Raw genomic sequence first — 57,285 nt, forward strand, 5'->3', positions numbered from 1 at the left:
GTAACTATTTAGCAGCCGCCTTCGGCGGCTGCTAAATATGAAAATAAAAAGTATCTTAGGGCATCAAAAACATTGAGTTGGAGCTACCAAAAACAGTCGAAGGCTGCCACGTTGTGATCAATCAACTGCTGTTGATTATCGAACACCAACAAAAGCAAATTGACGAACTAAAGTCAAGCGTTGCGGAGTTGGAAGCACGGCTGAACCAAAACAGCCGCAATTCAAGTCGCCCGCCCTCCAGTGACGGCCTAAAACGTAAACCCGGTATACCTAAAGAGCCTAAAGAAAAGGGCGGTCAGCATGGTCACAAAGGGAAAAATCTGGAAAGAGTTGACAATCCAGATCAGATTATCCGCCTGGTGACGCCCCAGTGTACTTGTGGCCTTGCCCTTGATCCTCAAAGCGGGGTAGTCGTACAAACGCACCAGGTCTTCGATTTACCCCAACCCAGATTAGAAGTAACCGAATATCAAGTGATCCAGCAAGTTTGCACTTGTGGCTGCACTCATCAGGGTCAAGTGCCTCCAGGGATTAATGCAGGGGTACAATATGGTTCTGGGGTTCGCGCTTTGAGCGTACTATTGAACAATTCCTGCCAATTGTCTTTCCAAAAAATTAGTACGCTTTTTGAAGACCTATTTGGCTATAAGCTCAATGAAAGTACCGCGGTGTCCAACAATAAACTGGCTTATCAACGTCTGGAATCAGCAGAAAATCAAATTAAAGCGTCCCTTGTGGATAGCCCCTTGGTTCACTTTGATGAAACTGGAATATTGGTGTCCACTAAATTAAAATGGCTACATACCGCTTGCAATACCCTATTCACCTACCTTTTTGTGAGTGCCAAACGAGGTGGTAAAGCTCATCAAGAGGCAGCATCCATCCTGGCTGCTTTCAGGGGCTGGGCCGTTCATGATTGTTATGCCACTTATTTCACCTATACTAATTGCCGGCATGCGCTTTGTATAGCTCATTTATTGCGTGAACTTCAAGCGCAAATTGAACAACAAAAGCTTTGGGCAGCTGAACTCAAAGCATTCCTTTTGGACTTGTACCAACGCAGTGATAAAGGAAAAGGAACTGTCCCCCAAATCGCTAGTGAAAAACAAAATTGGCTGGAAAAGTGCCAAAAAGCCATCCAATTGGAGGAACTTTTAATACCCAAAATAGATTTACCCGATCCGCTTAAAAAGAAAAAAAGAGGACGAAAACCCAGGGGAAAAGCACTTAGCCTCTTAGATCGACTGGTCTTACACAGCGATGCTGTTTTGGCATTTGCCGAATTTGAATGCGTCCCTTTTACCAATAATCAAGCTGAAAGGGATATTCGTCCCGTAAAAACCAAGCAAAAAGTTGCTGGATGCTTTCGTACCATCGAGGGTGCTGAAACCTATGCCCGAATTCAAGGCTTCATTAGTACCTGTCGTAAGCATCAACTCAATGTTTTCAATGAACTTCGTGCTGCTTGCAGCACCCAAATATATGTCGCGCCCTTCGGGCGCTAAATAGTTACCAAAATTTATTTAAATTGCTGTACCAATGACAAAAATTGACCAGCGCAAGATCATTATTCCACAGACTGAAACAAGGGGCATTACAAAAGATCATCAAGGATTGCTTGGAATGGGTGGACAAGGAATAAAAAATAAATGTCAAACCAAATCATAACACATAGGAATCTACATCTCGGAATAACTTCCATCACCATTGGATTAGTTGGGCTGACCTATGGCATTTGCCCGAGCAAGGTTTTACCTCTATTGTTCACCTTCAAGGTTGAAAGTGTCGACTTGAATCATGTTTTCAGGGCAACAATGGGCCTGTATGTGGGCTTTGCAACATACTGGATGATTGGCATTTTTAAATTTGAACATTGGCGCAATGCAACCCTAAGCAGCGTAATTTTTATGGGCGGCTTGGCATTTGGTCGAATGATAAGTATAATCATTGATGGGGCTCCATCTATTGCATTTTCATTGGGTGCTGTTGCAGAAATAGTACTGATGCTTTGGGGAATAAATAACTTGAAAATCGCGTCAAAAACAAAATAAACCCACATCTTTGTAAACGCAATCAGCACAATTTCCTGCTCCAACTCCTCCACATGAAGCATAAAATCATCGATACCTTCTTAGGCTTTACCATTGGCGATGCACTTGGTGTTCCCGTTGAATTCATTAGCAGGGAAGTATTAAATGAAAATCTGGTGAAGGGGATGCGTGCTTTTGGTACCCACCAGCAACCTGCAGGCACTTGGTCCGACGACAGTTCTTTGGCTTTGTGTTTAGCGGAAGCTTTATGCACTGGTTACGATCTGAATGCCATCGCCAAAAATTTTGTGCGTTGGTATGAGGAAGCTTTTTGGACTGCTCATGATAAAGTTTTTGATGTTGGCATTGCCACTGCACAAGCCATTACCAGACTCAACCAAGGAGATTCTCCTTTCACTTCTGGAAACCGTGCAGAAAACAGCAATGGCAACGGTTCACTGATGCGGATTATGCCGTTAATTTTTTACATAAAAGACAAAGACATCACTACCAGATTCAGATTGGTAGCAGAAGTTTCAGCCATTACACATGCACATATCCGCTCCATCTTGTCTTGTTTTATCTATACGGAATTTGCGCTGGAGCTTTTGGAAGGTGTTGAAAAAAACGCTGCTTATCGAAACACTCAGCAAAAAGTCAATGCCTTTTTATCGGATCATGAGATTTGTGATGAGCTTGAAAAACATAAGTTTCACCGCATTTTAGAAAACCCATATGGCGATTATGAAATCCGCCCTTTACTTGATTACGCCGAATCTGAGATAGTTTCCAGTGGTTATGTTTTGCATACCTTAGAAGCCAGCTTGTGGTGTTTTTTGAAGCACAACTCCTATGCGGATACGGTGCTTGCAGCGGTTAATTTAGGTGGAGACTCCGATACAACTGGATGTGTCACCGGAGGGCTAGCGGGCTTGTATTACGGCCATACAGGAATTCCAGAAGCGTGGATTGAGCTTTTAGCGAAAAAAGAAGAAATTACAGCTCTAGCTCAGCGGCTTCATAGGGCAGTAGAATATTTGCAATAATCAGGTTAAACAATAAACCATGAATTCAGAATACAATAAAAAATTAATACAGTTGTGGCCTATGGAGGTTGAGACCTTATTAGAAGCGTTTAAAAATCCATTAGAGGTTGGAAAATTCACGTTGCTTAGTTGTAGTGCAGAAGCGATTCTTTTTATTAACGTGCATGTTACCTTAATATTCAGGTATACTTATGACCGATATCACACACCTGTAGATCATATGACTTTTGATGGAGTCGAGCTTCTAACGAGAGCTGGGCAAAGATATGATATAGTCGATTTTGCAAAAAAAGAAAACGGAGAGTTCAATATCTATGAATATCTCAGCAATAATTTGAAAGAGAAAATTTATTCAAGGCAAAGTTATTGTAGGTTGATAGAAGCCTATGTTTTAGATGAAATTCAAAATGGCTTTTAGAATTAAATTCCTCACCTGCACAAGTCTCTCCCACAAAAACCAAAACAAAGAGCGGTGACCCGTCACCAGGCCACCGCTCCCCATTAAAAACTATCATCAGCCTTGCGGCCATTCATCAAACCAAATCATAACGACCCAGGTTCATCACCTTGTTCCATGCGGCCACGAAGTCGTATACGAAGCGCGTCTGAGCATCCTCACAGGCGTACACTTCAGCGATGGCACGGAGCTCGGAGTTCGACCCGAAGATGAGGTCAACTCGGGTACCCGTCCACTTCACGATACCGGTTGCACGATCCCGGCCTTCAAACACATTTTGAGCATCCGAAGTTGCACTCCAGGTGGTATCAAAATCGATCAGGTTGGCGAAGAAATCATTGGTCAAGGCTCCGGGAGTACTGGTGAAGACACCGTGCTGGGAGTGATCAAAGTTGGTGTTCAGCACCCGCATGCCGCCTATCAGCACCGTCATTTCAGGAGCAGTCAGGGTCATCAGTTGCGCTTTGTCTACCAGCATTTCTTCAGCCGATATCGCGTAGCGAGAGGTCATGTAATTGCGGAATCCATCGGCAATGGGCTCGAGGACAGCAAATGATTCCACATCGGTTTGCGCTTGCGAGGCATCGGTACGCCCCGGTGTGAAGGGTACGGTCACTGAATGTCCAGCATTTTTAGCCGCTTGCTCAACGCCGGCACAGCCCGCCAGCACGATCAAGTCGGCCAGTGAAACCTGCTTGCCCCCAGTTTGAATGCTGTTGAATTCGCTTTGGATGCTTTCCAGCGTGCTCAGTACTGTTGCCAGTTGAGTTGGGTTGTTGACCGCCCAATACTTCTGAGGTGCCAAACGAATGCGGGCGCCATTGGAACCACCACGTTTGTCAGAACCCCGGAAGGTAGATGCTGAGGCCCAAGCGGTAGATACCAACTGGGATACCGACAGTCCGGAAGCAAGAATATTGGCCTTCAGCGCAGCGATGTCCTGCGTGTCGATCAGTGGATGTGTAACCTCAGGAGTAGGGTCCTGCCAGATCAGCTCTTCAGCAGGTACTTCTGGTCCGAGGTAGCGCTCCTTTGGACCCATATCGCGGTGCGTCAGTTTGAACCATGCCCGAGCAAACGCGTCGGCGAACTGATCAGGATTCTCGTGGAAACGTCTGGAAATTTTCTCGTATGCAGGATCCAGCCGCAAGGCGAGGTCCGTCGTAAACATAATGGGTGCATGACGTATTGAAGGGTCGTGTGCATCCGGTACAGTATTGGCACCCATGCCGTGCTTAGGTTTCCATTGGTGTGCACCAGCCGGGCTCTTGGTCAGCTCCCATTCGAAGCCAAACAGGTTTTCAAAGTAGTTGTTGCTCCATTTGGTGGGCGTGGTGGACCAAGCACCTTCGAGGCCACTGGTAATCGTATAACCTGCATTGCCACTTCCGTAGGAGTTTTTCCAACCCATACTTTGCTCCTCAATGCCCGCAGCAGCGGGTTCTGGACCTACGAACTGGTTGGGATCGCCAGCTCCATGGGCTTTACCAAAGGTGTGTCCACCAGCAATCAGTGCAACGGTTTCTTCGTCGTTCATCGCCATGCGACCAAAGGTCTCGCGAGTGTCGCGGGCTGCTGCGATTGGGTCAGGATTTCCGTTAGGGCCTTCCGGGTTCACGTAAATGAGCCCCATTTGCACTGCAGCGAGCGGGTTTTCCAATTCGCGGTCACCGCTGTAACGTTTGTCTTCCAGCCACTTGCCTTCAGCACCCCAGTAGATTTCTTCCTGGGGTTCCCACACATCCTCACGTCCACCAGCAAAGCCGAAGGTCTGGAAGCCCATCGACTCCAGGGCACAGTTTCCTGCGAGGACCATCAAGTCTGCCCAGGAAAGTTTTTTACCGTATTTCTTTTTCACGGGCCAAAGCAACAAACGTGCTTTGTCCAGGTTCCCGTTGTCGGGCCAGCTATTGAGTGGTGCAAAACGTTGGGTACCAGCACCTGCGCCACCACGACCGTCGGCGATGCGGTAAGTACCTGCGCTGTGCCAGGCCATACGAATAAAGAATGGTCCGTAATGCCCGTAGTCGGCTGGCCACCATTCTTGAGAGGTGGTCATCAGCTCAACGATGTCCTTTTTAACCGCATCCAGGTCCAGCGTTTTGAATTCTTCAGCGTAGTTGAACTCCTCACCCATAGGATTGGACAAGGAAGAGTGTTGACGTAGGATGTTCAACCTCAACTGGTTTGGCCACCAGTCACGGTTTCTGGTACCACCACCAGCGCTCTGCTTGAGTGCTCCACTAGAGAATGGGCACTTGCCTGCACCGTTACCATTGTTATTTTCCATAATGCGATTGATTTATAATCTTGCACAAAATAAGGGCGATTTTTCTTAAAATTAAATTTATAATAACGATGCCTTTATAGTCAAAAACTATAACAACGACTTGTGCTTCTTTTTTACTGTAAATCAAAAAAATGGAACGTAATGCAAGCTTTCCCACACCTTATGTAAACAAGCCAATTGTTTACAACTCAAAGCAGGCGACGCTGAAACTGCTACAACAAGAAGTAAGCCCTCAGATTTACCGTAAAAACCTACTAATCATGAAAACAAACCTTACCAACACCCTATTCAGCATCATCGCTGTTTGTTGCTTCACACTTAATTTGACTGCTCAAAACTCCCCCAAAATCAAAAATGCAGCAGGAACTGAAATCCAATTGGGGCCGATGCCTAAAGTAGTTGCTCCCATCCGAACCCCCACAACCCCATCCCTCTCGACTTACCGACACAACCTTTCCAACGGCGGCACCCAAACCGTTAGTTTGTACAAATCCCCGATCAGCAAACCTTTTGAGTTGAGAAAAGGATTGTCTCCGGTAAATGGAGGAGATCCAGCGTTCACTTGTACCAACATGAACATCACTGCGGAATCAGGAAATTTTGAGTTGTCTAACTTTGCCCCAACTGATTTCATTTACCCCGGTGGAATTGTGGATGGCATGACCATCACCTCGGGGGAGTATCGGCAAATTGCAGCGGCAAGAAATCCGTTAGCCATTTCCATCAGCCTCACCAATGGTGGTGCCGCTCCAGTAAGTGCCGCAGTGAACAACCCCAATTTGGCAACCGTTAGAGAAGCCGTTAACCAGCTTCTGGCAGGCAATAATTTTAGCCAAGGTGTGGAAGTTGGCGAAACCAAAATAAAAACCGTCTATTCATCAGAAGACATTGCGGTACTGATGGATGTGCATGCCCGCAGCTTGTTGGGTAGTGGCCTCAGTAGCGCGGTCAGTATCTCGACGGAAGCCAATAAAATAACGGTAGTAAAAGTCATCAAGCAGCGTTTTTACAGCGTAGATGTGGTTCCACCCACAAATTCACAAAACTTCTTTGCAAACCCCAATACCCAAATTTCACCAAACTGGACCTACATCAGTTCTGTAAAATACGGTCGGATCGGGGTTTTGGTCATGACTTTTGAATCAAAAAGCCAGGACATCAACGTCAACCTTGAGGCTAAAATTCAGGGTTTGATCGGAAGCGTTTCGAATTCATTTGACCAGGAAATTGTCAGCAATTTCAAAAGTTTGAGGGTCCAGGCTTTCCAGTTAGGGGGCGTCCCCATGAACATCCCTGGTGGTTCGGTAGCCAGTTTGGCTGCGGCCCAGAATATCTTCCAGCGCTTTGACAATTGGACAAAGCTGCCCGTTCAAAACCCACAACCCATTTCCTATTCGCTTCGCTTTGTTCAGTATGAAAATGGTGGCCCGGCTATTGCCAGTTTGCAATCTACGCTGAACTACGTTGCACGGCGCTGTATTGCCCGCCAGCCGCGTTATGAAGTAGTACTTAAGGAAATAAAGTGCATCCGTGCCGATGATAGCAATGGCGATGAAGATCTGTATGGTTTGCTGTACAGCAAAGCCTACAAGGGCAATAATGCAAGCATTTTACCCTTGTTCAACCAATCTGAAACCGTGTTGCGCATCGTTGAATGTAGCAATAAGTCGCTCAAAACAGGTGCATCTTATAGTCCACCCAACAACCTGCGCTACTACGACGTCCCTGCCGCCGATCTGGACGCCCGAATCATCATAGGCGGAGACCTAGACGAGGATGACAACTGCGGCGCATTGAATACTGGCGACGATGATGAGTTTGACGATGAAAACGGGGCCAGAACGCAGCGCACCATTTTCTTCAAAAACATCGGTACCACCCCTATGACGGTTCTTTTTGATCACAAAAGCGGTGGCTCGCATGTCCAACAGGTCTGGATCTTGAAAAAAACGTACCTATAAGTGCTCAAAAGAGTACATTGCAATGGTGCTCAAAAGGGAATGGCACAGTCTGCTGGCTGATGCCATTCCCTTTTACAAAGCTACTGGGATTGGGCTGCGGGCGTCCAGACAGTAGTGCACCCTACTCCTCATCCACAAACTCCAAAATATCCCCTGGCTGGCAATTCAGCGCCTTACAAATGGCTTCCAGGGTACTGAAACGCACGGCTTTGGCTTTGCCCGTTTTTAAGACGGAAAGGTTGGCGATGGTAATGTCTACTTTTTCCGCGAGCTCTTGAAGCTGCATTTTGCGGCGTGCCAACATCACATCCAGATTGACTACAATGGGCATGGCTTATACGGTTAGTTCGTTTTCTTCATTGATTTCAATGCCCCGTTTGAAAATTTGGGAAACGATGTACACAATTGCGGCAATCAACAAAAATTCGTCTCCAATACCAAGATTGCCTAATTGCGCTCCGGTGGATTTCTCCAGCCATTTGAAATAGGACATCCCCACAATGTTGATGAGCCAAATACCGAGTATTTCAAAGGCAATTTTTTCCAATCTTTTGGCTACATCCCTTGAAAACGGCGTTTTGAGCCTAAGTTTTGACAACAACTGAATGGCCAGATACCACACATGGGCCGTCATGGCTGACAAAAAAACAACCAGCGACATGGCATTGACGAAAAACCAGACGTTGTATTGGCGGAGCTTTAACAGCAGTGGGTTAACCTCGTAGAGCTTTTCCGCCAAGGTCGGATCAATAAAACCGACAACCAGCGCCACGGCCTGGGCCCCAGCTTTTATGGCATACCCAACGAAGGCCAACCAGGCCACAACTTTCAAAAAGGTGAGAATGTGTTCTGTCTTTATTTTCATCTTAGTTGTTTTTGACAAGGCAAATATCGGTAAATATTTATTGATAAACAATAATTTTTTGGTTAAAAAAGATAAATTCTGCAATCAGACGCAAATCAAAATTTTCAAATCATCTCATAGTGATCCACTCATTTACAGACCCACCCTTTCAGTTGCGCTGAATAATCATCGATTTTTTACTATTCCCTGGATTCTTAAGCCAATTTTAAGAATAACATTAGCTTCCTTAAATCTTCTGTAAGCAATCTTTGCATCATCATTAAACAAAAAAATGAGCAAATGATTTCAGCAACTCACATCCACGCGATGCTTATTCACTTCCCAATTGCCTTGCTGATGACTGGCTTTTTATCGGAAGTAATCGCCTTATTCAGTAAAAAAGATTTTTTTAAGCACGCAGCATTTTACCTTTTACTGCTCGGCGCATTGGGTGCATCTGCAGCCTACATAAGTGGAAGTTATGCTGGCGAAGGTATTGAAGAGGGGCCTTTAGAGATACCAATGGAATTACACGAAAATGCAGCGCTTCTAACGCTTTGGCTTTCCATTATCACAGCCATGTTTCGGGTTGTATTATACTATTTCAAATACAATCGTACCTGGACCAAATGGGTAGGTATTTTATTGTTTTCAGCCCTAATCGGAGCGATTACCTATACCGGTTATTTGGGCGGTCAACTTGTCTACGCCCATGGCGCAGGAGTAGAACTTGCACTCCCCGGTTTTAATCCTTCCTCAATGGATGATGATGAATAAATCTAATCATTACCTTTGGTTAATTCTTTCAAAAAAACATTAGATGAGGCTATTGATTGTAGAAGATGAAGTCTCAATTGCCAATTTTCTCTGCGAAGGGTTAGAAGAAGAGGGCTTTGCTGTAGATCTGGCAGACAACGGGAAACAAGGATTGCAACTTGCACTTGACTCCATCAATGAATATGATGTCATCTTACTTGACTGGATGTTACCAGGTCTGAGTGGAATTGAAATTTGTCGAAACATCCGGCGAGAAAACAAAACCGTGCCCATCATTTTTCTTACCGCAAAAGACACCGTAGACGATGCCGTGTTTGGTTTAGAAACAGGTGCCAATGATTACATCCGCAAGCCATTTTCGTTTGAAGAACTACTTGCCCGTATCCGGGTTTTACTTCGCACTAAGGAGAATGAAGTAGTTGTATTTGGCGCAGGAAATATCCAAATGGACATTGAAAAACATGTTGTCACCAAGCGAGGTAGATTGATTGAACTCACTCAAAAAGAGTTTGCACTGCTTGAATATCTTTTGCGCAACAAGGGAAAAGTTTGTAGACGTACCCGGATCATTGAAAAAGTTTGGGACATTCATTTTGACTACGATACTTCAGTCATTGATGTCTATATTAATGCGCTCCGCAAAAAACTGGACGAAACTGGGGAGCCGTCATTGATAACCACAGTGAGGGGGGTAGGATATAAAATCGAAACTGTAGAATGAAGCTTAAATTCAAAAACAGGATAGCACTTTTCAATACAATTGCCGTTGCGATAACAACGGCAATTGTGTTTGTTGTTATCTATCTTGTGGTAAGCCAAACTGCGCTCACCCATTTGGATAATGACATTTTAACCGAGAAAGAAGAAGTATTTAGCAACCTTGACTGGCATCGAGATTCAATCATCATCAACAAAATGCCAGAGTGGGATGAAGCTGAGCACAACAAAATAGAAGTGAATCCTACTTTTTTACAAATAGTGAATACAAAAGGTAAAGTTGTTTTCCATTCCTCCAACTTGCTTAAAGACCAATTCTTTTTTAATCCACACCTTGACCAGGAACTATTTTACAACAGCCGACTCAGCAATCAAAAAATCCGCTTGGGCCAATTCCCAATAAAAAATAAAAATAGAAAAATTATTGGGCAACTAACGATAGCCATTTCACGGCAAGAATCATATGCTATGCTGAATAGTTTGTTGTGGATTTTACTCATTTCATTCCCACTTGTGCTCATTGTCCTGTTTATTGCATCATCAGTTGCGGCATCTAAAGCCATTCAACCAGTTCATCAATTGATCAGTACGGCTTCCAAGATTAATGATGCAAATATTGAAACAAGGCTGCGATTACCCGAACGAAAAGATGAATTGTATGACCTTACAAAAACAATTAACGAATTGCTCGCTCGAATAGAAGCCAGTATGCTTCAACAGAAACAATTTACAAGTGATGCCTCACACGAAATAAGAACACCACTCACAGCCATTAGAGGAACGCTGGAAGTACTGATTCGCAAACAGCGAGAACCCAAGGTGTACGAAGAAAAAATAACCAGCATCATTCAACAGGTTGACCGCCTGAACAATTTGCTTGAACAATTGCTGCAACTTGCCCGGATTGAATCAGGCGCTGTCGCAGCAAAAAAAGAAACCCTGTTTTTGTCATCCATTATCCATGCACTCCATTTAAAATGGCGTGAAGCTTTAGCCGGCCGAGCAATGGCCTTTCATGTTGATGTTGCTAAAGAAGCCACCGTTACAGCGGATAAACTTTTCATTGAATTAATCCTAGACAATTTGGTCAGCAATGCAATTAAGTATGGAAAAGAATACGGAAATATTTTTATTGTATGGAACGAAGATTTGAAAACACTTTCAGTAAAAGATGATGGCATCGGTATTTTAGCTCAAAATCTTCCCAATCTTTTTGATCGATTTTATCGTGCTGACGAATCCCGTAGTTCAGTTATTAAAGGGAATGGTCTTGGACTTTCTATTGTTAAAAAATTATGTGATCTACAAAGCATTAAGATGTTTGTTGAAAGCCAGCCCAATGAAGGCAGCACTTTTACACTGAATTTTCCCCGATAATTATTTCTGCTCGTGTCTATTTTATGGCCAAGGCCAAATTAAAGCTATTCAAAACTACCTAAAATCCGCACCAAGCTCTTAAGCCAATTTTAAGAATTCTCCAAGGTTATTTGAATGCTCACCCTAGCATCTTTGCATCATCATTAAAATCAAACACAAATGAAAAAAGCAACAGTCATTATCGTTCTTGCCGCAATTGCTTCCAGCGTAGCACTTCAATCATGCACCAGCAATAATCAGGCAAATGCTGAAATGCAAAAACCAAAAACCGAATCAACAGCCGGGAAAACTGAACTTGTTTCATCCAAAATGGATGCAAAGGGACTATCAAATAAGGCAGATGCAATCAACATGCAAAACATGCAGGATGCTTTTAAAGGGGAAACCACTGCAAGCGCAAAATATACAGCTTATAGTAAAAAAGCAGAAGCTGAAGGATACCATGAAATTGCTTTACTATTTAAAGCCGCATCTATTTCTGAGAACATCCATGCTAACAATCACCAAGCCGTATTGGAAGCTGCAGGTCAAGAGGTTGCCGCAGTCACTCCTGAGTTTACAGTACGTGCAACGGCTGAAAATTTAAAAGACGCCATTGCTGGTGAGAGTTATGAAATCAGCACAATGTATCCCGAGTTTTTGAAAAACGCTCAAACTGCCGGGAATCAACTTTCGTTGTTGAGCCTAAACTATGCCTACAAAACCGAACAAAAACATAAGCCACTCTACGAAAAAGCACTTGCAGCTTTGCAAAGTAAGACGGTAAACTCGTTGCCAACAGTGTACTATGTTTGTTCTACTTGTGGCAATACTTATGATGCAACTGCACCAAAACGCTGTGGCATATCGATGACCAGTTCAGAAAAATTCATAAAAATTAACAGTCTTCATTCATAATGAATAGTTAGTCGGGTGTATGTTGAAGCTCTGGAGCAATCCAGGGCTTTTTTTATTTTAGTACAGTTGCCTTAAACCCGCTTTAAAGCAGCATTCACACCCCCAACCATCGATTATTCCCCACTAGCCACAGCCCAAACACCCCTACTCGTAGAATCCCCACTTTTAGTCCAAATATTGATGTTATCTTAGTTAGTCAGTTCTTGTTCAGTTGACACCAAATGTCCATTCAATACCTAACTTTTTAAATGCTACAAACATGAAAAAAATCACTCTTCTTGTTGCTGTAGGCGTTTTAGGAATGCTGTTTATTTCCAGTACTTACCAAAAAGCCGCTAACAAATACAACTTCAGCAAGGGCACGCCCGCAGTAAAGTCCATTGCCGCTTTGGTTTTTGGCCCCGATGGGGTGTTGTTCATTGGTGATTCGCAGAGTTCAACCGTGTTTGCGGTGGAAACCAAAGACACCAAAAAAGCCGCCAGCGCGCAGTACGACGTAAAAAACATCGATGTGAAAATTGCCGAAGCACTGGGGACTACCAAAGAGAATGTTTCCATCATTGATATGGCGGTTAACCCGGTTTCCAAAAAACTGTACATCGCGGTAAAAAGTGCAGACGGCACTCCGGTGTTGCTCAGCCTCGGCACCAACAACGAACTCAAAGCCGTTTCGCTTACCGATGTAAACTTCTCTTCCACCGCCGTCAACAACCCTCCCGACGAAACCAAAAAAGACCGCCAAGGCAAACCACTGAGCCTGATGTCCATTTCGGATATGGGTTTTGAGGATGGTAAATTGTTGCTCAGCGGCTTGTGCAACAAGGAATTCAGCTCTTCTTTCCGCAGCGTTAGCTTTCCCTTCACGGGCAAAGCTGAAGAAGAAGCTACTTTGGAATTGTACCATGCCAACCACGGTCGGTTTGAAACCACTTCACCCGTGCGCACCTTTTCCACCACCACCATCGAGGGCAAAAAATACGTAGTGGCCAGTTATACCTGTACGCCGCTGGTGCTTTTCCCGATGGATGAACTGAAGCCCGGCGCGCACGTCAAGGGCAGAACCATTGCCGAAATGGGCAACCGGAATACACCAAGCGACATGATTTGGCTGAAAGATGGCAACCAAACTTTCCTGGTCATGGCCAACGACAACCGCCCAGCCTTTAAGGTAAGTCACGAGGAGATCGCAAAATTCCAGGGCACTTTGACTGAAAAAGTGGAAGGAACGGCGGGCACCAATTTTATCATTTTGCCACATGAAAAAGTCTTACAATTGGCCAAATTGGATGAAAACAAGGCCGTAGTCATTCAAAAGAAAAGCAATGGCGACATTGATCTTTGGACTTCCGATGGCAAAAACATCTAAAAGAAATACCGTAAAAAAAGGCGGGCTGCAGCTGATGTGCAGCCTGGCCTTTTTATCCCTCCTGGCCTTGTACGCTTGCCAAAAGCGCGAAGAGACCATAGAACTGGTGTGGAACAACCAGCGGGCGACGGGCATATCCATCCCTAAGCATCTAGTCAAGAACTTTTCGTCCGCTGCCATTGATCCTTCCATCAAAGTAGTCTTGGGGAACAATGTGGATCAGGCCATTTTGGGCAATTTTTCGGCAGACAACTCCAAGCTATTGTTTGAACCACTGATCCCGTTAACCCCTGGACTCACCTATCGCATTTTGGAGAACAATCGCTCCATCGGGCAGCTGTTCGTTCCGTTCAACAAAAACGAAAAAGCGCCCGAAGTGCTGGCGATTTACCCGTTGTTGGATACTTTACCAGAGAATTTACTCAAGTTTTATATTCAGTTTTCCAAACCGATGCGAACCGGAGAATCTCTACAATTCATCCATTTATTGGATAAAAAAGGGGATACGCTCCGCGATGTTTTTTTGAATTTGCAGCCCGAATTGTGGGATACTTCTGGCACCGTACTCACCTTATGGCTCGACCCCGGGCGGATCAAACGTGGCCTGACTTTAAACCGAGCCCTCGGCAATCCCCTCAAAAGGAACGAGATGTATCAGTTGGTAATCTCACCAGAATGGAAGGACAATACGGGGTTAAAACTGTCCCAAAAATGCAGCAAAACTTTTGTGGCTGGAAAGCGCGACGAGCAGGCACCGGACATCAAACAATGGCAATTGCAGCTCCCCAAAGCAGGTACAACTGCCTCCCTCCGCATCAACACTCAGGAATCCCTAGATCACTATTTGTTGAGTGAATCCATCGGCATCGTCGATCAAAACAACACCTTGGTAAAAGGAAAAATAAGGCTAGATAAAAAAGACCAGCAAGTGGTTTTTGCACCTGCAAAGCCCTGGAAAGCGCAGCGATATCAATTACAGGTCGATGCTCGCCTGGAAGACCTTGCCGGGAACAACCTCAACCGCGTTTTTGATCGGGATATCACCAAAGCAAAAAGTAGGACGAAGAACTATTATGAGCTTGCTTTTGAGGTGACGCCTTAGCTAGTCTATTAATGGCTAAGGTGTCTATTAGGTTTCTTAAGTTTCTTAGGTGGTGAAAAAAAACTACCCTGAGTAATCCTTCCCCGTTTCCAGCCGATACCCCAGCCCATGCACTGCCGCAATCCCCACCGAAGGGTCAATCACTAATTTTTTCCGCAATCTCGATACAAACATATCCACACTGCGTCCAACCAACACCCCCTCATCGGCCCAAACCTGCCGGAGGATGAAATCCCGTTCGAGTACCTGATTGGGGCTACTGGCAAAAAGCCGGAGCAATTTTGTTTCCCGGAAAGTTAAGGCTTGGCGGGCGTCACCAGAAATGAGCACTTGAGCAGCCACATCGAGCTGCGAATTTCCGAAAGCCAGTGAGTCGGTTTCCACTGCAGCATCCGGCGAAGTTGGTACTGGTTTTTGCCGCTGGAAAAACCAAAAACTGGCCAATCCACCTACCAGCAGCAACAACACCCCACTTTTTGCCATCCCAAATGAGCTTTTGCCCTCATTTTCCAAAAACGCGATTTCAATAAAATGACAACCCGTAGGCATCTCCCTTCCCATACAGGGCACGGTGTCCTTGCGCACATCACTCTGGTGATAACCCAAATCGATGATAGCCGACGCGCAGCGGCGCAGCGTTACATTGTAAGGCTGCTGGATGCCGTACAGGTCAAGCGAAGCCTGGAGTGTAGCTGGAAGTTCTTCGTAGCGGAAAGGTTGTTCCAGGCGCACCCGCCACACGCTTGTGCCAACCTGCTCAATCGCTGGGATGCGGCTGGTATGGTCGCCGGATTGGCGCAGCAGACGGTCGGCAGTACGGCGGAGAGCAAGATTGACCCTCTCGGGCGACAGTGCTCCCGGGGCTTCTACCGACGCAGCGGATAATAGCCAAACCAACAGGGGCAAAGCCAGTACTGGCACTACCCACAGATTTTTGAAATAACGGATAGAAAACATGCCCCAAAAATAGCGCTTTTTTCAACGCTCAGCCAGCTAAAGAGCTGGGATCGTCTTGATTTTTACAGGTTTTACAATTGTGTTACATCCTTTTACACGTGTTTCAGGTGGTGTTTGGGGGAAGGGGATACATTTGCTGCTACTTAAAAATAAAATCACGGACTCATGAAGCCTTCTTCTTTTTTCAAACAAATCCCGCTATTGTTTTTATCCATATTGATCTCGTCCTGTAATGGACAAGTGAAAAACAACTCGGCAAAAGACAAACGTACTGAGCCCAACCCGGTTTCAATCTGGCAAAAAGACCTGAATGCCATCACCAATGACCCGTATTTTGTCGAAACAAAAACCATCAATGCCCCTTTCGGCCCCCAAAGCATCACCCGCAATATGGTGCAGGATAAAAGTGGAAACCTGTGGCTTGCCTCCTGGGAGGGCATCATCCGTTACGACGGCAAAACTTTCACCAATTTTACCAATCAGGAAGGTTTGCGGCGTTTCCATGTTTTTTCCACTTTTGAAGATAAAAAAGGAAACCTGTGGTTTGGCACCATTCGCGCTGGTGTATACCGCTACAATGGCAAAACCTTCACCAATTTTACGACCAGAGATGGGCTAGCTGATGACCAGGTTGGGAGTATTGTAGAAGATAAACGGGGAAACATCTGGTTTGGCACAGCTGCTGGGGTAAGTTATTTTGATGGAAAAAAATTCCACAATTTCACTACGAAAGAAGGCCTCATCGACAATGATGTCAATTCGATCATCGAAGATAAAAGGGGGAACATTTGGGTTGGTACCCGGGGAGGAGTTTGCTATTACAATGGAAAAATCTTTACCAGAGTAAACAATCAAGCGGGTTTGCCTTTCAACAATGTTCGTTCGATCATTGAAGACTACAAGGGGAATCTTTGGATCGGAGGTCAGGACGGCTTGTTTCGCTACAATGGCAAATCCTTTACCACCTTCAGTACAGATTTTATTGGCTTTCTTTACCCTGATAAACAAGGAAACATCTGGATCAGTGCCGGATCACCACAACCGCCCAAAATGGTGCTTTATCGTTACGATGGCAAATCCGAACCCCTGCCTGCTGGCAAGAAGAACTATACTGAAATACATCAGGAGAATGGGCAAATTTTTGGCATTATGGAGGATAAGCAGGGAAACATCTGGTTCGGGACCGAACGAGGGGTGTGCCATTATGATGGAAAAACGTTTAAATATTTTAAAGAGTAGGGCCTTGAATGATTAATTTTGGGATAACTTTTGTTAAACCCAAATTCTATCCCAATGCAATTCATTGACAAACTTGCCTGGATCGAAATACAAAACAAATCCATCTTGTCCACCAAAAGTTATGGCAAGGACAAATACTACATCCCCGGTGGAAAACGCGAAGCTGCCGAAACGGATGAACAGGCTTTGTTACGGGAAATCAAAGAAGAGTTGAGCATCGATCTCGACCTTAGTACTTTGACATTTGTAGGCGTATTTGAAGCGCAGGCCCATGGACACCCCGGAGGAACCCTAGTCAGGATGACCTGCTATACCGCCAATTATTCTGGCCAAATAAAAGCCGCCGCTGAAATTGAAGAAGTAAGATGGCTCAATTATGCAGACCAGGACAAAATTTCAGCGGTAGACAAGCTGATTTTTGATCACCTGAAACAGCTTAATTTATTGTAAGCATAAACCCTAATTTGAGTAATTCCGGGCTAAACAACCAAAAAAACAATGACAAAGTATTTATTATTCCTCTTGACAATACTCTTCTCTTGCGAAAGTACTGATCTATCCCTTGAACAAGCGTACAACCATGCTACAACTAAGCTAGATCCTGAATTAAACGATGTTTTGTTAAAGCATGACGAACTGCTAGCCTCCCAAGGCAATGGGCCTGCAATCTTTCTAAAAAGTAAAATTGATACCATTGAGTCAAACAATGATTATGCAGGTTACTCGGACGCAAGTCAACTAGGTCAAGCTATCTGGATAGCCGCAACAGCATACGATGGAGCTGAGCTTAAAATTTCTATTGGACAAATATTTGGCAATCAATTCATTGAGCACAAAGTACACAATCGAAAAATAAGCACTGAATTCAGCGAAGATTATAAAGATGATGACCTCGTAAAACTAAAGAAAGATGACCAGCCTACCAATAAGCTCCTGATACCCTTGGTGGTAGCTGAAGTTAAGCTAAGTAAAACCGCTCATTTTAAAGCGGGGGAATTAATTTATGGCAAAGCGAAAGTAGTCACTCAACCTTATTATTTAAAAGAACCTGGCTATGAATTTGACTGCATCAAACGAGAATATGAATACTATTTCAAATGTAAAATAAGAATGGACCAGCGCTAACTTGCAAAGAGTATACCCCACAATCTGCGAGTTAGTAGGGCAAAATCAAAAACTTTTAACTAATTTTTAAGTCAAGCAACTAAAAACAGCGTTTTAAGTCAAGGTTTTCCTTATCTTGCTGCAAAAAAACATGCTCCGCCCGACCATCTATTGCATGCTGTTGCTCTTGAGTTCCGCCCAGTTTGGCTTCTCTCAGGTCAAAAAAGGTTTCAAGTATTTGGCCAAATCCAATTACTCTGCTGCACGCACAGCCTTTACGAAGCACGCTGCCCATCCTGTTTATGCGCCGTTGGCTCAGTACGGCCTCGTCAAAACCGAGTTTCAGGAAAAAGAGCCCGAGTTGGCTAGCATCTACAAAATGGCGGAAGCCCTGTATCAGGATGCAGCGCGCTGGGAACAACTCAAGCCCAAAGCCCGCAAAAAACTCCGCAAAAAATTCCAGTTTGACACCCTGAATATCAAAACCCTGCGCATTGAACTGGAGCACAAAGCCCTCGGTCATTACCACGACAGCAGTGGCATTCTTAACTTCGAAAAACACCTGGCAGTTTTTGTAGACACCCCATCCGTAGCCATTTTTCAACAACGGGAAGACTTGCGAGCGCGTATGGTCACCTGGCATTTGCGCTCCTTACGAAAGGCCAATTACGCCTTATTGGATGCCCTCTACAACCGCCACCACGACCTCCTGGCACAACGCGGCAGTCGGTATCCCGATTACGTCTATTCGTTCATTCTGGATGCCTTTGTTGTGGAACATACCTATCGGAATTTGAGCACTTTTGTCAAGGAGCAGCCAGGGCACTGGTTTTCGGAGGCATGTTGGTCCGATCAGGCTGTCGAGGTGTTGCGGCAGGATAGTATACAACTTGCACTCAATTTTCTCCGTACTTACCCTTATTTCATCCTCGACGACTGGATAGACCTGCATATCGAACGCCTTAGCAATGGGGGCCTGCTCCTCGACAGCATCGATTACACACCCACCGAATGGGCACAGTTGGCAGAACTGCGCCTGGGCTGGGATTTGACCAAGCAACTACGCACAGGCAAACGAAGCCCTACCTACGACCTTGACCTAATGCGGTATTTGCCTCTTGCCGCCCCTTCCCGACGGGGTTACGACCTCTTTCGCATGGCCCTCGCCTCCTACCAGCGCCGGGGGGTATGGGACAAAGCCATTCAACTTTTACAAACGGCGCGCAAACTTTACCCCGATGTCACTCCGCCCGACTGCGAAAAACTTTATTCTTTTTACACTACCAAAAATGAGTGGTTCAAAACCGCTATGGAAATTTTTCAACGTCCGGCGGATGGTTTTAGCACCGAGCTGTTGCCGAGTTTGAGTCAGGCGGGGCGAGAGGAATTGGCCCCCGTTTTTTCGCCCGATGGGCAGAGTCTTTATCTGGCCCTGGATAATGGCCGAACGGGCCTTGATGTGTTTATTTGCCATTACGATTCACTTAATGCCCTCTGGTCTTCGCCCCAAAAGGTGGACATCTTAAGCACCGAGCGCGACGATATGCCCTATAGCATCACCCGCGATGGACGTGAGTTTTTGCTGGCACAGGGTGGAAAACTAATGATGAGTACCTTCGGTGCAGCGGATTGGCAAAAACCATTTGGCATGCCGCTCACAGTCAATGAATTTCCCTGGGTTGGCCGTGCTACCTTGTCGCCAGACGGGCGTTGTTTGGTCTTTGAAGGATCGGCCAATAAAAAACAACCCCACGAACTAGAGCCACCTTTTATTCACCTCTACCGCATGTTCAAAGGCGAAAGCCGCTTTGGTTGGAGCAATCCACAGGCCATCACTCCTTTGATGGTGGAGGGGGGAGAGGAGCGTTTTCCCTGTTTTGGACCAGATAGCAATTTGTATTTTATTGCCGACCGTTGGCCGACTTTGGGCCAAGGGGATGTATTTGTTAGCAAACCCCTGAGTGGCAATAGCGATGCGGAAATGTTGGCAAAAACTGGAATCACGGTGGCCAGTAGCAATCTTCCCCCATCGAATTACAGCAAATGGACGGTTCCTCAAAACCTCGGTAAAGAAGTCAATACCCTCGGTGATGAAAAACACTGGTTGAGCGTTGCTCCTGACAATAGCCGGGCTTTTTTCAGCACCATCGAACTGTCTAAAAACGATGAATCTGAATTGTACAGCATCGCCTTACCCGCCATCTGTAAAGCCGAAAAGCGCAAAATTTTGCTCCTTCCACTCGGTACGATTGGACAAAATTTTACGGGTTTTAAACGGAGAGAAATGGTCTTGCAGGTCAAAGACGCGGGTACCGATCAGTTGATTGCCGAAATAAAACCACAGGGGGAACTTCGGTTTATCCTCTCACTGCCAGCCAGTGTGGCAAAAATCAAATATCAGGTGATAGAATCCAGCAAAAACCCGGTGGCTTTGACGCAGTGGGGCGAGTATGTGATTGGGACAGCTTTGCTGCAAAATCTACCTACGCCATTATTGCAGCAATAATTGGACTATAGCCAACTGAGGTGCCCCTTAGGTGTCTTCGGTTTCTTAGGTGGTGAAAGAGCACGCTGCACAGCAGGCCATTTTATTATTTCACCACCTAAGAAACCAAAGACACTCAAGGGGCACTTAAGAAAGAGGCCTATTGGCACACATCGCAGCGCCCCCGAATCACCAAATGTGTTTCCGACACCGCAAATCCTAGCGGCGGCGTAATCACTGGTGCTGCAATTTCCTCCACACAAATCGTCTTCCCGCAGGTATCACAATGAAAGTGAGCGTGGTGATCGTGGTGAGTCCCCTGGCCGCAGTCGTGCTGGCACAGGGCATATTTTTGTTTATCGGTACCATCCATCGCCTTGTGGATGAGGCCCTGCTCTTCAAAAGTGCGCAAGGTACGATAAAGCGTAATCCGGTCTACTTTGCCCAACTCTTGCTCCAGATCGTTCTGGGATAGTGCTTGTGCCCGCGCCATAAACAAATCCAGCACCTTCACCCGCATATCGGTGAGGCGCAATTGATGAGATTTTAACAAATGTTGAGCGTTGCTGGCCACTTGGTTTGTATTTGGGTGCAAAGTTACGGTTGTTTTTGAATGACTGTTGAATTTTGTTCGTGTTGTTGGTTTGAAAACCTTCTATTGCTGAGCTGATTAAAACGAGCCTCGCGAGTGACGAATATCATAGTCAGCACCTGAGCAGTCGCTTACTTTCAGGCTACATTTCATTAAGTCTATTTGCTCACCAAAAATTAACATTACATGAAAAAAGTTCTCACCTCAGGCCTCGTAGCCAGTTTGGTATTATTGGCCTTTGCCTTTTTATGCTTAAAACTGATGCCGATTTTGCTACTTTCAGTCGCCTTCGAATATTTCAACCCGGTTTTTGTCAACGATCCTTTCCGGAATGCTTTTTACTTCTTGCACCCCATCGTCCTGGCTTTTGCCCTGGCCTGGTTTTGGAACCGATTTAAAGGCATTTTTGTTGGCAATTTACTCGCCCGTGGCCTGGAATTTGGTTTGGTGTACCTCATCATTGCGACCTTACCCATCATGGTTTTGCTATTCAGCGCTATAGCTGTATCGCTGACTGTGATTGGCACCTGGTTGCTTTACGGCTTTTTGCAGGGGACAATCGCTGGCTTGATTTTTGCCAGAATGCATGTCTAGGTAGAGACGCACGGTCGTGCGTCTTTGTGGCTGTGTATCTTTATGGTTGGTACCAAACCAAGAGACGCACGGCCGTGCGTCTCTACATTCCAGCAGAGCGTTTTTCTTCTGGTGGTAGTTTTTAAAGGCTGTCGGGATCAATGCCGAGGCTGCGCAGTTTTTCGGCAAGTTTTTCGGTTTTAAGTTGAGTATCCTGAATAAGTTTTTCAGTCCTTCTCAATTCTGTTTCAGCCAATCTATTTTTTTCAGCCAATTCCGTATAAGACAAAAACGGAGTCCCATCTGCTTGATAAAGGGTAAATACCTTATCAATCCAGGTCATTTCAAGCCCAAGAATCGAACTCTTCCAACGTGTAAAGCCATGCACAATGGCGTTTACCCAATAATCGTCCGTTGAAGCGCGCGTATATACTTCCAGTGTATGTTTGTGAGGGTCATAGACGTAGTATTCCAATACCCCGTATTCTTCATAAAACTCGTACTTCCGAATCATTTCACCAGGACGATTACGCGGAGACATGATCTCAAAAACGACCTGAGGGGCAATCCCTTCTTCGTTGAACTGTTTGTAAGAACCTCGGTATCCTTTGGGTCTTCCCACAACCACCATTACATCTGGTGCTTGTCTGATTTTGTCCGTACTTTTATCTGGATACCAAAGTAAGTCACCTGCCACAAAAACGTCTGGGCGTTCTTGAAAAGCAAGTTCCATCCCTTGCTTAATCAAGGCAATCCATTCAAACTGAAGCGTACTCTCAGCCATAGGTTTGCCATCACTATCTGGAAAGGTAGCTTCAGGTTGCTGAAATTTTTCATTTTTTTCTTGCTCTTGGGGTACCCTTTGTTGCATAGATGGATGTTAGATTTCAATATCAAAAAATGTCAATTACAACTAAAACTACAACTAAAGTTTCAAAAAATCAACTCAAAAAATAAACCCACACAAATGAAACATTGTTGCAAAAAAGATTTTATCTTTGTTTTAGGCTTTGAGAGATTTTTATGGAAAAAAGATGGACATCCTTATTCGGAATGTTATGGCTAGTCATAGGGCTACCTGCGCAATTGCTGGCACAAGACTGTAACTTAAGTCTACGCGGTCAGGTGCTGAATGCCGATACTGGCTTACCCATGCCCTACGCGGGCATCATCATCAAAGAAACCCAGCAGGGGGTACAAAGTGATGAGCATGGCCATTACCAGATCGAGCGAATCTGCCCCGGGGAATACACCATCGTATGTAGCCACCTCGGTTGCGACCACGCCGAGCAAAAGCTCCAACTCCAGCGCAATGCCGTACTCAACATTGCTATGAAAGAAAATGCCGTCACCCTGGAAAACCTGGTCGTGACGGGCAGCAGCAACAAAAAAGCGGGTACCCAAACCAGTTCCGAACTCAGTGGGGTGGAATTGGACGCCGGCCGAGGCATGGGGCTGGGCGAAAGCCTCAAGCGCCTCAGTGGCGTCAGTACACTCAACACAGGCGCAACCATCAGCAAACCCGTCATCCAGGGCCTGCACAGCAACCGCATCCTCATTTTTAACAATGGCGTACGCCTGGAAGGCCAACAATGGGGCAACGAACACGCCCCCGAAGTTGATCCATTTACCGCCGAGCGCATCACCGTGGTGAAAGGAGCCGCAAGTGTGCGGTACGGCGCCGATGCGCTGGGTGGCATCATCCTGCTCGAACCCAAACCCATCCGCCAAACCCCGGGGATCGGCGGTGAAGCACACCTGCAAGGGTACAGCAATGGTCGCGGAGGTATTACCTCGGGTATGTTGGAAGGCAAATTGGCCAAACTGCCCCTCAGCGGCAGGATACAAGGCACCCTCAAACGCGCTGGCAACCTACAAACACCCAATTATTACCTCAACAATACCGGGGTAAGTGAATCCAATTTTTCCTGGAGTGGCAAATTCCAGCCAGAACATTGGGTACTGGAAACGTTTTATTCCCGCTTTTTCACCCAATTGGGCATCTTGCGGGATTCACACATCGGTAACCTGACCGACCTCAGCAATGCCATTGAACGGGGTAGGCCACTGCAAGATGGGGCCTTTAGTTATGACTTGGGCCGCCCCCTACAAAAGGCCATGCACGAAACATTTCGGGTCAAACTGGCGCATGCGCTCTCTGAAACCGACAAACTTTCCTTGCAGTTGAGCCGGCAGTTCAATCGCCGCCAGGAGTATGACGCGCACCGCCGCTTCAACACCCTGCCCGAAACCCTGGATGACCCCAATATTGAATTTGAAATCACCACCTGGGCCGCAGAACTGAATTGGGATCACCGCTTGGGCCGTAATTGGCGGGGTGCTCTGGGCTCCAATGCCCAAAAGCAGATCAATACGGTGGACCGCGGTGCCTTGATCCCCAATTTTGACAACTTCGACTGGGGCGTGTATTGGACTGAAAGGCGCTTCAAAAATGGAAGCCCTTGGGAATACGAGTTTGGCCTGCGCTACGATTTGCGCCACCTGCACGTGGCCGAACAAGGCACCAACAACTTGAACGAAGACCGCGATTTTCAAAACTGGTCGGCCTCACTGGGAGTTGTGTATGCCCTGAATGAAGCCTGGAAATTGCGCTTCAATACCGGATCAGCCTGGCGTTCACCGCTGGTCAATGAGTTGTACAGCAGTGGGGTGCACCATGGGTCGGCCAGTTATGAAGAGGGAAATTCCGACTTGCAAGCCGAAAGAGGTTTCAACAATAGTCTGACCCTGGAGGGCACCCGCAGCGGTCGTTGGAGTATGGCCCTGACCACTTATTACAATCTGATCAACAATTTCATCTACCTGCAACCTAGGGGTGAAGCACAATTGACCATTCGCGGCGCGTTCCCGGCCTTCGATTACGATCAGGCGGATGCACGGATTATGGGCATCGACTGGATGGGCGATTTTGCCCTCTACAAAACTTTGCACCTGGAATCGAAAGCCTCCTTATTGAGTGGCTGGAATCGGGAACTGAAGGATTACCTCATTTATATGCCCCCACTACGGTTTGAACAAGGTTTGAAATGGGGTTTTAATGAGAAAAAACAGGCCGATCACCCCTCATTTGTGCGCATCAGTGCGCTGTGGGTGCTGCAACAAAAACAGGCCCCAACCACAGATTATGCGCCACCTCCAGCGGGGTTTGTCCGGCTGGATGCAGAGTTGTTCCATACCTTGATGTGGGGTAAACAACGATTGGAGGTAGGGATTTCAGTAAGCAATTTGCTCAATACGGAGTACCGGGAGTACCTGAACCGCTTCCGCTATTTCAGCGCTGAACCGGGTCGCAATCTGAGTTTGCGTCTAAAAGTGCCTTTTAACTTTTCTCGAGGATAAAATAAAAACAAAAACCATGAAAATCAATGCTTTGAAATTGCCAATTCTGGCGATGCTGGTACTGCCATTCCTAAGCTGTGAAAAAGACGATGACAATGGCCCCGACAATGAACAAGAATTGATCACCAAAGTGACTTTAACCTTCACGGGAGGAGGCCAAACTTTGCCTTTTTCCGCCGAAGACAAAGACGGAGATGGCGGCAATGCTCCGGTCATCGACAACATTGTGCTCAAAGCAAATACCGATTACAGCCTGGCGACGACTTTTTTGCATACCCTGCATACCCCCGTCGAAGACCTTACGATTGAGGTGAAAAATGAAAGTAATGATCACCTGGTTTGTTATGCGGCCACTGGGGCGATGGCCACTCCAGTCATTCAAGACAAAGATTCTGCGGGTAAAGCACTGGGCCTGGAAAGTACCTTCAAAACCGGGGCAGCTGGCGCTGGAACCCTCAAAATCACCCTCAAACACAAAGCAGACAAGGACAACGCCAATGCTTGTGGGACTGGTGAAACGGATATAGAAGCTACTTTTAATGTAACCGTGCAATAAGAGTCAGAGCATTTTTGGCGCGCTGTTTTTTCATACTTACTCAGGTAATAAAAAAGGAGTAGAAAAAATCTACCCCTTTTTTATTGCTATAGTTTTTTCATCAAACCCTCTTCCACGGCCTCTTCACCCAGTCCATGCAATTGAATCGGTTTTTCACGTTTTTTGCGCATCCGCAAATTGATTATTTCGATAATCAACGAAAAGGCCATGGCGAAATACAAATAACCTTTGTCAAATTTTTGATGGAAACCTTCGGCCACCAGCATCGTACCAATCATGACCAAAAAGCCCAAGGCCAAGACCTGCAATGAAGGGTGTTGATTGATGAAATTACTGATGCGTCCGGCAAAGGCAAGCATTACGCCCATGGAAATGATGACTGCCAGGACCATCACGGTGATGTCTTTGACCAACCCCACCGCTGTCAGGATAGAATCAAAGGAAAAAACCATGTCGACCAAAATGATTTGTACAATGACCCCACTCAAGGTGGCGCGACCTTTGACTTCGTGTTCCACAGTTTCAACCTCCAATTTGTGGAACATTTCATTGGTGCTTTTGCCTATCAAAAATAAGCCCCCCAGCATCAGTATCAGGTCTTTTACACTAATGCCCAGTGGGTTTCCGGTACTGTCCTGCATGAAGCCAAGATGAAAAAGCGGTTTGGTCAAAGTAATGATCCAGGTAATGGTGAACAACAAACCCAGACGAAAGAAGAGTGCCAATATCAAGCCCCAATTGCGGGCTTTGGGACGTTCGGCCAAGGGGAGTTTATTGGAAATGATCGAAATAAAAATCACATTGTCGACGCCCAATACTATTTCCAATGCTGTCAAGGTAAGCAGGCTGATCCAGAATTCAGGCTGGGCAATACTGGCGAAAAGGTCCATATTTGGTTTTTGCTTGAAGGGGTGAATTATCCGTTTAACGCTTTTACATGAACACAGTTCGCCAGTAGAGAAGGTATTTCAGGAAAATCAAGCTTAGAGATACGCCCATGGTATCTCTAAGCTATGCTCTGCTAAAACAAGACCCCATTATTCACGTAATAATAATAGGATGTCCCGCCACTGAAAGTCCAATTCGTGGCATTAAAAGAACCATTTCCAGTACCACTACCCTGAATTTTATAGGCTTGGACTGCCTGCCCGCTGCGGTTCCAGGTCAAGGGGCTGCCACTTACACAGGTTTCCGGCCCGAGGTTGACATTTTTCAAAAAGTAAGCATGGTTGAGGCCATACACCTGGCCAATGCCATTTTGGTCGATGCACACCGCCGTTTGTTCATCTACCCCAATTCCTTTTACGGTAGTGTAAGCAAAATCCTTCATCAAACGCGCCATAAAGGAAATGTGCCGCCCCTGGCGAGTGCGCTGGGTATAATGCGAATCAGTGATGGTATTTTGCAAGTGGGTGGCGGCAAGGAAGTCGTTTTGCCCCAGCGTCACAAGACTGTTGTAAGGATTAGCCAGGGCTTGAGCAGTGGTTACACTACCCGTTTGGGCGCTGTAGTAAGCGGAACCCAAAATCGCCAGCCCGGCGCTGGTACCTCCAACGGGTGCTCCCTTGGTGTTCAGGAGATAATTGATGGCCGTTTCAGTGGCAGAGTTTTTCCAATAATTCACATAATTCCATTGGTCGCCACCTGCGATGAAAAGTGCCTCTGCAGCACGAATTTTATCGGTTACACTAGCCAAATCCGCCTTAGCCCGGCTATCGATGATGATGGTTTCGACGGAGTTGACGGGTACCATATTAAACATATACTGATTGTACCCATCTGAGCCGGAGGAACGAATGACTACTACATCTCCACCACCACTGCGGGTCAGCAACCAGGCAATGGCTGCGTCAACATCGGTGCTACCACCCATCAGTACCAAACCGGGGGTAGGGGTGGGAGTCACATCGGCGGCATTTCCGGTCAGGTAAGTCACTACCTTTGGCGCTTTTCCCGAGATTTCACCCACTACTTCTTCGGTAGGAATGATTTGGTTGTTTTGCGAACAGCCCATGTTGAAGGCCAATAATCCAAGCAGCAATAGTTGAGACACATTGTTTTTGCGCATAATTGAGCGTTATTTGGTTAAGGAATGGAGGTAAAATACAAAAAACCGCAGATTTCAAATATCATTTCTTTTTATTTCTCTTGATTCAACACGCTACAATTGGCAATAGTGTGGAAACCATTACCAAAACGGTTTGGGCCTGGGATGGCAAACAATTGGTGCATAAAAAGGACGAGTAATCCTCACTTTTTCGCGGATTAGCCCTGAAAGGGCGGCATAACGTAAAGAAAGGGTACCGCCCTTTCGAAGAGCTAACTACTAACCGTAATTCATGTGACCAGCCCTGAAAGGGCGATATAATCTCGCCGAATGATGTCGCCCCTTCAGGGCTTCTTTACTTAACGAGTTATTCCCTGATTAGAATGGGCGTTGCCCACTCTTGATGTTATGCCGCCCTTTCAGGGCTAATCCATTGTCATGTAATGTGTGTGCGTTAACCCAACATCACCCCAACATCAATTTTTCCCTCCACTCACCTCAGCTCCCCCAAAACCCCTTAGCTTTACGCTGAATAAAACCATTCAGCGTCATGTTCAAACACACTTCAACCCTGAGCTACCTGTTTCTTGTGCTCATTGTCACTGCCTGTGCCCCCAAAAATCCCTGGATTGCCCAGGCGCCCGCGGGAGCCCAATACTGCCAAATCAATCAGGCAGGCGAAAGCATCATTCCCAATGGTCGCATCATCCGGCCCGCTGGCAAAAGTGTACTCACTGCTCCTCACCCTTATGGCTTGGTGCTCTCGCCCGATGGCAAAGTAGCCGTGACCGCCAACTCTGGCAACGCTCCGTTCTCTATCAGTGTCATCCGCAACTTTGATGGTAGTGGCCAACCCATCGTGCGCCAAATCCCCGAGGGTGCCAACAATCAGGTCGGCATCCTGGAATCGGTTTTTATGGGCCTCGCCATCACGCCCGACAACCGTTACGTTTTTGTGGCAGGCGGGCAATCCAACAAAATTTTCAAGTTTGACCTGCAAACGGGTAAAAAACTCGACTCACTCAAATGTGGCGTCATCGATGGCGAGCGCGACTACACCCACGGCTACATCGGCGACATGATCCTCTCCCGCGACGGTTCCCGCCTGTACGCGGTGGATCAAATTGGTTTCCGCCTCCTGGTCATCGATGCCAACAGCCTTAAACTCCTGCACAACATACCTACGGGTCGCTATCCTTTTGGCATCACCCTTTCGCCCGATGGGCGCAGCCTATACGTAGCCAATGTGGGGATTTTTGAATACAAACCACTGAAAAACCTCGACCCGAAAGACCTCAAAGGTACCGCTGCTGAATTTCCCACTTCCGGGTTCAATACCCCTGAGATGCGGGATGGGTACAAAAAAGGTAAATTAGATGTACCCGGGCTGGGCGATCCGAACACCCCCGAAGGGTTTTCGGTGTGGAAATATTCCCTGGAGGAACGCCCGCAGCTGAGCAAAAAGATCAAAACTGGCTTCCTGGTTGGCGATTTAGTAGAAGGCATCCCTGCAGTGGGAGGGGCCAGTCCTAACTCGCTGGTGGCTTCCGATCGCTACGTCTTTGTCTCCAATGGCAACAACGATTGTATTTCGGTCATCGACTTCGTCAAGGATACGGTGGTTAAAAACATCTTTCTGAAACCCGATGCTCGCTTGGGCGGTTTCAGGGGGGTCATTCCCTTTGGGTTGGCGCTTTCGCCCGACCGGAAGCAGCTCTTTGTGGCCGAATCCGGGGTCAATGCGGTCGGCGTGATCGATGCCGAAAAGCTGGAGGTACTGGGGCACATCCCCACGGGTTGGTTTCCTTCCAAAGTGGCAGTTACACCCGATGGTAAAAAACTGTTGGTCACCTCCGCCAAAGGTTACGGCAGTGGTCCCAACGGTGGCAAAAATTGGAAAGACGGGCCCGAAGGCCACTACGTTGGTGGTTTGATGAAGGGTTTGTTCAGCGTCATCGACATTCCCAATGCCGAACAACTCAAGGCGCATACAGCGGAGGTGCTTCGCCAAAATTATGCCTTTGCGCCCGCTAACGACCCACAATTCAGCTGGCGCAAAGGTAACCCAGTCCCACTTTTTCCTGGCCAAAAAGATAGTCCAATTAAATACATCGTATTCATTTCCAAGGAGAATCGAACTTTCGACGAGGTTTTTGCCCAAGTCAAAGGTGTACGGGGTGACCCCACCATGGCCCGTTTTGGTGCCAACCAAAAGATCGTCAACCGCCGCCATACCGATAGTGTTTTGAACGCCACCATCGCCGTCAACCACCTCGCCCTGGCCGAACGTTTTGCCATCAGCGACAATTTTTATGTCGATTCTGACCACTCCGCCGACGGCCACCGCTGGCTGGTCAACACGTACCCGAATGAATGGGTGGAAACAGGGGTAACTGCATCCTATGGGGGCAAACGCAGCATGCGCGGCAACAGCAAAGCACCTGGCAACCTCTTGCTATACGGCTCTTCCGGGGCCATTTATCCCGAAGATTACAACGAAGCGGGCTCCATGTGGGATCACTTGGAACGCAACAAAAAGGATTTTTTCAATTTCGGTTTCGGCGTCGAACTCGCGGGCGGCATCGACGATTCTACCATGAAATACGTAGGCTTGAAATACCTGGTCAACTACCCCGTTCCCGGCCCCTTGTTCGATCGCTCCTCGCGCAGGTATGCCACTTACAACATGGCCATTCCCGACCAGTTCCGCGCTAAAACCTTTATAGATGAGTTCAATGAAAAGTACCTGGGCCCTGGCAAAACCCTACCCGAAGTACTCACCATCATCCTACCCAACGACCATACCGCAGGTGAACGGCCCCATGCGGGTTACCCTTTCAAATCGAGTTATGTAGCCGACAATGACCTGGCTTTGGGCCGTGTGGTAGAATTTTTGTCCAACACCCCTTATTGGAAAAACATGGCCATCGTAGTCACCGAAGATGATGCGCAAGATGGGCAGGATCACGTGGACGCCCATCGGAGCATCTTGATGGTGATCTCTCCTTATGCCCGAAAAAATTACGTGGGGCACCAGCATTATAGCTTTGGCAGTATTTTTAAAACCTTCTGGAACATCCTGGGGATTCCGTACCTGAATCAATACGATGCGGCGGCCAGTGATTTGGCGGATTTATTCACCAATCAACCTGATTTCACTCCCTACAAGGCTTTCCCTGTAAATCCCAAAATTTTTGATCCACAAAAAGCCTTGACGCCGATGGACGCCAAGTTCGACTGGAAGGCAGTCATCGAGTCGCCAAAGTTGGACAACGTGGAAGACTTTTTGAAAAAACAAGAATAACATCAACAGTATGAATAAGCCGATTCTCATCCTCCTTTTCCTTTTATGGCAAGTTCCTCTTTGGGCCCAAAACATTCAGGGCGTAGTGCTTGACGCCAAAACCAAAGCGCCGCTCTCTGGCACCAACCTCTGGCTCAAAGGCACCCAGCGCGGTACTGCCAGCAATGCTCAGGGCCGCTTTACTCTTTACGCGCCAGCACAGGAGGGCACTTATTCCTTACTCATATCAATGCTGGGTTATGCTGAAAAAGAGCAAAGCATCAGCCTAAGCGGGGCGGACATCCAGCTCGACACCCTTTACCTGGATGCCGAAGCGACGCTTATTCAAAACAACCTGGTCATCACCGCTCAACGCAGTTTGAACCAAACCTTCAGCAGCTCGGAAGCAATTAGCGTGTTAAAGGCCAGCGACATCATCCACAATGGTGCCCGTAGTATGCCCGAAGCGCTGATAGGGCTGACGGGTGTTTTTGTGCAAAAAACCAACCACGGCGGCGGTTCCCCCTTTATCCGTGGGCTAACGGGCAACCAAACTCTCCTGCTCATGGACGGCTTGCGGCTCAACAACTCGATTTACCGCTTTGGCCCCAACCAGTATTTCAACACCATTGACGTATTCAGTGTGGAACAAATTGAGGTCGTGCGCGGGGCTGGCTCAGTGTTGTACGGCAGCGATGCCATGGGTGGTGCCATCCAGGTTTTGACGGCGACGCCGCAATTTTCCACCGAAGGTTGGCAGTTTGGTGGCCGCCTGCTGGGGCGTTACCTGGATCGGGACATGGAACAAACGGTACATGCTGAATTGAAGGCTGCCAATAAAAAAGTAGCTTTTCGGGCCGGAACCAGCCTGCGCAATTTTGGTGACCATTATGCCGGAAAAGGTCTGGGCAAAGAAGGCCCCTCCAGTTATCACGAACGGGCCGCCGATGCCAAAGCGGTTTTCAAACTCAGCAATCGCGCCAAATTCACTCTGGCTTACAATGGCCTTTTCCAATCCGAAGTTGAACGTTACGACCAATACGTAACCGGAGCCAGCCTGGCCCAGTTTGAGCCCCAAACCCGCCAAATGGCCTATGGTCGCCTGGCCTGGGAAGGTCAATCCCCTTGGCTACAAAATCTGACCTTGACCGCTTCCTGGCAGTTCGCCGAAGAGGGCCGCATTTTTCAGCGCAATAACAACATCAACCGCAGCAATGAACTGGATGAAATCCGCACCCTCGGTTACGTGCTGGAATGGCACGCACAGCCCCTGGCTTTTTGGAAAATCACCTCGGGGCTGGAGCTTTACGACGACAAAATAAGCAGTGGTGGCACCAACACCAATACCGAAACGGGGGCCGTCACCCCACGCCGGGGTCTCTATCCAGCGGGAACCAATGCCACCAACACAGCAGCTTTTACCGCCCATCAACTGAGCTGGAAAGCCTGGACTTTGAACCTGGGATTGCGCTACAATCAGGTGCGATTGGCCATAAAAGACGCTACGTTTGGAGATACCGAAATCACCCCCGATGCCCTGGTGGCGCATGCGCTTTTGCGGTATCAGATGGGTCAAAACCACGCCATTTCCGGCGGAATCTACTCCGGTTTCCGTGCGCCCAACATCAACGACATGACCAGTTTTGGGCGTTTTGATTTTGGAATTGAAGTGCCGAGTTACGATCTTTCACCCGAAAAAACCACTACCTACGAGTTGAATTACAAATACAGTTCGGGCAAATTTCAGGCAAATGTGGCCGGGTTTTACACCACTTTGAGCGACCTGGTGACGCGGGTGCGCAGCACTTTTGAAGGCTCGCCCACTTACGAGGGGAGTGATGTGTACAAGAAGGAAAATGCGGCAGAATCATTCATTCGGGGGACTGAAGTGGATTTTGTCTGGGCATTGAGTAAAATTTTGAGCCTACAAAGCAGCTTGACCTATACTTTTGGCCAAAATACTACCGCGAATGAACCGATGCGTCGGATTCCACCGCTCAATGGCCGGGTGGCCTTGCAATACCAGCCGCACAAGCAATGGTTCAACCGCATCGAGTGGCTCTACGCCAGTAAGCAGGATCGTTTGGCGGGAGGCGACAAGTCAGATCCCCGCATTCCGCAAGGGGGCACGCCGGGTTGGAATGTCCTGAATCTACGCAGTGCGTATCAGTTCAAACAAGTGGAGCTACAGGCGGGGCTAAACAACTTGTTCAACGAGGCTTATCGCACGCATGGCTCGGGGATTGATGGTGTGGGCAGGAGTATTTGGGTCGGCTTGGATTGGAAGTTTTAATTCTGTCGCCCCTTAGGTGTCCCTTCAGTGTCTTAGGTTTCTTAGGCGGTAAAAAACTTGATTTCACCACCTAAGAAACCTAAGACACTGAAGGGACACCTAAGGATGGAAGTTGATAAAGTCTACTGTAATTATCCCTTAATTTTTGCTTTTGCCAATGTATTGACTTCCAAAAAATGCACGCCCCCGTACTGCTCCCCATTTTTTTCGACAATCCTGATCTCCAACTGGTGCTTACCATCCCCCAATCCTTTGGGCAACTCCCCTTTCCACAAGTGCAGGTTCACTTTGGCCCCCATCCAGATGTCGTATTTTTCGCGGTGGGTCTTCAAAAATTCATCCACATAGGCGTCGATGCCTTCAAACTGTTTAAGCGGAACAAAATCTGTACCATTCCAACTCACCTCAATCAATGCATCGGGCGGGGTAGCAAAAGCATTGACGACTAGCTCGCCAGCACTTGAACCAGTGCTGCGCGGAAAGCGGAGGACATAACGCGACTTGTTTTCTGGCACCCCCAGCGGTTTAAATTGGTACCGCACACTGGTTCCTGAAAACTGGAAAACAAAATATCCGTTGGGTGCCCCATCCATCGCCATGCGTATGGGCAGGCCGTCTTCTTCCAGGGGCCCTTGCCACCAGGCACCACAAATGGCTCCGGAGATCAGTTCCGGGAAGGGTACATTGCGCTGCTCCCAACCGCCTTCTCTCAAGTCAACTTGCTCGATGGTGTGTGTATGTGCAGAAGCGGCAAACAAGTGGGGCCGTTTTTTGAGCAAAGCGTACAAATCCCGCCGGTTCATGATGTTCCGGTACGGATTGTGAGATGCCGTTTTGGTGTAAATGGGGATATGCGAGAGTAGAAAAACCAGTTTGTCTTTGGGAACCAGGGCCAAATCACTGGCTAGCCATTGCAATTGCCGGGCATCGAGTCGCCCTTCGGTGATACCTTGTTCGTCCCGTTTCATATTCCAACCGCTGTAATCCACATCGTCCAAGACCACAAAATGTACCTGCCCATAATCGAAGGAATAATAGGTGGGGCCAAAAAAGTACTGGAAACTTTCGCGGGCAAAACGGTTGGATGTAGCGCGGATGTTGATGTCGTGATTGCCCATGACTGTGTACCAGGGTTTGCCAATTTCGCCGATTGCGGTCCGCACATCGGGGTGGACTTCCAGTTCGTCCCAGGCCAAGTCGCCGAGGGGGATCATAAAGTCGGCCTGCTCAGCTTGCAAGGAGGGCACGGCAAGATGGCGGAAATAGTCAATTTCTTTACTGGTTTCAGGCTGAATGTCACCCATCAAAATGGCGGTAAACTCAACCTTTGGCTCTGAGCTGATCAAATAAAAGTTCAGCGGATTCGGTACTTCTCCAGTTGATTCAATGGCGGGATAGGGACTCAAACGCTCGGGCTCAGGCGAGCCATTGGGGCGATAGAGGTAATAAAACTGAGGCTGCTGGTGTTCGTTTAAAGGGAAGGTGTAAGCGGCAGGTTTGGTGATGAAGATACTACAGTCTTCTTCCAGGGGGAGTTCGTAGTAGCCGTTCTCGTCGGTCAAAACGACCTGGCGTTGGTTGCTGACCATCACGCCGGGAACGCCACGGGTGCTTCCTTGTTCGTAGATGTAGCCACGGGCTGTTTGTTTTATCGGGTGCATGGGTGGAGTGGTTTGGGGGTTTAGGACAAATTCAGTCAGATCGTCCTCTCGAATTTTCTGTTTCCTAACCGCGGTAGCGGTTAAATTTAGAATAGTCCCAGTCGTCCGGGGATTTTGGGGATTTAGATGAGTTCCACAACCGCGGTAGCGGTTGAACTGTGTCGGAATTTGTTCAACCGCTACCGCGGTTGTGGCCATTTCGCCTACGCTTTTCCCCGGACTACCGGGGCTATTCTAAATTCAATCGCTCCGCGATTAGACTATGGCCAAAACCATTAAAAATAGGGATAAATAGAACAACTTACGTACCTGAACTCCCCGAAAGTTTCAAACTTTCGGGGAGCGGTTTTAGATCAGTGGTAACCCTAGACCATTTCTTCAGGCCGGACCCACTCATCAAATTGCTCGCTGGTCAACAAGCCCAAATCGATGGCGGCTTGTTTCAGTGTGGTATTTTCCGCGTGTGCTTTTTTGGCAATGTTTGCCGCGTTGTCGTAGCCAATTTTGGTATTCAGCGCCGTCACCAACATCAGGGAATTGTTGAGTTGTTCGGTGATGCGGGCGTAGTTGGGTTCGATGCCCACCGCGCAGTTGTCGTTGAAGCTCACACAAGCATCGCCGATCAGGCGCGCTGAGGTCAGGAAGTTGAAGATGATGACGGGTTTGAACACGTTGAGTTCAAAATGGCCGTTCATGCCGCCGATGTTGATGGTTACGTCGTTGCCCATTACCTGCGCCATCGCCATGGTCATGGCTTCGGATTGGGTAGGGTTCACCTTGCCGGGCATGATGGAAGACCCTGGCTCGTTGGAAGGGATGATGATTTCACCGATTCCCGAACGTGGGCCAGAAGCGAGCAAACGAATGTCGTTAGCGATTTTCATCAAGGCTACCGCGACCGTTTTCAACGCACCGTGGGCTTCTACCAGGGCATCGTGGGTAGCCAATGCTTCAAATTTGTTGGGCGCCGTAACGAAGGGCAGGCCGCTTAATTTTGCGATGTGGCTCGCTACGTTTTCAGAGTAGCCAGGAGGGGTGTTCAATCCCGTACCTACTGCCGTACCACCCAAGGCCAATTCCGCCACATGCGGCAAAGTATGTTTGATGGCGCGGATGCCGTAGTCCAATTGCGCTGCGTAGCCCGACAATTCCTGGCCCAAGGTCAGCGGGGTGGCGTCCATCAAGTGGGTACGACCAATTTTGACCACCTTCATGTACTCCGCAGACTTGGCTTTGAGGGTGTCGCGTAGCAGTTCGATGCCAGGGATGGTGGTTTCTACCAAAATTTTGTAGGCGGCAATGTGCATCGCCGTGGGGAAGGTATCGTTGGAAGATTGCGACTTGTTCACGTCGTCGTTGGGGTGCAGTACCTTTTTGGCATCCTCCAAAGTCCCGCCGGTGAGGACGTGCGCGCGGTTGGCGATCACCTCATTGACGTTCATGTTGGATTGGGTACCGGAACCGGTTTGCCACACCACCAGGGGGAATTGGTCATCCAGTTTTCCTGCCGAAATTTCATCACACACCTGGGCGATCAAATCGGTTTTTTCCTTGGACAATTCCCCCGCTTCAAAGTTGGTAAAAGCGGCTGCTTTTTTCAAAATTGCGAAAGCACGGATGATCTCCAGGGGCATCAAGTGCCCACCGATCTTGAAATTTTCTTTGGAACGTTGGGTTTGTGCGGCCCAGTACTTATCAGCGGGTACATCTACGTAGCCCAAGCTGTCTTTTTCTTTGCGGAAAGCCATGATGTGGTCTGCTTAGCGTTTGGTTTAAAAAAGTGCCGCAAAGATAGGAAATTTGAGGAAGGTAAGGTGGGGAATGGGGCTGAGAATTATCAGGGATTGTGGCTATGTGGGTTGACATTTATTCCTTGTCCACCAATTCCAACCAATCCACGACGATCTTCTGCAAAGCCCCTTGTTTTGCTTGTACGTCATCCAGGTCTTTAAAAGTTGCAATCCGTCGGCCATCTTTGTAATCCCCTTCAAGCAGGCTTGATTGGTCATTTACTTTTGCCCCACTTGGAAATACCAGCATGATTCGCCCTTTGTGCAGGTTCATTACAATCAGGTCCCTTTTGTATTCTTTTGGGTCAAATTCTTTCATTTCTCCGGTGTAGTAAAAACTTGGATTGTTCCATTTTATCCTTTCGCCAACTTCGGGGTTGGTGCTTAATATAATTTGCCGCAAGGTTTCAACAATCTGGCCCACGCTTGGCTCGAGCTGCTGGATGTGTTCAGTTACTTGTTCTTGGTCGGTAAGGGTTGCTTTCATGGATGTTTTGCGTTTTGTTGAAAAACATTTTGTGTTTGTAAAAATATTAAAAACTTTTCGTTTGTCAAGTTTTACTCCTTATAATTTTTCATCGTGCCTTACCACAGTAGGTATTTATTTTTGGAATCAATGCGCCCAATTTTTGCTGGTGTACTTCCCGGACTTTTTCCAAGTCCAAAGTCCCTCCCAAGATCAGCATTTCCTTATGTTCAAATCGTTTCCCCAGTCTGTCGTCCAACATAATGGTTTGCATGCTTTGGGCAATGCCTATTTCGGCCAGAAATTCATTGGGGTGTCCGGCCGTACAAATCACCAATCCATATTTAATCGTTTTTATTTTTTGTGCATTGGCCTGATGCCCGTAGGCGTATCCGACGCAGTAAACCCGGTCAAACCAACCTTTCAATTTTGCAGGACAATCGCTCCACCAAACTGGGTATAAAAAGACAATACAGTCCGCTTGTTCTATCTTTTGGTGCTCGGAGAGGACATCCGTTGAAATGGGCAATTCAACTTTTGCAAATCCTTCGCGTTCATATTCTGCTTCGGTCATGTCGCTTTGAAAATCCAAGGCGTATAAGTCAGATACTTCTACCTCCCAGTTTTCTTTTGCAAACAATGCTTTTAGTTGTTCTAAGATGGTATTAGGTATAAGATTTTGTACTCGGGTGGCTGTATACGATTAGGATATTCATTTTTAATTGTTTTTATTCGCTCCGCAAACTCTCCACCGGGTTGGTCACAGCGGCTTTGACCGATTGAAAACCGACCGTCAAAAATGCAATCACCATCGCTGCCGCACCTGCCAGTGCGAACATCCACCATTGCATGTCAATCCGATAGGCGAAATCTGCCAGCCATTGCTGCATAAAATAATAGGCGATCGGCGAAGCAATGCCAATGGCCACGACGACCAATTTTAAAAAATCTTTGGTCAAAAGCCTTGTGATGCCTGCAACCGATGCGCCGAGGACTTTGCGGATGCCGATTTCTTTGGTGCGATTCAGCGTCGAAAGGGCGGCCAAACCAAATAAGCCCAAACAGGCCAGAAATACGGCAATGCCACCAGCCCAAGCAATGGTCGTGCTCATGCGGGATTCGGCCACATAAGATTTCTGAAGATTTTTATCCAAAAAAGTATAGCGGAAAGGCAAAACTGGCTCCACACTGGCCCAGGCGGCCTGCATTTGACTAAGTGCCTGCTGGGGGTCGCCGGGAGCGATGCGCACAAAAAACTGTTGCGGCAAGCGGCCGTGAGACATAAATAGCATCGGGTATACCTTTTCGTGGAGCGAACGGAAATGATAATCCTGCACCACCCCGATCACCACGGGATTGAGTTTGGGCTCCGCCACATTGTAGCCACTGAGTACCTGGCCGAGCGCGGTTTCGTTGGTCCAACCGAAATTACGTACGGCAGTTTCATTGAGGATAACTGAAGTCACGCTGTCCTGCACCCGGTTTGGGTCAAAATTTCGCCCGGATACCAGTGGTAGTTTTAGGACGCGGAGGTAGTCCGAGTCAATAAAATGTTCAAAAATATCGGTGGTTTTCCCTTGGTACTCAAACCGAGTGTTGCCCGCAATTGCACCCGCGCCGAGCGAAAATTCTGCGCCACTAACCCCAGCAATTTCCGGACGATTCGCCAGCGACTCACGAAAACGGGTGAGGGTTTTATTCGGGTCGACCGTGCCACTGGCATTCACTACCACTACGTTTTCCTGGTCAAAACCCAGGTCTTTCGAGCGCAAAAAATTCATTTGCCACAGCATGATGAAAGTGCAAGCCATAAAACCAACTGAAAGTACGAATTGAAAAGTGACCAGCGATTTGGTAAACCAGTTTTCCCCGCCAATTTTCAATTTGCTTTTTAAGGTTTCGAGAGGTGAAAAACCAGACAGTACGAAAGCTGGGTAAGTCCCTGCTAAAACGCCGACTACCACGGCGAGCCCGGGGATCAGCCAAAAAAGCTCGGGAAATTGTTTGAAGTTGAAACCTAATTGCTTGTCGGTTAAATCATTAAAAATAGGTAAAAGCACTGCGGCCAGCGCTATGCCTAGCACCATTGAAACGCAACTGAGCAAAATAGCTTCCACCAGGTATTGCCTGGAAAGTTGTCCCCGGCTCGCCCCAACGATTTTGCGCACCCCGATTTCGCGTGCTCGACCTGCGGAACGCCCGATGGAAAGCGTCGTAAAATTGATACAGGCGATGAGCAAAATAATGCCGCCGATGGCCAACAAAATCAGCGAAAGGGAGGGATTTACGCCTAAATTCTGGTCGTGGTGCAGCGACTGAATGGGCAAAAGGCCGAATGTGACGGGCGGTTCAGGCTTGTTCCACAGACCAGCTGTGCGGAGTGACTTTTCTACGTCGGGATAATATTTTAGGAAAAACTGATCCATCCGAGCCTGGTTTTTTGGCAAGCCAGAACCAGGACGCAACTCAACAAAAGTTTGCATCGACAATTGGCCCCAGTCCGTTGCGACTGCCCTGCCGCGTTCACTGGCGGCGAATTTTTCAAAGGGCATTAAGATGCCAAACTGGACGCTCGAATTGGAGGGTAAATCTTGGACGACCGAAGAGACGGTAAAAGGCTCGAAATGAGTGCCCCCGGATACATTGATTTCCAGTGTTTTGCCCATTGGGTTGGATTCCCCGAATAACTTTTGCGCCATTTTTTTGGTCAAAACAACGTTGTTCGCTGCGCCGAGCGCGGAGGTCGCATTCCCGTATAAAAAAGGAAAACTGAATAGCTCGAAAAATGCCGGGTCGACAAAGCTGGCCTGTTCTTCTACCACACCGTTCTGGGTGCGCACCAAGAAGCTTTCGCCTGCACCCTGCAATCGCGCAAACCGTGCAACATCGGGCAAATCGGCTTTCAAGGCTGGACCGAGCGGCATTGGCAAGTTGCTCATTTTTTGAGCGGGCTGGCCACTGATTTCACCGATGGCTTCATAAACCGCGTACAAACGATTGGCTTTCGCATGAAAACGGTCGAAACTGTACTCGTTGATGACGTCCAGCAAAAACAGCGCGAAACAGGCTAAACCGACGGAAAGGCCTACAATGTTGATGACGGAGATGCCCTTGTTTTTCCACAAGGAACGGAAGGCGATGGTAAGGTAATTTTGAATCATATCAATATGCTATTCAAGCAATGTGCCAAGTATTCAAGGCAATGATAATGAATATTTTAAAATAATTTCATGTAAAAAAAACGTCCGAAACTGAACTGGAAGTGTTCAATTTCGGACTAAGGGATGGGGGACCGGGTTCAATTAGGCAAAAGCCAAACTTTCAGCAAACAACCTTTCGGGTAAACGACGCATGATGGCTTCCTCGCCTGGTCCATGTCGCTCAATCGTTGCCTGATTGTCTTTAAAGTAAAAAATAGGGTAGGAGCCATTTTCACCTTGAGCCGCTTCGCAACGAATCACCACGGATAAGTGGCGCTGCCGGGCAAAACGATAAGCGCGATCCCAATCGGTGATGGATCCCAGACTGTCACCACTCAAATTGGCACTGGTACATAGAGGGGCACTGAAAGTATGCCCACAAAATAGCGCAGGGTCGGCCTGATGTGCAAAACTTTGCTCAACAGCTTTGAACAAATCCCGATGGGGGCCATCTACCAAAACGCCCTGATGGGTGCCTGCCCGTACCGCAGCAGAATTAAAGTTGGAGCGCCCAATCGCAAAACGGATAAAAGCACCCGTCAAACGGTTTAAATCTTCAGCCCGCTTCAGTTCATGGGGCAATGACCCAGGGCTGGCCAGGGCATGGAATTTTTGAATGTCGCCAATCGCGGTGCCGTAATTTTTTTGTGGCAAGCGCAATTTGGTCTGGTTGAGGCTTTCTACGCCTTTTTTGGTAGCAGGTGCCAGCAGTACAAATACGGCGGGCATTTGCAGGAGCAGTACGCCTTCTTTGGAATGCAGAGCTTCTAACGCTGCTGGAATGGCTTCTTGATCGAGGATTGATATTTCGCGCAATTTCATGTTATTGGGCTTTAGGGAATGAGTTTAATTGGTGGAAGCAATCAGGCGTTCAGCGCAGGCCGAACCATTCAGTAGCGAACCATATTGATGGATTCCGGGGGAGAGGCCCAATTTTTTCAAGGTTTGAAATACGGTAGCTGAGGCGGCCGTAATGACCCGGATGCCCGTCCGCCGCTCGGCCTCTGCCAAAACCGACAGGGAAGGCATCTGTACGCAGGCCGAAAGCACAATGGTGTCCACGCTATGGGGAATGTTGTCGAGCAATTGGAGTAAATGTTCGGGATTCAATCGGCCAACGGCGGCGTTGTCCGCTACACTCAAAGATTGAGCGGAAACGACCTCCAGCCCTTCTTGCTGTAGATAAGTACAAACTTTGTCTGTCAGGGCAGGCAGATAGGGCGCGATCAAACCAATGCGACCAGCATTCAAATCATGTAAAGTGTCTACCAAAGCTCCGGCACTGGTCAGTACTGGTGCCGCAATACCGGCCTCATGTAGTGTTTTTTTGAGTCGGGCTTCCGAGCGCCGATGGGCACCTGGCCCTTCGACCATGATGGCGACCAAACAGGCGTAAAGCGCAATATCGATCGAGGCATCGGCCAACTCTAAGGCAGCGCGATCGGCTTGGGCATTCATGGCCAGGAGTTCTTGAGGGTCCACTCGCTTCATCCGCACGCGGCTGGAATGAAAACTGAATCGCTCGGGCAAGGAGGCTTCTCTGGCTTTAAAAAGGCAGGGAAGTTCCTTCTCCATTGTGACATTTGAACTGGGCACAATCATACCGATGCGGATCGGATCGGTGTAGGTTTGAGATGTAGGGTTCATGGTGAAAAATCTGGGTGATTAATAAGGTTTACCCCGACATGTGTTGCAGGAACCCAATTCGTACCAAGATTTTCCATTTTTTTTAGGAGGGCTGAATTTACCTGGCTTGCGACACCACCTGATAACTATACGCAATCCCCGTCGCTACACTATTGAAATTATCCCCGGATTTGATTTTTTCTGATCCAAATAATCTAGTGAAAATGTTGCTGAGCGGCCGGACATACGAAGTTCCGCCAGTCATAAAAACCGTGTCAATATCTGCAAAATCAATGTTTTGGCTCTTCAGGAACGCATGCAAGTAAGCCTCAATTTTAGCGACATTTTTGTGGATGATGGCGCATTCAAAGTCTTCAATCGAGATGGCTTCATCGATCTGGATGTCAAATTCATTAAAAGCAAAGCTGGAAACATCCTGATCCGTTAAGCCAAATTTTGCCTTTTCAATTTGTTTGAAGAGGATATAACCCAGGTTTTTTTCGATCAAGGTCAGCAGGTTTTTTACCCGATAATCCCGCCCCGACGAGAAGTAGGATTTGCTGATGGTGTTGCGCCATTTGTAAGAGTCCAGGAAGTTCATTTTTTCCCAGGAACAAATGTTGGTGAAATAGGAGAGGGGCAAATCAATCCATTTTCCTTCCTCCAATTTTTCCTTCACGCCTCGGCCAAAATGCGGCGTACCCCGGTGCCACATGATGTCAGAATCAAAACTATCGCCTCCGATGTAAATGCCGCCTTTGGCCAACATGTCGCCACTGCGGTCGGGATTGTTGATGGCGTCAGGTTTGAGTTTCATAATGGAAAAATCCGAGGTACCGCCACCAAAGTCTGCCACGAGTACCAGTTCTTCTTTGGTGATTTGGCGCTCATAGGTGAATGCGGCGCCGATGGGCTCCATTTGGAAATAAAAGGTATCAAAGCCCGCAATGCGTACTGCCTTGGCCAGGCGGTCTTGGGCCAAACGGTCTTTTTCGGGGGTTTCATCAAAAACTACGGGACGGCCAATCACTGCAGTGGTGATGTTGGTGCCTAAAAAATCATCGGCTTGCTTTTTTAAGTGGAGCAGAATCAAGGAAACCAAATCCTCGGCTTTGTAGAGTTTGGTAAAAATCCTGGTGCCCAAGAAGCTTTTATTCGGCAGTACCCTTTTGATGGATTTCATAAAGCGGCCTTGCATCCTACTTTCCACATACGCTTCCACGGCTGCATCTCCCACTAAATAAGTTACCGGAGCATTCGGGATTTGTGCGTCTGGAAAAAACAGCAGGGAAGGGATGGTGAAAATTTTCAGCACACTATTCGTTCGGATGTCCAGAATGGCTAAGGCCGAGTTGGTGGTGCCAAAGTCAATACCGTAGATAAAATGATTCATGGGGTAAAGGTATTAGACTTGTTGTAACGGGAGACTGCTTGGCTCAAAAATGGTCTTTTTTCCCTGCTTTTCGTTTATTTTTTCGTCCGTAGCGCTGCTACGCACTCTAAAATAAGCCTCAATCAGGAAAAAAATCCCTTATTTTTGATCTCAAGCGCTCCCGTTACAACAAGTCTATTAAAAAGCACTCAGCCTTTTCGCCGCACAAACCCATTTGGATACATAATCGAGACCAACACCACAATCAGCAAAAAATTATACTCCCATCCATTGCGCCCGCCTCCGACTACAAACCAACCTTCTTTAAAATGCACCATCACAATGCCAACCAACAGGACGGAAATGGTCACAATGGCGGCAGGTTTGATGTATTTATCAAGCAATAGGCAAATGGCAGCAACTACATGCGATAGTTTGATGGCCCAGGCCAAAGGCACACCGATTGGCGCAAAACCAACGGTATTGAGATACAAATTGCCAAAATTATTGACGTCACCCGTGAAAATGCTGGGTAGGCTGTGGGTCAATAAAATAATTGCAACGGCAGCGCGGAGTAAGAAGGTGGAGTTGGTGAAATTCATGTTGGGCATTGATTTAGAGACGAAAAGGTACACTTTCTCCTCAGGATTTCATTCCATAGGGCGTATTTTTTCAATTGCCCAATCCCCAAAATTTATACAAGTACTACACTAAAACAGGCTGATGCCGCCAGCTACCTTTTTTCTCCAAGTAAGGCCATCCAAAGGCGGTGACATTCAGCAGGATCATCAACGCCGCAAAATAATGCAAACCCATTGCAACCCCAATCCCCAGGTGCATGCAACTTACAAGGAGTAGGAAAACGGGGCGGGTTTTACGGAACCAGATAAAGATGGGATAACCTAATTCTATCACCAATACCGACCAGCCCAGGACTACTGAAAGCCAGGGTACCGTTGCCAGCCAGGTCATATCCAACTGGTAAAACCCGGGTATAGATAGGGCTCTCCAGACGGCCTCGCCGTTCCACCAATGCAGGCCTAAGGTCTTTGGAAAACCGCCAAAAAAATAAATCAAACAGAGGTGGAGCTGCAAAAGCCGCATGAAAAAGATGGGAACGGTGCCAGGGTTTTGAGCCCTGCTCCGCAAATAATTGTCCAGGGAATAAAACTTGCCCAGGGGCATGATCACCGCGTAAAACAAAGCAGCCGTAGTGAAGTAATCCACGCCATACATGAACATTTTGCCCGCATTGAAAAACATCAAATGGATCAAAAGGGCCAGGATGGACATGAGCCGGGTCTGGAATCCGACCCCCAACAGGATTAATACGAGGATAAAAAAGAAAAATAAAGCATAAATGGCCTCGACTTCAGCGACGCCCCAGGTTGCAATCGCATCGCTGAACCAGCTGAGCCTCGGCATATAATCCGCTAGTAAAATGGCCGCAACATCCCCTTTAACGAAGCCCTGGCTACCAAATATATTCAACAGATCGTTGTAAAGGGACCAAAATTTAAGCAGGCAAAAAACGGCAATTGTGATCCGAAAAAAAGCCATCACCTTTCCAGAGCTTGGCGCGAAGAAGAATTGGTCAATTTGGGAGAGGATGGTCTTTGTTTTCATGGTTTAGGTGGTGTTTTGGGTTTATTCATTGTTTTCACCGTCCAATTCAAATTCATACCGCACGGATTCGATGAATTTGGCGCGCTCACCCTGGCGGTAGGCTTCCATACTGGGTTGCAGGTGGCTGCCGATCACTACCGTAATTTTGTTGTGCCCGGGATTGAGTTCGAGCATGCGGATGGCCCAGCCATAAGCGAGCAGCGGGCGAATTTCTTCAAAATTTTTAAAGGTGTTGAAGTTGACGTTGAATCGGTCCAGGCCCTCTCGGGTATTCAACATGGGTAGGGAGGCGGTGGAACGCCCAGCCGCATCCGTCAATTCAAAGGCTGCGGACACCGCCGAAGGTACATTCGGTGCAAACAGGCCATAGCCCGTATCAATTCCGGCCAGATGAGCATAGGGCACAAAAACGTAAGGCACGCGGGTCGGTAAATAATTTTTGATGGCCGTAAATACGCGCTTTCCATTGTTGGAGAGTTGGTCAAAAACCTCCGCTCTTTGGTATCCATTGAGCCCAAATAAATTGAAATTGACAATGATTCCAAGATGTAAGGCCAGAAATGCCAGGTAGCCTATTTTTTTATATGGATGCATGGAGCAGCATTTAAACCAGCACTCAGTGGAGCGAATTGCCCCACTGAGTGGCCGAGAAATTCCAGGTTATTTCAAATACTTTGCAACCAGACTCTTCACCTGTTCTTGGTTTGAAGCACTCAAGGCTTTGAGACTAACTATGGTGTTAATGGTGTAGCAGTTGTTATCTGTGCTCACCGTGTGGCAGGTAGCGCTGGCTTGGGTCGTAATTTTTTTTCCAGCAATTTCTTTCACCTTCAGATTCACCCCCGTAAGACGCCCATAGTTTTGGTCGTTTCTGGCGGTATTGACGGATACGTTGTAGGCGGTGTCCTTCTCTTTTTTCAACAGGTTTAGTAAGGCTGCTTGGTCAGCTGGTGACATTTTTAGGGAGGTAAACAGGTAAGTCCCGTTTTTTTCCATTACGCCGGGTAGTTTTTCAGCATTGCCTTGTGCCTGCACTTCCGGAGTCATCAAAAAAGTGGCCAATAACACGACAAAACCTGCAATCAACTTGCTTGAATTGGTCATAAAAAAGGTTTTAAGGATTTAATGAATGAATGAATTGTAAGTGCCCCCGGTTTCAGGGACTACCCCAATCGTTCACAATTGACTCCCCAAAATTGCAGGTATTTTAAGTCAATGTCTTCACCCATTTGGGTGATTTTTTGAGAAAAAAGAGAACCTTTTAAGCCATTCTTAATCCATTAGGGTACATAATCGCAAGCAACACCACGATCAGCAAAAAATTATACTCCCATTTCCTCCCGCCGCCAACTACATACCAACCTTCCTTGAAATGTAACATCACAATGCCAGCCAAGAGGATGGAAATGGTTACAATCGCAGCAGGTTTGATGTATTTATCGAGCAAAAGGCAAATGGCGGCAGCGACGTGCGAGAGCTTGATGGCCCAAGCCAAAGGCACACCGATTGGCGCAAAATCAACCGTATTCAGGTACGGGTTATTACAAATATTTTTCAACAAGGCTCTTTACCTTTGCTTGGTTTGCTGCACTCAAGGTTGGAAGCTTAACTAAGGTAGTAATGTTGAAACATTGGTTATCGTGGGTCAACGTATAACAGGTTGCGCCGACCTGGGTTGTAATTTTTTTTCCGGCAATTTCCTTTACTTTTAAGTTAACTCCCTCCAGACGACCGTAACTTTGGACATTACGTTCGGAATTCACCGTTAGGCTGTAGGACGACTCATTTCCCTTCAGCAGCTTCATCAAAGCTGCTTGGTCAGCCGGCGACATCTTCAGCGCGGTAAACAGATAAGTTCCGTTTTTTTCCATTACGCCGGGGAGTTTTTCAGCATTGCCTTGTGCCTGCACTTCTGGCGTCACCAAAAAAGTGGCTACTAAGATTACAAAACCTGCAATCAACTTGATTGAATTGGTCATACAAAAAAGGTTTTAAGGAATGAATGAATGGATTGTAGGCGCTCCCGGTTTCAGGAACTGCCCCAATCGTTCACAATTGACACCCCAAATTGCAGGTATTTTAAGATGAGGTCTTCATCCATTTGGGTGATTTTTTGAGAAAAAAGAGTTACTTATTCCAACGCAGCAAGGATTTTGCTCATAATGTTATACGACCTTCGATGACCGTATCCTTGCCCGTAGGCACTGGATGTTAAGGCAATGACCATTTCTTTTTCAGGAATGACGATTAGATGATTGCCTCCATTTCCAGACGCAAATAGATAGTTTATCTTTTTTCCTCCGAAAGTTCGCTGAGATTTATACCACAGCATGCCGTAAGCGTCCCCATAAGGGTTATTGTCGGAAACATCAAAGGTTTCCTCCGACAAATTCTTGATGTAATCCGGGTCAATGATTTGTGTGTTCGCCCATCTTCCCTCGTTTACGACTAACAGTCCGAGTTTAGCAAAATCCAAGGTTGACAGGTACAAATTACCCGCAGCGCCGGTCTGGTGTGCTGCATTCGTGTACCAATAGAACTGTTCTATACCTAAGGGGCCAAACAGTTTTTTTTGCGCATAATCCTTAAGGCTCATCCCGGATTTCTCCTCGATGATGGCAGCAATCAGCAGGGGGTTGATGTCGGCATAGACCCACTTTTTCCCGGGTTTGGAGCTTAGGGGAACAGCGAGCAGATACGCTCTCCAATCGGCTCTGGCAATCCAGTTGACAGCGTGGCCAATGGCTTGGGAACTATCTGAATCAGCATCCAATCCGGAGGACATACTCAATAGATGTTTGATTTTTATCTGCTTATAATCTTCATTCAGGGACGGATATTTGTGTTTAGAAAAAAACGAATACACATCCTCCTCTACATTTTGCACCAAGCCTTCCTTCAGTGCGATGCCCAAAAGTAAAGCGGTTACGCTTTTTCCTGCCGACCGGATGTCATGAATGGAATTCCGCCAAAACGTATTGAAGTATTCTTCGATGACCAGTTGATTGTTTTTTATGACGACTAATCCCCTAAAGTCACGAGGTGGGGTGTCATTGATGGACCGTAAAAGGTTTTTAATTGAATCTTTGTTAAAACCTGACTCTTCCAGGGCCGCAAAAGGCAGCTCAGGGATGGGTGGTCTAAGTTTATCCGCTGCTTGCGTGTGCCCATTCGAAAAAGACAACAAGCATAAACCTAAAATTAGAATGAATGGTCTCATGTGTTTATTATTGTTACTGTCATACCCCACGCGGTGTATAACGCTTTGCTTTTGCAATTAACGGACATATCCCAATTGGCATTGCGCAATTTCCTCAACTGTAATTTAAACCCCGCGCGGGGAGGACAGGTGATTTTTGTCTCTTTCTTTTTTCGCCCTACTGCGTTGCAAATGCTCGCCGTAGCTTTGCTACGTCTGCGCTTTGCGCCTTGTAGGTCAAAAAAATAAATTCGCCAAAATTTCACCTGTCCTCCCCGCGCGGGGTTCAACAAAATGCCAACTACATTGCCAAACCAAACATATACTCAAAATAAAATTGCAATCGATTGCATGAATTCAGAGCATTGTTGTAAAATTGCTTTGATCACAACATTTTTATACCAACCAAAGGTGAAAAATCATGAAACAATTGACCAAAAACCATCTGTTAGCAATCTGCCTTTGTCTGCTAACGAGCTATACGCTTATAGCTCAAAATCTCATTCCCAATCCCGGCTTTGAAGCGGGTACTGGCAAAACTTTTACCAATTGGAGCATTTTCAACGAAATCAGCGGCACCTTTTCGGAAGCTGTTGCCCCCGGTGAATTTAGAAGCGGCAGCAGAGCCTTGAAAGGGCAAGTGACGCAGGCTGGGCAAGCTTGGCAGTTGCAGTTGGCGAGCGATTTGATTCCTACTCAGTCGGGTGAGGAATATACCTTTTCCATTTGGGTGAAAGGCGCGAATGCAGGCACGCCGATCCGTTTTTCTTCCCAACCCAACGCTTTGTACTCCGCGGATTATACCGTGAGTACTGAATGGACACAATTGACTTGGACCTTTACCGCGAATGAGGAGATGACGAGAATTGTACTGGACATTGGTGCACAAGTGAACACGTATTACCTGGACGACATGTCTTTGAGAGGTCCTGCGGGTGGCGCGGCAAATTGCCAATTGCTTGACAACGGCGATTTTGAAATGTACAATCCTAGCGATAGTATATTTACAGGTTGGGCTTATTTCAACCAAAATGGCGGAAGCAGCTTTGGCGTAGCCACGGGTGACAATGCCTATGATGGCAATAGTGCTTTGCGGGCGATCAATGCTGGCGGGATTGCCAGGTGGGGATTACAAGTTGGAACGCCCGCTTTTCCTACCGTGAATGGACAAACCTACACCTTGAATATTTGGATCAAGGCACGGGTACCTAATGCGAATTTCATCCAGTTTTCCACCCGAGATGGGAACGCGGCGAATGAAGGACAATACACCAATTCTGCAAGTAGGATAAGTGGGGATTGGACGATGCTGTCTTATACCTTTACGGCGATTAGCGATGCGACGGTAATTACCTTAAATCTTGGAGACGAAACCGCAAATACCTATTACATCGACGACATTTGTGTGGTCTATCCAGAAACAACCGACAACTGTTTGCCGCTTAACAACAATGGTTTTGAAACCCATGATACCGGGAGCAATACGTTCAGTAGTTGGACCTATTACAACCGTGAAAACGGTAGTTCTTTTGGCGTTACGATGGATACCTCGAAGGTCTACAGCGGTTCAAATGCGCTAGTCGCCCGTACTGCCACCAACACCTTAAGCTATCAGCTTCAAATGGCCAGCCCGTCTTTTTATACCTTATCCGGCGGTACGTACCGATTTAAGATATGGATTAAAGCAGACAGCGCGAATGTCAACACGATTCAATTTTCCCTTAGAAACGCGGCTAGTCCCTTCAATTCAGAAGCTCAATACACCACCTCGGCCAGCACAATCGGAAAAGAATGGATGCAGGTAACTTATGAATTCAAAGCTTTTAGCCCTCGCTCGCTGGTCACCCTCAACTTAGGCGGCAGCGTAGCCAATACGTATTACATTGATGAGGTTTGTCTGGAGGTGGTATGTGGTACCAGCTACAGCGCGCCGGCAACTCAAGTACCGATTGCGTCGGGCAAGTCGAAGTTTTTAGGAAACGTCTACGCTGGTCATGCGTTGCCAGACTTTGAAAAATATTTCAATCAAGTGACACCAGAAAACTCCGGCAAGTGGGCTTCGGTAGAAGTACAAAGAGATTCGTTCAACTGGACTGCGCTAGATCAAGCCAGGCAGTTTGCGAAAAACCAAAACTTCCCTTTCCGGTTCCACGTGATGGTCTGGGGTGCACAACAACCCGCATGGTTGGAGAATTTGCCGCAAGCGGAGCAAGTGGAAGAAATCAAAGAATGGTTTGCCGCCGTGTCCACTCGCTACAGTGGCGAAAACGCTCCCGAATACTTGGAGGTGGTGAATGAACCGCTGAATCAGCCGCCTTTCTACAAAGCTGCCTTAAGCTCCTTAAACACGGAATTGAACACCGCAGCTGGCGAATACGATTGGATTGTGAATGCTTTTAAGTTAGGCAGACAATATTTCTCTGCCCAAACCAAACTGATGATCAACGAGTATGGGATTGAAAACACCCCGGGCCTCAATGGCCGTTACGCCGATATCATCCGTTTGCTGAAAGTTGATGGCTTGGTAGATGTAGTGGGTATGCAAGGCCATACCTTCAGCACCCGCAAATACGGCGGCACTTACACGGCATTGAACAACAACCTAAAAAGCAATCTGGACAATTTGGCGCAGTTGGGACTGCCCATTCAGATTACGGAATTGGATATTGAAGGCGACATGTACTTTGATGCAAATGGCGAACCACAAGATGGAGGCACCACCGCCCAAAAAGACAGCTTCCAACTCTCGGAATACCAGCGAATTTTTGACATCTACTGGAATCATCCATCGGTTATTGGCATCACACTTTGGGGCTGGCGACCCGGCCTGTGGCAAAACGACGCGGCGGCTTATCTGCTTGATCCTTGTACCGGGCAAGAGCGCCCTGCTTTGCAGTGGCTGAATACTGCGATTAGAGCCTCCTCGCCTCCCGTGAATATTCCCACCAGCTTAAAGGAGATCGAGTCGTCCATACCATTGCGGGTGTATCCTACGGTGGTTCAAAACGAATTGACCATCGAAGGGTTGGCTCAAAATAGAGGCCTTGTTCAGGTTTTTGACCTCAATGGGCGGCTAGTAAAATCGTTTACTCATCCTTTGAATGACGATCGAATCAGGGTCAATGTGGGGGCATTACCCCGGGGGATGTACATCGTTCGGGCAGGTAGAGCAGCTCAAAAAATCATCAAGCAATAGGGTGGAGGTATTTTAAATATGCTCTGAAAGGGAAGCTGCCGCAGTGTGGCTTCCCTTTTATTCAGTAGTTGAAATTTTTTACTATTTTAATTTTTTATATATAATATTATAATCTCCATTGTTGTTGGTTGAAAATCCACTAAGGGTAAGTGTGTCATTAGAAACCTTCAGTTTTTCACATCTTTTCGTTTCAGGTAATGTTAAAATTATATCACCTGATTTGAGGTCTCTTATGTTGTTATTATCGAAATGGCAGTTTTCTGAGACCTCAAAATTTTCAAATTTCGGTTTGTTTTCCGTCCCTTCTTCTACAAATTTAACTGTTGAACTCACAAATTCTGCTGTACGATACGGATATTCAATCTCTTTCCATTTTCCTTGTAATTGTTCCATAGTTTTACTTTTAGCCATTTTTATTTTCTCAATTTCATTTTCCTGGTTTTCCTTTCTAAGGAGTTCATTCTGCTCAGAATTGGGTAGCTCATTTTCTCTATTTTTATTCTTACAGGAGACAATAAAAACCATAAGAATAATTAAAAAGGACTTGATTTTCATGTTCATGATTTTTTAGTTTAAATTAAACATTATTTTTACAAAATGTTAGCTGCTATCCCTTTTTTCTGAAGTCTATTTGTTGCTCATTGCCAGTGTAAGTAGAAAACAACTTTCTGTCAATGCCCTCATACTATTGTTTTCCATTATATTTATGTTGGATGTTTTGCCATGATACTGCCTTTTTTCTGTTTCTAGTTGGTGTCACCTTTTCAGAATCAGCTTCCATGATCACAACGGCCTGAAAATTTTCCGTTGTTCGGAATTCATGTTTTATGCCTGCGGACACAACGAATGATTCTTTTAATTTCAATGCAAAATTAGTCCAAGTCAATCATGGGTTTGTTACACGATTATCTACTTGATTTATATAATTCACACATTTTTTAAGCATTTTAGTTTATCTGTGGTACGGTTGTACCGTGAGGGACGAAACGTGGATAGCAACGGGAAACGCCAGATGTAACCCGAGTCCCGCTAGGGACGAAACATGGGTAGCAACCGATCACCCCCGGATGATTCCCGAGTCCCTTTAGGGACGAAATATGGGTATCGTGGTAATATGGAGGGGTTTATGATAAAGATTGCCCCTCAAACCCATCCCGTATTGCCGCTTCAAGTACATCCAGCTTGATGTCTTTTAGCGCTTTAAACTTAATGCAATACCCGGTTACGCTGGCCTTGCCAAGGCTTTCGCCATAGGTTCTGGCCAAGTAGGTCTTGTCTTTGAGGCCCAGGATATAGACCGAGATGCCAGTTGTGTTGGCACTCAAACCAATTTGATAAAATTCCCTGCTGCTTCCATCCGCATATTGGATGGTATAAAACCCATAGCCGATATTCGGGTTGGCAATGGTTTTGCCTTCGCTGTTTTTACCATCGTTGAACCATACTCTACATCCAGGCGACACTTGCAGGCTGAGCTGGTGCAAGGATTGCAGGTCACTTCGTTTGGGCTCGGGTTGGCTGGCGATGTAGGTGTCGATTTGTTCTGGTATGGTCATATAAAATTGCTGGTTGATTAATCGCAAAATAGAAGCTGGGCTTCTAATTTACAAAAAAATCAGGCTGTTGAATTTTTATCTTTATCCAGAACATTGTCAATACCAGTATCCTTATGGCGAACACCTACACCCAGATTCACATCCACTACGTATTTGCACCCAAATACCGGAAGGCTACCCTGGACAAATCCTGGCGACCCGATCTTTTTTCCTACATCACTGGCATCGTGCAAAACCACGGACATAAAATGCTCCAGATCAATGGTATGGCCGATCATGTGCACATGTTGATTGGCCTTCGCCCAACTCAGTCCGTCGCCGAGCTGATCAAAGAAGTCAAAGAAGACAGCTCCGGCTGGATCAACGAAAACCGTTTGGTGCGGCATCATTTCAAGTGGCAGGAAGGCTATGGCGCATTTTCGCACAGCAAAAGCCAGGTGCAACGGGTGATTAAATACATTCAAGAGCAGGAAACCCATCATGCCAAGATCAGCTTTTTGGAGGAGTATGTGGATATGTTGAAAAAATTTGGCGTGGAATACGATGAACGGTACATTTTTAGGGTGCTGGAATGAAACAAAATCGCCCTGAATAATTACACTGCCCCTCACGGTTGCTACCCATATTCCGTCCCTACGGCGCTACCCACGTTTCGTCCCTACGGCGCTACCCACGTTTCGTCCCTACGGCGCTACCCACGTTTCGTCCCTACGGGACTCGGGTTGCATCTGGGGCTTTCCCGTTGCTACCCACGTTTCGTCCCTAGCGGGACTCGCGCTATGTTTGAAATGGCGGGGAATAAAAGAAGAAAGGATAACCAAATTGCCCCTAAAATTATCATTGTCCATTGAACCCGACGTTGGTAAAGAGATAGCCTCACATACCTCCAGATACAGCCCGAATCCCGTAAAGACGAAACATGGGTTGTCAAAAACGCCAGATGCAACCCGAGTCCCGCTAGGGACGCAATATGGGTAGCAACCGATCACGCCCGGATGATTCCCGAGTCCCGTAGGGACGAAAGGTGGGTAGCCGTAGGGACGAAAGGTGGGTAGCAACCGTAGGGACGCAATATGGTAGCGAGAAACGCCAGATGCAACCCGAGTCCCGCTAGGGACGAAATATGGGTAGCAACCGATTATCCCCCAGATGATTCCAGAGTCCCGTAGGGACGAAATGTGGGTATCGTGGTAAAATAGAGGGGTTTTGCTGAGTCAAGGGATTTAGGATGAATCCTGCGAGTGTTGCTTTTATTGAAAAGAACCCTTATTTTACAGGAAAAACAAGACAACTTCAAAAAAAACTGTATGCCCTCTTCAGCTGAACACAAACCCATCAAAGCAACCGATGTGCGCATTGCCGCAGAGCGCTTTTATGTCCTGCTGGAAGATGGTCGCGAAATGGGTATCCCTTATGATTGGTACCGGCGGCTCGCTGAAGCTACGCCGGAACAATTGAACAACTGGCGTTTGATTGCCGGAGGGCAGGGGATTTCCTGGGAGGATTTGGATGAGGATTTGTCGGTGCTGGGGCTGCTGGAGGGGCGGAGGAGTGTGAAAAGGGAGATAGTTTCTGAATGATACCTGTCTCTTTCGACTTCGATCATTTTTTGCAATGAGTCATATGTGCAGGGTGACCGATAGAGTGTCTTATCTCTTATATTTTGTCAGCAGCTTTTTGATTTCACCAGCCGTTGGAATTTTCCCTTTTAACTGTTCTGGCAACTCATGGGTGAGCTTATATTCTGCAACTCCGATGGGTTTGCTGCTTGTTCTCAATGCATACTCTACCTCAATATCGTCTTTTTCAGGGCAAAGAATGATCCCAATGGTTGGGTTGTCATCTTCTTGTTTGACTTGTTCATCCAACAATTCCAGGTAAAAATTCATTTTCCCAGCAAATTCTGGCTCAAATTCCACCACTTTTAAATCAACAACTACCAGACATTTGAGAATACGGTGATAAAACAGGAGGTCGACGAAATATTCTTTTTCATTAAGTCTAAGACGGTACTGGTTGCCTATGAAGCAAAATCCATAGCCCAATTCCATCAGTAAATCCCTGACATTTTCGATCAGTCGATTCTCCAATTCTCTTTCTAACACAGGTTGAGTGATGCCAAGAAAATCCAGGTTATATTCGCTTTTCAAAGCTTCAACAGCCTGTTCTGATAAGTGTGCTGGAAGGGTTTGCTGAAAATTATTTTGCTTTGCATTCCCTAAATGATGCTCGTAAGCCTTTGCTTTTATTTGATTGAGAAGAACTGCCCGGCTCCAACCCAGGTTTACAGTTGATTGGAGGTAGTATTTTCGCTTTTCTTCTTCCTTCACTTTGTGGATGGCCAATAAATTCTGCCCCCAGGGAACCTGTAAGGCCAGTTCTAAAAGATCAGGTTTATCATTGTATTCAAGGTAGAACTGCCTCATATTCCATAGGTTCTGCGGAGAATATCCCTTAACCCCATCAACAATCTTATTCAGATCTTTTGAAAGGGTATCAACAACTGCCTTTCCCCATCCATTTTTCTCTTGACTTTCAACGATGAGCTTTCCAATACTAAAATTCAGTAAAATATGATGTTTGTTCAAAGATTGGTATGCCCTGTAGCGTGCTGCATGGATTATTTCCAGGATATTTTTCAACAACTCATTATAGTTGGCAAATTCATCGATTTCCATACGCTTGTATAAATTCTCCAACAGCTGTTAGAGATTTGATTTGGACAAGTTATTAAAGAGTTGAATTTCTTTCACTGTCTGAAATCAAAACGCAGAATTTGGATGTCGCCACTGCTTTTGGTGGAGGGTTCTTGTGGCTTCAGTGCCGAATTTTCCACTTCCTCTAGGATAGTCGAAAACAACCCACGAGCAATCTCCACATCTTATCCCAGATACATGAGCACTACATCGAAGATGGGAGCGGCGATAAATATATCTGATTTTTTGTTTGATTTATATTGCAAGATAAACTATTTTAATGAATTTTGATTCTTTTTGATCTTTTTATTTTGATAGGTCAACACAGAATAACTCCGAAAAAAGTGCATGACTTCTCCAACTGAATCCAAAACCATCAAAGCAACCCAGCTGCGCATTGCCGCAGAGCGCTTTTATATCCTGCTGGAAGATGGCCGTGAACTGGGCATCCCGTATGATTGGTATTGGCGGCTCGCCGAAGCTACACCGGAGCAATTGAATAACTGGCGCTTGATTGCCGGAGGGCAGGGGATTTCCTGGGAGGATTTGGATGAGGATTTGTCGGTGCTGGGGCTGCTGGAGGGGCGGAGGAGTGTGAAAAGGGAGATTGTTTCTGAATGAGCTGGTATTTGTCAAGCTCGATTACTTTCAATCAAGACTTCTAGGCTTATAAATAACTCTTTGGGACATTGTTTTGGGCTGTGTTCCTTGAATAGTGACTTCATATTCTTCGATTTGTTGTCTCGAAACTAAGTCTTTTATAGGTATGGGGTCTAAAAAAAAACTCCTAAAGTTCTTTTCAAAAGAATTAACTGAATCATAGTATGGCATCGAACTCCATTCAGGACTCTTTCCTCGTTCTAGTTTAACATTACCTAATTCGCCTGATTTGAAATAAGAAAGGAAAAGATAAAAGTCAGCAATAGGTATTCCTTCTATGATGCGACCAGCAAAATGAGGGAAATTGACAACAATAATTTTCTCAATTCTCCGACCCTCTCTTTTACCCAAACTACCTTCAAAATTAACCCAATTATTTTCCAAAAATTGAGCTTTTCTTGAGACTTGACTCTTTGCTTTTTTAATTATTTGAAAGGAGTTATATAAGTCCGTAGCCTCTAATGGATAGGTAATACATTTTACTTCAGCAATTATTAAAGTTGTTTCTGTTTTTAATACTAGATCAATTTCTTCCTCTAGCCTATTACCACTAGAATCAACGAATGAGAATTTTGATCGATCAATGATGCTAAATTTTGCAAATTCGTTTAATGCCTCAGTTTTTAAAAAATTAGTAATGTATTTTTCAAACTGGAGACCTCTTTCAGATAAGTCGCAGTTGCCTGACACAAGCCATCGGTCTATTAAATAAAGCATATTCGCGCTTTTAATATTTGGATGGGAAAGGGTGTAATTCAAATTGTCGCACCTCATCATTAAGCTGCGGATTTCCTGAAAATATTAGTGATGAGATCGAATTTTTGGCTGCGTAAAGCGACCCTAAGTTTGATCATCTTATCGCAACCATCATCAGACCAGCGTTG

The 57,285-nt window shown here is 46.7% G+C and carries 52 protein-coding genes; 25 read left to right on the forward strand and 27 right to left on the reverse strand.

Annotated elements, in window-relative coordinates; translation table 11 throughout:
* Positions 1-113 precede the first annotated feature (113 nt).
* From ACEW9O_RS09960 to ACEW9O_RS09980, 5 genes are read left to right on the forward strand one after another with little or no spacing between them, the layout of a single operon-like run.
* Positions 114-1,505: an IS66 family transposase gene (locus ACEW9O_RS09960; RefSeq protein WP_373550060.1), complete on the forward strand. Its 1,392-nt coding sequence runs from the start codon at positions 114-116 to the stop codon at positions 1,503-1,505.
* A gap of 34 nt (positions 1,506-1,539) precedes the next feature.
* Positions 1,540-1,668, forward strand: a complete 129-nt coding sequence (locus ACEW9O_RS09965) for a hypothetical protein (protein ID WP_373550009.1) — start codon at positions 1,540-1,542, stop codon at positions 1,666-1,668.
* Positions 1,650-2,051, forward strand: coding sequence for a DUF4345 domain-containing protein (locus ACEW9O_RS09970; RefSeq protein WP_373550010.1), 402 nt, complete (start codon positions 1,650-1,652; stop codon positions 2,049-2,051). The genes ACEW9O_RS09965 and ACEW9O_RS09970 overlap by 19 nt, the downstream gene beginning before the upstream one ends.
* A gap of 53 nt (positions 2,052-2,104) precedes the next feature.
* Positions 2,105-3,076 (forward strand): ADP-ribosylglycohydrolase family protein, encoded by a 972-nt coding sequence (locus ACEW9O_RS09975; RefSeq protein ID WP_373550011.1) that lies wholly within the window; start codon positions 2,105-2,107, stop codon positions 3,074-3,076.
* Positions 3,077-3,095: 19 nt separating this feature from the next.
* Positions 3,096-3,494 carry a hypothetical protein gene (locus ACEW9O_RS09980; protein WP_373550012.1) on the forward strand — a complete coding sequence of 133 codons (399 nt, stop codon included), beginning with the start codon at positions 3,096-3,098 and terminating at the stop codon, positions 3,492-3,494.
* A gap of 115 nt (positions 3,495-3,609) precedes the next feature.
* Here ACEW9O_RS09980 and katG read toward each other — a convergent pair whose 3' ends face one another.
* Positions 3,610-5,823 carry a catalase/peroxidase HPI gene (katG, locus tag ACEW9O_RS09985; protein ID WP_373550013.1) on the reverse strand — a complete coding sequence of 738 codons (2,214 nt, stop codon included), beginning with the start codon at positions 5,821-5,823 and terminating at the stop codon, positions 3,610-3,612.
* 260 nt (positions 5,824-6,083) lie between these two features.
* Here katG and ACEW9O_RS09990 point away from each other — a divergent pair, with 260 nt between their 5' ends.
* On the forward strand, positions 6,084-7,784 hold the full coding sequence (locus tag ACEW9O_RS09990) for a thiol-activated cytolysin family protein (protein ID WP_373550014.1): 1,701 nt from the start codon (positions 6,084-6,086) through the stop codon (positions 7,782-7,784).
* A 121-nt stretch (positions 7,785-7,905) separates the two neighbouring features.
* Here the strand turns inward: ACEW9O_RS09990 and ACEW9O_RS09995 are convergent, their stop codons facing one another.
* On the reverse strand, positions 7,906-8,115 hold the full coding sequence (locus ACEW9O_RS09995) for a helix-turn-helix domain-containing protein (RefSeq protein ID WP_373550015.1): 210 nt from the start codon (positions 8,113-8,115) through the stop codon (positions 7,906-7,908).
* 3 nt (positions 8,116-8,118) lie between these two features.
* Positions 8,119-8,649, reverse strand: a complete 531-nt coding sequence (locus ACEW9O_RS10000) for a DUF2975 domain-containing protein (protein ID WP_373550016.1) — start codon at positions 8,647-8,649, stop codon at positions 8,119-8,121.
* 279 nt (positions 8,650-8,928) lie between these two features.
* Here ACEW9O_RS10000 and ACEW9O_RS10005 point away from each other — a divergent pair, with 279 nt between their 5' ends.
* The 6 genes from ACEW9O_RS10005 to ACEW9O_RS10030 all read left to right on the forward strand — a co-directional run bounded on the left by ACEW9O_RS10005 (position 8,929) and on the right by ACEW9O_RS10030 (position 14,864).
* Positions 8,929-9,405, forward strand: coding sequence for a DUF2231 domain-containing protein (locus ACEW9O_RS10005; protein WP_373550017.1), 477 nt, complete (start codon positions 8,929-8,931; stop codon positions 9,403-9,405).
* Positions 9,406-9,448: 43 nt separating this feature from the next.
* On the forward strand, positions 9,449-10,126 hold the full coding sequence (locus ACEW9O_RS10010; protein WP_373550018.1) for a response regulator transcription factor: 678 nt from the start codon (positions 9,449-9,451) through the stop codon (positions 10,124-10,126).
* On the forward strand, positions 10,123-11,499 hold the full coding sequence (locus tag ACEW9O_RS10015) for an ATP-binding protein (RefSeq protein ID WP_373550019.1): 1,377 nt from the start codon (positions 10,123-10,125) through the stop codon (positions 11,497-11,499). The genes ACEW9O_RS10010 and ACEW9O_RS10015 overlap by 4 nt, the downstream gene beginning before the upstream one ends.
* Before the next feature lie 159 nt (positions 11,500-11,658).
* Positions 11,659-12,396: a rubrerythrin family protein gene (locus ACEW9O_RS10020; protein WP_373550020.1), complete on the forward strand. Its 738-nt coding sequence runs from the start codon at positions 11,659-11,661 to the stop codon at positions 12,394-12,396.
* Positions 12,397-12,655: 259 nt separating this feature from the next.
* The gene (locus ACEW9O_RS10025; RefSeq protein WP_373550021.1) at positions 12,656-13,762 is read left to right on the forward strand and encodes a hypothetical protein; all 1,107 of its coding nucleotides are present in this window, start codon (positions 12,656-12,658) and stop codon (positions 13,760-13,762) included.
* On the forward strand, positions 13,719-14,864 hold the full coding sequence (locus ACEW9O_RS10030) for an Ig-like domain-containing protein (RefSeq protein WP_373550022.1): 1,146 nt from the start codon (positions 13,719-13,721) through the stop codon (positions 14,862-14,864). Before ACEW9O_RS10025 ends, ACEW9O_RS10030 begins: the two co-directional genes overlap by 44 nt.
* A 63-nt stretch (positions 14,865-14,927) precedes the next feature.
* Here ACEW9O_RS10030 and ACEW9O_RS10035 read toward each other — a convergent pair whose 3' ends face one another.
* Positions 14,928-15,821, reverse strand: coding sequence for a winged helix-turn-helix domain-containing protein (locus ACEW9O_RS10035; protein ID WP_373550023.1), 894 nt, complete (start codon positions 15,819-15,821; stop codon positions 14,928-14,930).
* A 165-nt stretch (positions 15,822-15,986) separates the two neighbouring features.
* On the opposite strand from ACEW9O_RS10035, the gene ACEW9O_RS10040 reads away from it, so the two are divergent.
* The 4 genes from ACEW9O_RS10040 (at position 15,987) to ACEW9O_RS10055 (ending at position 20,670) form a co-directional block, all read left to right on the forward strand.
* Positions 15,987-17,060, forward strand: a complete 1,074-nt coding sequence (locus ACEW9O_RS10040) for a two-component regulator propeller domain-containing protein (RefSeq protein WP_373550024.1) — start codon at positions 15,987-15,989, stop codon at positions 17,058-17,060.
* 54 nt (positions 17,061-17,114) lie between these two features.
* Positions 17,115-17,510, forward strand: a complete 396-nt coding sequence (locus tag ACEW9O_RS10045; RefSeq protein ID WP_373550025.1) for an NUDIX domain-containing protein — start codon at positions 17,115-17,117, stop codon at positions 17,508-17,510.
* Positions 17,511-17,558: 48 nt separating this feature from the next.
* Positions 17,559-18,185: a hypothetical protein gene (locus ACEW9O_RS10050; RefSeq protein WP_373550026.1), complete on the forward strand. Its 627-nt coding sequence runs from the start codon at positions 17,559-17,561 to the stop codon at positions 18,183-18,185.
* Positions 18,186-18,315: 130 nt separating this feature from the next.
* Complete coding sequence (locus ACEW9O_RS10055; RefSeq protein WP_373550027.1) at positions 18,316-20,670, forward strand: hypothetical protein; 2,355 nt, start codon at positions 18,316-18,318, stop codon at positions 20,668-20,670.
* 139 nt (positions 20,671-20,809) lie between these two features.
* Here ACEW9O_RS10055 and ACEW9O_RS10060 read toward each other — a convergent pair whose 3' ends face one another.
* A complete protein-coding gene (locus tag ACEW9O_RS10060; RefSeq protein WP_373550028.1) occupies positions 20,810-21,244 on the reverse strand; it encodes a Fur family transcriptional regulator in 435 nt (144 codons plus the stop codon).
* Between the two features lie 183 nt (positions 21,245-21,427).
* Between ACEW9O_RS10060 and ACEW9O_RS10065 the strand changes: the two genes are divergently transcribed.
* A complete protein-coding gene (locus tag ACEW9O_RS10065; RefSeq protein ID WP_373550029.1) occupies positions 21,428-21,835 on the forward strand; it encodes a hypothetical protein in 408 nt (135 codons plus the stop codon).
* A 121-nt stretch (positions 21,836-21,956) separates the two neighbouring features.
* Here the strand turns inward: ACEW9O_RS10065 and ACEW9O_RS10070 are convergent, their stop codons facing one another.
* Positions 21,957-22,685 carry a Uma2 family endonuclease gene (locus ACEW9O_RS10070; RefSeq protein ID WP_373550030.1) on the reverse strand — a complete coding sequence of 243 codons (729 nt, stop codon included), beginning with the start codon at positions 22,683-22,685 and terminating at the stop codon, positions 21,957-21,959.
* Positions 22,686-22,867: 182 nt separating this feature from the next.
* Between ACEW9O_RS10070 and ACEW9O_RS10075 the strand changes: the two genes are divergently transcribed.
* Together ACEW9O_RS10075 and ACEW9O_RS10080 are read left to right on the forward strand one after the other, a co-directional pair.
* Positions 22,868-25,174 carry a TonB-dependent receptor gene (locus ACEW9O_RS10075; RefSeq protein WP_373550031.1) on the forward strand — a complete coding sequence of 769 codons (2,307 nt, stop codon included), beginning with the start codon at positions 22,868-22,870 and terminating at the stop codon, positions 25,172-25,174.
* A 16-nt stretch (positions 25,175-25,190) separates the two neighbouring features.
* Positions 25,191-25,730 (forward strand): hypothetical protein, encoded by a 540-nt coding sequence (locus ACEW9O_RS10080; protein ID WP_373550032.1) that lies wholly within the window; start codon positions 25,191-25,193, stop codon positions 25,728-25,730.
* Positions 25,731-25,816: 86 nt separating this feature from the next.
* On the opposite strand, the gene ACEW9O_RS10085 is transcribed toward ACEW9O_RS10080, so the two are convergent.
* The gene (locus tag ACEW9O_RS10085) at positions 25,817-26,620 is read right to left on the reverse strand and encodes a TerC family protein (protein ID WP_373550033.1); all 804 of its coding nucleotides are present in this window, start codon (positions 26,618-26,620) and stop codon (positions 25,817-25,819) included.
* Between the two features lie 131 nt (positions 26,621-26,751).
* Positions 26,752-27,798, reverse strand: a complete 1,047-nt coding sequence (locus tag ACEW9O_RS10090; protein WP_373550034.1) for a cyanophycinase — start codon at positions 27,796-27,798, stop codon at positions 26,752-26,754.
* Between the two features lie 529 nt (positions 27,799-28,327).
* On the opposite strand from ACEW9O_RS10090, the gene ACEW9O_RS10095 reads away from it, so the two are divergent.
* Positions 28,328-31,081, forward strand: a complete 2,754-nt coding sequence (locus ACEW9O_RS10095; protein ID WP_373550035.1) for an alkaline phosphatase family protein — start codon at positions 28,328-28,330, stop codon at positions 31,079-31,081.
* Positions 31,082-31,091: 10 nt separating this feature from the next.
* Positions 31,092-33,353: a TonB-dependent receptor domain-containing protein gene (locus tag ACEW9O_RS10100; RefSeq protein ID WP_373550036.1), complete on the forward strand. Its 2,262-nt coding sequence runs from the start codon at positions 31,092-31,094 to the stop codon at positions 33,351-33,353.
* A 131-nt stretch (positions 33,354-33,484) separates the two neighbouring features.
* Here the strand turns inward: ACEW9O_RS10100 and ACEW9O_RS10105 are convergent, their stop codons facing one another.
* From ACEW9O_RS10105 to ACEW9O_RS10175, 15 genes are all read right to left on the reverse strand, one after another.
* Complete coding sequence (locus ACEW9O_RS10105) at positions 33,485-35,212, reverse strand: calcineurin-like phosphoesterase C-terminal domain-containing protein (RefSeq protein WP_373550037.1); 1,728 nt, start codon at positions 35,210-35,212, stop codon at positions 33,485-33,487.
* Between the two features lie 167 nt (positions 35,213-35,379).
* Entirely contained in the window at positions 35,380-36,762 is a 1,383-nt protein-coding gene (fumC, locus tag ACEW9O_RS10110; protein ID WP_373550038.1) for a class II fumarate hydratase, read from the reverse strand.
* Positions 36,763-36,880: 118 nt separating this feature from the next.
* Positions 36,881-37,291: a DUF1801 domain-containing protein gene (locus tag ACEW9O_RS10115; protein WP_373550039.1), complete on the reverse strand. Its 411-nt coding sequence runs from the start codon at positions 37,289-37,291 to the stop codon at positions 36,881-36,883.
* Between the two features lie 88 nt (positions 37,292-37,379).
* Positions 37,380-37,910 (reverse strand): NAD(P)H-dependent oxidoreductase, encoded by a 531-nt coding sequence (locus tag ACEW9O_RS10120; protein ID WP_373550040.1) that lies wholly within the window; start codon positions 37,908-37,910, stop codon positions 37,380-37,382.
* 88 nt (positions 37,911-37,998) lie between these two features.
* On the reverse strand, positions 37,999-40,431 hold the full coding sequence (locus tag ACEW9O_RS10125; protein WP_373550041.1) for an ABC transporter permease: 2,433 nt from the start codon (positions 40,429-40,431) through the stop codon (positions 37,999-38,001).
* A 141-nt stretch (positions 40,432-40,572) separates the two neighbouring features.
* Positions 40,573-41,292 carry a hypothetical protein gene (locus tag ACEW9O_RS10130; protein WP_373550042.1) on the reverse strand — a complete coding sequence of 240 codons (720 nt, stop codon included), beginning with the start codon at positions 41,290-41,292 and terminating at the stop codon, positions 40,573-40,575.
* A 24-nt stretch (positions 41,293-41,316) separates the two neighbouring features.
* Positions 41,317-42,117 carry an Asp/Glu racemase gene (locus tag ACEW9O_RS10135; protein ID WP_373550043.1) on the reverse strand — a complete coding sequence of 267 codons (801 nt, stop codon included), beginning with the start codon at positions 42,115-42,117 and terminating at the stop codon, positions 41,317-41,319.
* A 97-nt stretch (positions 42,118-42,214) separates the two neighbouring features.
* Positions 42,215-43,489, reverse strand: a complete 1,275-nt coding sequence (locus tag ACEW9O_RS10140; RefSeq protein ID WP_373550044.1) for an Hsp70 family protein — start codon at positions 43,487-43,489, stop codon at positions 42,215-42,217.
* A gap of 188 nt (positions 43,490-43,677) precedes the next feature.
* Positions 43,678-44,070: a DoxX family protein gene (locus ACEW9O_RS10145; RefSeq protein ID WP_373550045.1), complete on the reverse strand. Its 393-nt coding sequence runs from the start codon at positions 44,068-44,070 to the stop codon at positions 43,678-43,680.
* Positions 44,071-44,173: 103 nt separating this feature from the next.
* Positions 44,174-45,094: an HTTM domain-containing protein gene (locus ACEW9O_RS10150; RefSeq protein ID WP_373550046.1), complete on the reverse strand. Its 921-nt coding sequence runs from the start codon at positions 45,092-45,094 to the stop codon at positions 44,174-44,176.
* A gap of 21 nt (positions 45,095-45,115) precedes the next feature.
* Complete coding sequence (locus ACEW9O_RS10155; RefSeq protein ID WP_373550047.1) at positions 45,116-45,688, reverse strand: hypothetical protein; 573 nt, start codon at positions 45,686-45,688, stop codon at positions 45,116-45,118.
* Between the two features lie 66 nt (positions 45,689-45,754).
* Positions 45,755-46,198, reverse strand: a complete 444-nt coding sequence (locus tag ACEW9O_RS10160; RefSeq protein ID WP_373550048.1) for a hypothetical protein — start codon at positions 46,196-46,198, stop codon at positions 45,755-45,757.
* Positions 46,199-46,355: 157 nt separating this feature from the next.
* Positions 46,356-46,652, reverse strand: coding sequence for a DoxX family protein (locus tag ACEW9O_RS10165; protein WP_373550049.1), 297 nt, complete (start codon positions 46,650-46,652; stop codon positions 46,356-46,358).
* The gene (locus ACEW9O_RS10170; protein ID WP_373550050.1) at positions 46,636-47,073 is read right to left on the reverse strand and encodes a hypothetical protein; all 438 of its coding nucleotides are present in this window, start codon (positions 47,071-47,073) and stop codon (positions 46,636-46,638) included. Before ACEW9O_RS10170 ends, ACEW9O_RS10165 begins: the two co-directional genes overlap by 17 nt.
* A 152-nt stretch (positions 47,074-47,225) precedes the next feature.
* Entirely contained in the window at positions 47,226-48,314 is a 1,089-nt protein-coding gene (locus ACEW9O_RS10175; protein ID WP_373550051.1) for a serine hydrolase domain-containing protein, read from the reverse strand.
* 400 nt (positions 48,315-48,714) lie between these two features.
* On the opposite strand from ACEW9O_RS10175, the gene ACEW9O_RS10180 reads away from it, so the two are divergent.
* The gene (locus ACEW9O_RS10180) at positions 48,715-51,489 is read left to right on the forward strand and encodes an endo-1,4-beta-xylanase (RefSeq protein WP_373550052.1); all 2,775 of its coding nucleotides are present in this window, start codon (positions 48,715-48,717) and stop codon (positions 51,487-51,489) included.
* Between the two features lie 81 nt (positions 51,490-51,570).
* On the opposite strand, the gene ACEW9O_RS10185 is transcribed toward ACEW9O_RS10180, so the two are convergent.
* A complete protein-coding gene (locus tag ACEW9O_RS10185) occupies positions 51,571-52,044 on the reverse strand; it encodes a hypothetical protein (RefSeq protein WP_373550053.1) in 474 nt (157 codons plus the stop codon).
* A 569-nt stretch (positions 52,045-52,613) separates the two neighbouring features.
* Positions 52,614-53,045, reverse strand: a complete 432-nt coding sequence (locus tag ACEW9O_RS10190) for a DUF1801 domain-containing protein (RefSeq protein ID WP_373550054.1) — start codon at positions 53,043-53,045, stop codon at positions 52,614-52,616.
* 113 nt (positions 53,046-53,158) lie between these two features.
* On the opposite strand from ACEW9O_RS10190, the gene tnpA reads away from it, so the two are divergent.
* Together tnpA and ACEW9O_RS10200 are read left to right on the forward strand one after the other, a co-directional pair.
* On the forward strand, positions 53,159-53,620 hold the full coding sequence (tnpA, locus tag ACEW9O_RS10195; RefSeq protein WP_373550055.1) for an IS200/IS605 family transposase: 462 nt from the start codon (positions 53,159-53,161) through the stop codon (positions 53,618-53,620).
* A 732-nt stretch (positions 53,621-54,352) separates the two neighbouring features.
* Entirely contained in the window at positions 54,353-54,625 is a 273-nt protein-coding gene (locus ACEW9O_RS10200; protein WP_373550056.1) for a DUF2442 domain-containing protein, read from the forward strand.
* Between the two features lie 69 nt (positions 54,626-54,694).
* On the opposite strand, the gene ACEW9O_RS10205 is transcribed toward ACEW9O_RS10200, so the two are convergent.
* Positions 54,695-55,723 (reverse strand): YhcG family protein, encoded by a 1,029-nt coding sequence (locus ACEW9O_RS10205; protein ID WP_373550057.1) that lies wholly within the window; start codon positions 55,721-55,723, stop codon positions 54,695-54,697.
* Between the two features lie 366 nt (positions 55,724-56,089).
* On the opposite strand from ACEW9O_RS10205, the gene ACEW9O_RS10210 reads away from it, so the two are divergent.
* Positions 56,090-56,362 carry a DUF2442 domain-containing protein gene (locus tag ACEW9O_RS10210; protein ID WP_373550058.1) on the forward strand — a complete coding sequence of 91 codons (273 nt, stop codon included), beginning with the start codon at positions 56,090-56,092 and terminating at the stop codon, positions 56,360-56,362.
* A 27-nt stretch (positions 56,363-56,389) separates the two neighbouring features.
* Here the strand turns inward: ACEW9O_RS10210 and ACEW9O_RS10215 are convergent, their stop codons facing one another.
* Entirely contained in the window at positions 56,390-57,118 is a 729-nt protein-coding gene (locus ACEW9O_RS10215; RefSeq protein ID WP_373550059.1) for a hypothetical protein, read from the reverse strand.
* Between the last annotated feature and the right edge of the window lie 167 nt (positions 57,119-57,285).

The sequence above is a fragment of the Haliscomenobacter sp. genome (assembly GCF_041740695.1).
Lineage (GTDB): Bacteria > Bacteroidota > Bacteroidia > Chitinophagales > Saprospiraceae > Haliscomenobacter.

Excerpts from the sequence above, each read along its gene's own strand:
- ACEW9O_RS10055 (WP_373550027.1), top strand. The coding sequence starts at position 18,316 with ATGCTCCGCCCGACCATCTATTGCATGCTGTTGCTCTTGAGTTCCGCC.
- ACEW9O_RS10085 (WP_373550033.1), bottom strand. The coding sequence starts at position 26,620 with ATGGACCTTTTCGCCAGTATTGCCCAGCCTGAATTCTGGATCAGCCTG.
- ACEW9O_RS10135 (WP_373550043.1), bottom strand. The coding sequence starts at position 42,117 with ATGAACCCTACATCTCAAACCTACACCGATCCGATCCGCATCGGTATG.
- ACEW9O_RS10030 (WP_373550022.1), top strand. The coding sequence starts at position 13,719 with ATGGCGACATTGATCTTTGGACTTCCGATGGCAAAAACATCTAAAAGA.
- ACEW9O_RS09995 (WP_373550015.1), bottom strand. The coding sequence starts at position 8,115 with ATGCCCATTGTAGTCAATCTGGATGTGATGTTGGCACGCCGCAAAATG.
- ACEW9O_RS10040 (WP_373550024.1), top strand. The coding sequence starts at position 15,987 with ATGAAGCCTTCTTCTTTTTTCAAACAAATCCCGCTATTGTTTTTATCC.
- ACEW9O_RS09990 (WP_373550014.1), top strand. The coding sequence starts at position 6,084 with ATGAAAACAAACCTTACCAACACCCTATTCAGCATCATCGCTGTTTGT.
- ACEW9O_RS10090 (WP_373550034.1), bottom strand. The coding sequence starts at position 27,798 with ATGCGCAAAAACAATGTGTCTCAACTATTGCTGCTTGGATTATTGGCC.
- ACEW9O_RS10065 (WP_373550029.1), top strand. The coding sequence starts at position 21,428 with ATGAAAAAAGTTCTCACCTCAGGCCTCGTAGCCAGTTTGGTATTATTG.
- ACEW9O_RS10190 (WP_373550054.1), bottom strand. The coding sequence starts at position 53,045 with ATGACCATACCAGAACAAATCGACACCTACATCGCCAGCCAACCCGAG.
- ACEW9O_RS10105 (WP_373550037.1), bottom strand. The coding sequence starts at position 35,212 with ATGGCCACAACCGCGGTAGCGGTTGAACAAATTCCGACACAGTTCAAC.
- ACEW9O_RS10070 (WP_373550030.1), bottom strand. The coding sequence starts at position 22,685 with ATGCAACAAAGGGTACCCCAAGAGCAAGAAAAAAATGAAAAATTTCAG.
- ACEW9O_RS09980 (WP_373550012.1), top strand. The coding sequence starts at position 3,096 with ATGAATTCAGAATACAATAAAAAATTAATACAGTTGTGGCCTATGGAG.
- ACEW9O_RS09975 (WP_373550011.1), top strand. The coding sequence starts at position 2,105 with ATGAAGCATAAAATCATCGATACCTTCTTAGGCTTTACCATTGGCGAT.
- ACEW9O_RS10130 (WP_373550042.1), bottom strand. The coding sequence starts at position 41,292 with ATGAAATTGCGCGAAATATCAATCCTCGATCAAGAAGCCATTCCAGCA.
- ACEW9O_RS10155 (WP_373550047.1), bottom strand. The coding sequence starts at position 45,688 with ATGCATCCATATAAAAAAATAGGCTACCTGGCATTTCTGGCCTTACAT.
- ACEW9O_RS10075 (WP_373550031.1), top strand. The coding sequence starts at position 22,868 with ATGTTATGGCTAGTCATAGGGCTACCTGCGCAATTGCTGGCACAAGAC.
- ACEW9O_RS10020 (WP_373550020.1), top strand. The coding sequence starts at position 11,659 with ATGAAAAAAGCAACAGTCATTATCGTTCTTGCCGCAATTGCTTCCAGC.
- ACEW9O_RS10205 (WP_373550057.1), bottom strand. The coding sequence starts at position 55,723 with ATGGAAATCGATGAATTTGCCAACTATAATGAGTTGTTGAAAAATATC.
- ACEW9O_RS10215 (WP_373550059.1), bottom strand. The coding sequence starts at position 57,118 with ATGCTTTATTTAATAGACCGATGGCTTGTGTCAGGCAACTGCGACTTA.
- ACEW9O_RS10080 (WP_373550032.1), top strand. The coding sequence starts at position 25,191 with ATGAAAATCAATGCTTTGAAATTGCCAATTCTGGCGATGCTGGTACTG.
- tnpA (WP_373550055.1), top strand. The coding sequence starts at position 53,159 with ATGGCGAACACCTACACCCAGATTCACATCCACTACGTATTTGCACCC.
- ACEW9O_RS10125 (WP_373550041.1), bottom strand. The coding sequence starts at position 40,431 with ATGATTCAAAATTACCTTACCATCGCCTTCCGTTCCTTGTGGAAAAAC.
- ACEW9O_RS10145 (WP_373550045.1), bottom strand. The coding sequence starts at position 44,070 with ATGAATTTCACCAACTCCACCTTCTTACTCCGCGCTGCCGTTGCAATT.
- ACEW9O_RS09970 (WP_373550010.1), top strand. The coding sequence starts at position 1,650 with ATGTCAAACCAAATCATAACACATAGGAATCTACATCTCGGAATAACT.
- ACEW9O_RS10170 (WP_373550050.1), bottom strand. The coding sequence starts at position 47,073 with ATGACCAATTCAATCAAGTTGATTGCAGGTTTTGTAATCTTAGTAGCC.
- ACEW9O_RS10005 (WP_373550017.1), top strand. The coding sequence starts at position 8,929 with ATGATTTCAGCAACTCACATCCACGCGATGCTTATTCACTTCCCAATT.
- ACEW9O_RS10015 (WP_373550019.1), top strand. The coding sequence starts at position 10,123 with ATGAAGCTTAAATTCAAAAACAGGATAGCACTTTTCAATACAATTGCC.
- ACEW9O_RS10100 (WP_373550036.1), top strand. The coding sequence starts at position 31,092 with ATGAATAAGCCGATTCTCATCCTCCTTTTCCTTTTATGGCAAGTTCCT.
- ACEW9O_RS10200 (WP_373550056.1), top strand. The coding sequence starts at position 54,353 with ATGCCCTCTTCAGCTGAACACAAACCCATCAAAGCAACCGATGTGCGC.
- ACEW9O_RS10140 (WP_373550044.1), bottom strand. The coding sequence starts at position 43,489 with ATGAATCATTTTATCTACGGTATTGACTTTGGCACCACCAACTCGGCC.
- ACEW9O_RS10095 (WP_373550035.1), top strand. The coding sequence starts at position 28,328 with ATGTTCAAACACACTTCAACCCTGAGCTACCTGTTTCTTGTGCTCATT.
- ACEW9O_RS10160 (WP_373550048.1), bottom strand. The coding sequence starts at position 46,198 with ATGACCAATTCAAGCAAGTTGATTGCAGGTTTTGTCGTGTTATTGGCC.
- ACEW9O_RS10010 (WP_373550018.1), top strand. The coding sequence starts at position 9,449 with ATGAGGCTATTGATTGTAGAAGATGAAGTCTCAATTGCCAATTTTCTC.
- ACEW9O_RS10180 (WP_373550052.1), top strand. The coding sequence starts at position 48,715 with ATGAAACAATTGACCAAAAACCATCTGTTAGCAATCTGCCTTTGTCTG.
- ACEW9O_RS10150 (WP_373550046.1), bottom strand. The coding sequence starts at position 45,094 with ATGAAAACAAAGACCATCCTCTCCCAAATTGACCAATTCTTCTTCGCG.
- ACEW9O_RS10115 (WP_373550039.1), bottom strand. The coding sequence starts at position 37,291 with ATGAAAGCAACCCTTACCGACCAAGAACAAGTAACTGAACACATCCAG.
- ACEW9O_RS10035 (WP_373550023.1), bottom strand. The coding sequence starts at position 15,821 with ATGTTTTCTATCCGTTATTTCAAAAATCTGTGGGTAGTGCCAGTACTG.
- fumC (WP_373550038.1), bottom strand. The coding sequence starts at position 36,762 with ATGGCTTTCCGCAAAGAAAAAGACAGCTTGGGCTACGTAGATGTACCC.
- ACEW9O_RS10185 (WP_373550053.1), bottom strand. The coding sequence starts at position 52,044 with ATGAAAATCAAGTCCTTTTTAATTATTCTTATGGTTTTTATTGTCTCC.
- ACEW9O_RS10045 (WP_373550025.1), top strand. The coding sequence starts at position 17,115 with ATGCAATTCATTGACAAACTTGCCTGGATCGAAATACAAAACAAATCC.
- ACEW9O_RS10175 (WP_373550051.1), bottom strand. The coding sequence starts at position 48,314 with ATGAGACCATTCATTCTAATTTTAGGTTTATGCTTGTTGTCTTTTTCG.
- ACEW9O_RS10000 (WP_373550016.1), bottom strand. The coding sequence starts at position 8,649 with ATGAAAATAAAGACAGAACACATTCTCACCTTTTTGAAAGTTGTGGCC.
- ACEW9O_RS10050 (WP_373550026.1), top strand. The coding sequence starts at position 17,559 with ATGACAAAGTATTTATTATTCCTCTTGACAATACTCTTCTCTTGCGAA.
- ACEW9O_RS10210 (WP_373550058.1), top strand. The coding sequence starts at position 56,090 with ATGACTTCTCCAACTGAATCCAAAACCATCAAAGCAACCCAGCTGCGC.
- ACEW9O_RS10025 (WP_373550021.1), top strand. The coding sequence starts at position 12,656 with ATGAAAAAAATCACTCTTCTTGTTGCTGTAGGCGTTTTAGGAATGCTG.
- ACEW9O_RS09965 (WP_373550009.1), top strand. The coding sequence starts at position 1,540 with ATGACAAAAATTGACCAGCGCAAGATCATTATTCCACAGACTGAAACA.
- katG (WP_373550013.1), bottom strand. The coding sequence starts at position 5,823 with ATGGAAAATAACAATGGTAACGGTGCAGGCAAGTGCCCATTCTCTAGT.